Origin of the sequence: Pseudomonas asturiensis, assembly GCF_900143095.1 — a bacterium.
Taxonomy (GTDB): Bacteria; Pseudomonadota; Gammaproteobacteria; order Pseudomonadales; family Pseudomonadaceae; genus Aquipseudomonas; species Aquipseudomonas asturiensis.
On the sequence record NZ_FRDA01000002.1, the window covers coordinates 1 to 56,205 of the forward strand.

The following is a 56,205-nucleotide window of genomic DNA, read 5'->3' on the forward strand; positions in this document are numbered from 1 at the left end:
GCCAAGCGCAAGATCGAGTACTGCAAAGCTCAGACACGGGCCAAGGTCGAGCATCCGTTTCGCGTAATCAAGCGTCAGTTTGGCTACGTGAAAGTGCGCTTTCGTGGGCTGATGAAAAACACAGCTCAGCTGACCACGCTGTTCGCCCTGTCGAATCTGTGGATGGCTCGAAAACAGCTGATGGGTATGGGTGAGTTGCGCGTTTAACACGGAAAACCGGGCGGAAACGCCCTCAACGCGCGCTGCATCAGGCCATTTTCAGAAAATAGCGCTGGGTGCCGGGCAAATTGCGACTCGCCGCCGCTGCGCAGCAAGTTGATCGGAGCATCCCTAGACATTTTATTCAATCAACGCTGTAAGTGTGCATGACCCGGAAAAAATACTTACTGACACTAAAATTTTGCTACCCACGGGATAAACCATATGCGAGTCAATAGGCACTTTGCAGCTTTCCGTATCACCGCCGCCTTTTCTTGTGAAGTATTCGAGTCTTCCGCTCTGAAAAGCATGCGGCTTTACTATTAACACAAAATCATCCGGAGTACGACGATCGTCATATGAAGCAAGCAACAAAAACACCAAAGACCCAAGTACCGAAAATAAAACCCATACTAAAATAATCAAGCAACCTATCACTTTAAAAACTCTCAATAAAAACATAAACGCTCCCTATACGTTAACCGGCTATCGTAGGCTTACGCTTTTATAGCGCTCCTTGCTAGACAATGGGTAGGCTCGCATTGGGCGAACTTTATGGAATTATCACTTCAGACCATCCGTTTGATGTAATGCAGTGCAGGTAAACCAGATCCGCTGTCCATCAATCGCATCTGGCGTATTGCATAGGGTGCGTGCAGTAACCTTCTGCGAAGCATGATTATCGACACCCACAACTGCCGCTACGTAGAAGCCAGGCTCGCGCATGTGTACTGCAAGGCCCTGACGTAACTCCTCCAGGCTTGCCATTACGATTTCATTCGTACTTCCTGGCACGATGAAGCATCTACTATCCTGAACCCCGACATACCGGGGCAGATCGGTTAAACGGGCAGGGCTGCATCCAACTCGACGCGATAGTTCATAAGGTCGCCACTGATTTCTGCGCAAAGATGGATTCAACAAGCATTACTGATATCGCTATGCCAGCGCAACCCCGGGTGCATATCGAATTGTCGCTAGGTCGACGGTCAAATAGGGCTTGCTCAGGTCTAGGCAAGTATGGCCAAAGACCGTCTGCCGCTGTGCGGTCATCCCTGCTTGATACCGGCCTGCCGGTAGAGCCTGCTAATGGTCTGCTGGAGTGAGTCACATGCCCGGTATGTCTTTGGCCTACCCAACCGTGCAACGCAGCCAGATCGACCAGTACGGTCGCCCGGAGTAGTGATAGCCCTGGATGACTCGTCACCGATACATGCATCAGGGCGATTTCCATTGACGTGGATCAATGCCCCTTCGGCCATTAGGCACAAGCTGAGATCAGTTAGCCCAAGGCTGGTGGCGAAGATGCAGAACACTTATGAAATTCATTATCTAGTCGGAAAAACCAAGCGGACGGTAACAGTCCCAGCACCTAACATGGATTCCTCTCTGGCACTGAAGATCGCGATCACTCATGCAGGAGCATGCGCAGGCAGCTCTCTTCCGCTACCAGCGCTACGGGAAATTCTTGGGCTACTCAAGCAGTGGAAAGTCGCTAATGTCAGGTGGAACAAAGCAGTTTCCTTCACTCGCCGCGAAGTAACGCTTCAGCACCAGCAGCTTGTTTGCCCGCGCTTGCTAGAAGACACGGCACGTCAAGCGTGTACACGGATAGCCTGCCTAAGCAATCCAGAGGTCTGCGCCTCCAACCATCAAAGTGAATCAACCAAACAAGTCAGTTAAATTGGGCTGACGTTACCTGCTCTGCCCTAGCGGAATCATCGGGAATGATTTGTGGCCGGTAGCGCTGACCATCCAGTTCTTCTAGGTCATGGTCACCCCGCGCCACGAAATGGCAGCTATCGAATTTGTGGCGCGCTACGGCGTCTGCCGCCCTACCGCCCCGTTGACCTTGTCGGCTGTCTTGCTGGCTACCTCTGCCGCTTCAGTGGCCTTGCCTGCCGCAACCTCAACCTTTACACCTGCTTCGGTCGCGGACTTGGCCAGTTTGTTCAGCCGCATCTCGCGCTGAAGGGTCGCTTCGTCGTAACCCCGGTGCACCTTGGCGACTTGAGCGGCGCACCAGTTGGCCAACCTCCATTGGGAGATCTGAAATCCAAGCATCGCGCCGCCGGAAAGCAGCAGGATGGTAATAAACCAAACCTCGACTCGTCCCGGTGCCACTCGGCTGAAAGCAGCCCACATTACCGAAGCGATTGACCTGTTTGCCGACCTCGACGGCTGGAGCACCGGCGCACGCGCCGCACGCGTCCAGGCTCTATCTACAGCCAACCGCTGGTCTATGGCAGTTGAACGATTGCGACATTGACTCTCGGAAATACAAAGGCCCACTAAGGTAACGGGGAATGCGATATGAGGTCGTTTGAGAGGTCCTGGGTAAAAGCGGTGATCAAAGGTTGCGAGGGAGTTCTAGTAAAACTCACATGGCCTATGTGGCGGTGCTCCACGCTAAGCGCTATAAAGCTCTTCGCCATTAATCAGATGTCACGGACGAACCATGCTTAAAATAACTCTCGCGCTGCCTGCTTTCATTGCATTCTCTACCCTTCCTGCCCAAGCCGCAGATTTCAGTCCGGCAGAAATATGTAAGGCCGCCATTTCGGTCGAAATGGGCCGCCCTACGAAGAGCATGAAGACCGAAAGCTCATCGCCATATCCTGTTATTTATTACAAGCGACCGGACGGAGACTCTTTTAAGTATCGATGCCAAGTGAGTGAGACACGCGTAGTCTGGTCTACTTTCTTGACTGACACTGGCGAATGGGGCCGCTGGAGAAAGCAATATTCGGAGGGTGATGCCTTGACGACTTATGCCGTAAAAAACAGCATGCTGACGATAAGCAACGATCAGTCAGGGGATCAGACGTTCAAAAGCAAGGATTTCTGACCGCAGAATGCGGCCATCCTGTTAGGTGAGTAAAAACGCAGGCATAAAAAACCCAGCGCGCTGGCTGGGTTTTCATTCATTCGCTGTCGCAGATCGCGACACGCTGCTCCTGAAGGGTCAGCAATCCCAGCTTTCTTGGGTTACCGCACATCCAGCATGAACAAACCTTTCCATGATTTGCAAAAAGACCGGCATTCCTCTCGCTGGTCGTCCAGCACTCATATGCCTTTTGCTTGGCGTAAAATCTGGCCTTTATGCGGCGCGTGTCGTGTCGTCGTTGTGCTCTAGACATAGCTTTCTCCTAAGCCGAAGACGACAAAGCCCCGGCAGGATGATCTGGCGAGGCTATTCGACTTACCCCTCAAAAGCGCAGGAGTAAAAGGGTGAGCGGATGATGCAACATGGCGACGTGCCATTTCAAATACTTTGAGCGGCTATTTCAGACTGCGCCTTGCTCAAGTGCTCAAGCCGCCTCAAGCATGTGCTGATCCTCCTGTGCAGAAATCTCACGCACCTGTCGCTGATTGCTGCGGTGCTGAGTGAATAGGTGCGGTGCTGGGCTTCTGGCGTTTCAGACCAGACGCCCCACCCCAAACGCTAGCCCCTTAGTCCCGCACTCACAAAAACCGGCGTTATGACAACGCGTGCAAGCCACGTTGTGCGTAATGCCCCGCAGACTGTTAGCCTGAGTTCTCAGTCTGCAAGCAACAACAGGTACGCACCTATGAAACTTGAGGAGATGGACATCGCGCCGGAGATAAAGGCGCAGGCAGCAGAGCTCGTGCGACGCGTCGAGCAGTCCGACGGTTTGCTGGAATTGGCGACTGCGGGCGGGGTGACTGAAGGTTTTCTGATCGGCCTGGGCTTTCTCGGAACATTGCGCCCTCGTGATATTGACGCGCTCGACAACCTCTTCAACCAGGCGATGGAACGTAAGATGGCTGAAGCTCGCAAGCAGTAAGGCGTTTTACCGGGACTAAGACTCCGTGACAGTGAGCTTTGGCGCCGACCGGTGCGCCATATGGCTCGCTGCTTGCAGTGCAGACGTTAACGACGTCGGAGCGCTGTAATTCTGACGTCCGAGCCCTCTGGAATGCAGCAATGCGCCGATCAGTCATCAGGAGATGTATCGTGTCAACTCTCAGTGAAATCGCAGCGAACCACGCGAGAAACACATTAGCACTGGAAGCAGAGTCGGCTCGATTGAACGCGCTCTGCACGACCGTTGCGCAGGTATTCGAAGCGCCGTCGTTCCCTGTCGTCGAGCAAATGCCGGTGCATGCCATCGCTGCCCTCAACGAAAGTCAGGCGCAGGCAACCCACTACTCACTCTGAGTGGATAAACCCGCACGTCGGCGCCAACCTCCACAGGCCTTTTCGAGCCTGGAAGAAACCGTCGCCGACGAACTGCACACAACATTTGCTCAGGTCCGCCGATAGAGGTATCGGTCGATATTTCATGGAGAGAAACGCATGCCTTTTTCGGACACTCAGGTCAGCCAGGCGCTGGAAATCTTTATCCGCCGCAATGAACAGCTTCGGCAGGAACTGGCCAACTTCAACCGTCATCCCGGCGGCCTGTTCATCAGCGAGCGTCGCGCCGAACATGCCCGGTCTGCGTTCCTGCGGGCTGCACAGGAACGCGATACGACACCTCATGATTTTGCATTACGGCTTATCGCGCGTACGCCTGCGGAATTGGAGCAACTGCGCGAAGAACGTCGGATGCGGTTGGCGAGTTGAGTCAGGATTTGGATGCGGGCTCGACAAAGTTGACGTCAAAAGCCTGATAGAACGCGTTACCCGTATCAGCAACGATCCAGAGCAGAATTATGACGTGATGCCCTGTTTTGTCTGGAAGCGTCACTGACAAGTCTTTAAGAGGTTCCATGCCTTGATGAAAAGGCTTATCCGGGTTTATCCATTCGGCAAAGGGGCCAGGGTCGAGTTGGTCACGTGTGATACGCACGCTCTCATCCCAGTTGTCTTTAGTGATAAACCAACGATAGCCGCGTGTGACGTGTGTCGCCATGTACTCCCAGTGGACCTTGAACTCGGTGCCCTTTTCAACCGGCAGGACAACCCACCCTGGAATGCTGGCTGGGTACTTTACGAGCAGCTCAGCGTTGGTCAGATTCAAGTCCTCACGGTATCCGTCCTCATGCCCACCGCTCAAAATGAATCCGTCACGAGGCGGCGTCGCGCTCTCCACATCGCCTTCAAAATACCGGAATTTACCACCCACGGTATCAGGAAAGTTTTTACCCCCTTCCATTTCCGCGACTTCCCACTTCAGCAAAAAACCAAGCTCCATGGCTCGTGAGCCGCGACTGGGTGGTGTGTCCACCCAACCATGCCTGGGTTGCCGAGTGTTTCTGTCATCATTCATGTCCGTGCCCTCATCATTGGATCAGATCTGCATGACCTGCCTAGTGAATGAAGCGCCTACTCCAGACAGTTGACCACCTCACAACTCTGCCAGTAACGGGTCCTGTATCAAATCAAGCAAGACCGTCAACGTTGAGCACTCGACAGCGCTGTCAGTCATCGACGGGGGCTCACTTTCCATTGATCAGCGCCTCACCAATCCAAGCTCTCCCGCCAATATGCGCAACCTCTCTTTCTCCTCATCCAGCACCAGCGCATGCCCGGCGTGTTGCAACAGGTGATCTGCATGACGACTGGCAGTACCGACGAACGCCGGATTCAACCGCACCAGACTGCCCAGTGCTTTCAAAAAGCGTACATTCACTTCGATCAGCGCAGCACCGTCACGGGCGATGGGCGAGAAGAAGTCGTCGAACAGGTCGCGGGTGTCGAGCGAGCGTATGAACACATTGCAACAGACAGGCTGTTTAGACTCGAACTGCGTACTGTTGCGCTGCCAGCAACCGAGTGTCCTGACACCCCTGCCCAGTACATCGATTGCAGTGCCAGGATCGTTGACGGCGGGAGACAGCGCTCTGGACGCAATTTCGGCTAGCACCGACAGCCCGAACCTTGGGTCGTGTTCGAACGTCCTGCGTATGCCTAGGGTAAATGCCGAGCGGATGCGCTTCTCCAGATCGCGAGTACCAGACGCTGAGTGCGGGACCAGCCAGACGAGCGGCTCGCCTTCGGTCACAAAGCTGCCCGGAACAACGTCGACATAGAGCGCGACATCTGAGTGCTCAGCGACATGGATCAAGGCCTTGATGTCGAGATGCTGAACATAACCGGTTTCAACAGCGTTCACGGCCAGTCCGTTGCCAGGAACCACGCCGGGATGAACGCACGCCCCCATATTGGGCCACTCGCTTCGGTTTTTGATCGCCGCGCTCGTTGCGTTTTCAACCAGATCAATCGTTTCGCCTATGCGCCCCAATCGGGAAAGATGGTCGATCCAGCGCAACAGCGTATAGACGATGATGACAATTACGGCAATGGTCACGCCGAACAGCAATGCCCGCCCTCCGCTTCCGTAAACGCCTGTGCTCAAAGCGATGATACCGACCAGACTGAACAGGAAGGAACCTATGAACGTAGCGAGTGCGTTCTGAGTGGTTGCATCTTCCATCATCAGCGTGGTCGCACGTGGCGTGACGCCACTGCTGGTTGAACCATACGCAGACACCATCGTGCTGAGGGAAAACGTCGTGACAGCGAGCATGCTTGAAGCCAGAATGCCGAGAATCTTGTCGACCGCGTCAGAGCCGACGACCGTCGACAACGATTGCGGCACATAATCCTTGAACACAACCGCTAACAATGCGCTCAGAATGCCTAGAACCGAGAACACGGTCGCCCGAAACCAGAGCTGCTTCAGTACGGCTCTAAGCGCCCAATGCCACCGTGCGTTCATTCATTGCTCCTTCGTTTTCGTTGAGACTCGATACGCATCGGTCCGGTTTCACACCCTGCATGGGCACGCCAGAAACTTGGAGCTTTGCCCTGCATGGATAATTCCACGCATCCAATGCGTGTGATTACCGGCCTTGCTGTCGGCTGTGAACACGCACCGCATCTATACGCTGATGCGGCGTGATCCGGTCGACGAACACACCCAGCCGCTTACCACGCTCAGTGAATTATTTTCTCCCCGTTCTTGACATGCCATTCGAACCGGTACAGAATTGCGTCCATTCCCGACTGGGGAATTGAAAAAAACCCTTTAGATTCAACGGGTTGGAAGACAAAGAATATTTTCTTCCGAAATGTTTACTACGTTTGATGCAGTTGTAACGCATCGGATGTTTGAGGCCGAGTAGCAAAATGGTTATGCAGCGGATTGCAAATCCGCCTACGCCGGTTCGATTCCGACCTCGGCCTCCACTCTTGAAAACCCCGTCAATCATGATTGACGGGGTTTTTTATTGCCTGCAAAAACACGAACATTCAACGCGGGACGCTGGGCGTCCCATTTGATCTGATCACAGTCTTGCACGCCTAGCGCTGTAAAGGCTCATAAGGCTTGAACAACTCGCTTCCGATCCATTTCGGTGTGTTGCCAGTCGTCAGCGGTACCGAGCGCTGATAGCTGCTGGCGCGCTTCGCATAGCCCTTGTGGTCGAACTCGGCCATGTCTGGATACGGGAACACCTTGCGCGTGCGACCCCGGTTAGAGATATCTTCCCGGGTCATGAAAGCCGGCAGGCTAGACGCAACGGCTTTGCTGACCTGCGTCGGCTGATGCTGACGCGTGACAATGGCATCTGGCGCATGACCTTTTTCGACCCAAGACATGATCGGTGTCAGCAGGTCCACCTCGCTCGGCCCTTCCCCGGCGCCGCAATGGTAGACACCGGGCAGCATGTATAGCCGTGTAAACGATTCAGTGCGCGCCTTGCCCATGTAAGCTTCGACCGCCTCATGGTAGGCCAGGGTATTGAGCGGTGAGACCTGCGGATCGGCCCAGCCATGCCAGAGAATCAGCTTGCCGCCGCGCTGGACAAAGGGCGAAAGGTCGGGGTTGGTTGCGTCATAAAGGGCGTGTAGCGGGCGCAGTTGTTCGAAGGTGTTTTTGTCGAAGTGCAGATCAGCCAGTTTGAAGTCTGCGGGGGGATTTTTTTCAAACACCAGGCTGCGAATGGACTGCGTGGCGATCTGTTCACTGACCATCGGCCGCTCGGCAGAAACCGGCACAAACAGACCCGCCCATGCCAATTCCGACCCTGGCTGTGGTCCCCCTATGATCAGGCGCTCGCCACTGACCGGGTCTTTCGGCCCGTCGTAGATACGCTTTACCGCTGCGACTTCCTTCGCAGTGAGACATTTGCGGGTGTCAGCAGACGCTTTGCACTCCACAGTGGAGGGATCGAACTGGCAGATTCGCGGATCCGCGATCAGCCCGTCAATCTGACCGTCCAGCACGTCGCACTGCGCCAGAACGGCCTTGTGCAGGATCGGCAGGCGAGACGCGAGAAGAATCGGCTTGCCATCGGGATCTGTGTTGGCGCGGGCCATCCACCCGTGAAAGAACACCTTTTGCACCTGAAAATTCAGCGCCGGTGCACCGGCGATGATCCCGTTGAAATCGTCCGGGTAGCGCTGCGCCTCGATCAGTGCCTCACGACCACCGTCCGAGCAGCCTGTGAAATAGGCGTACTCGGCCTTGCGGCCATAAAACGCGTTGATCAGCTTCTTCGACGCCACTGCCGTGAGGTGCACGCCGCGATGGGCGAAGTCCGCGCGCTTCTGCGGGTCGTCGCCAAAGGTTGTGTCTACCGTCTTGTGACCCATATCGGTAGATGCCACGGCAAATGCACCCGCCTGGAGTGGCTTGCAGTGATCGGCAACGCCCGGCCTTGAATCGCTATGCCCACAAAAGCCGCCGCAACCGACCTGCAGGTAGCGTTGCGCCCAGGTGGAGGTCGGCAACTCCAGTTTGAAACCGATCTGCGGTGCCAACAGCCCCTCCACTGAACAGATCGCTACCCCGTCGCGACTGGAATCGTTGGCGGACACCACGCGGCTGCCGGAGCCACCGATATCGCTCAGATCGACCTGGGTCAGCGCAGCGCAGGCGGTCACCGGCTTGACCACCGGCAGTTGGGCGATGTTATCGGTAACGGTCGAGGACGGCGTTCCGGCGAGCGCTGGGGTCAGCGTAAAAAGAGAGGCGGCCAATAGCGCAAACACGCTGAAACGACTTGGCATCGTCGGTTTCATGAGAACTCCTGTTCATGACGAATCAAGACTGCTGCGCGGACCGCAAGGGCCAGGTCGCGCAGCAGGTTTAGATAAAACGTTTAAGCGGCTTTTCGATTCAAAGGTTAGCCGCTTAAACCTTGATTGGGTCTACCCAGTGCCCGGGATTTTGTAAACAATGTTCTCAATGTTTCATAGCCGCCATGACATTACAGCACGGCTATGAAGCGCTACGCAGAGCCGCCAGGTCACGAAACGCAGCCCCCGGATGAGGCGCTTGCAGACGCGGCCCGCTGTCGAACAGCTTCTCGCGCAAAGTCCCTTGAGCGTACTCAGTCTTGTAGACACCGCGCTTCTGCAACTCCGGCACCAGCAAATCAACTGCATCGATGAAGGTTTCGTGGGTCAGCGCGTAGGCCAGGTTGAAGCCGTCGACGTCAGTGTCTTCGACCCACTCCTGCAGCAGGTCGGCGACCGTTTCCGGGCTGCCGACAAACAACGGGCCGAAGCCGCCGATGCCGACCCAGTCGGCCAGGGCCTGCGGGGTCCAGACGGTGTCAGGGTCTGCGGTCGAAAAGGTTTCGACTGCCGATTGAATCGCGTTGGTGTGCACATGCCTGAGCGGCTCATCGGCCCTGAACTGACTGAAGTCGATGCCGGTCCAGCCGGAAATCAACGCCATCGCGCCCTCGTAACTCACCCAGCTCTTGTACTCCTCAAATTTGGCTTTCGCCTTGGCATCGGTTTCGCCAAGGATCACGGTCTGCAGGTTGAAGATCAGCACACTGGACGGATCACGACCCGCCTCGGCCGTGCGGCGGCGTATGTCGGCGACGACTTTCTTAAGCAGCACCCTGGAGGGCGCTGCGACGAATACACACTCGGCATGCTCGGCGGCAAACTGCTTGCCCCGGCTGGATGCACCCGCCTGATACAGCACAGGCGTGCGTTGCGGTGAGGGTTCGCAGAGGTGGATGCCGGGCACTTGAAAGTGCTTGCCGACGTGACGGATCTCATGAATTTTGCTCGGGTCGCTGAACACGCGCCGCTCGCGATCACGCAGAATCGCGCCCTCTTCCCAGCTGCCTTCCCAGAGCTTGTAGCAGACCTCCAGGTATTCCTCGGCAAAGTCATAGCGCGCATCATGTTCAGTCAGGGTTTTCTGGCCGAGGTTCTTTGCGCCGCTTTCAAGGTAGGAGGTCACGATGTTCCACCCTGCCCGGCCCTTGGTCAGGTGATCCAGTGTCGAAAGGCGTCGGGCGAACGGGTACGGGTGTTCGAAGGACAGCGACGCCGTCAGTCCGAAGCCCAGATGCTCGGTAACCAGCGCCATGGGCGGGATCAATTGCAGTGGATCGTTGACCGGCACCTGCGTGGCCTGGCGTATCGCGGCCTCGCCATTGCCGCGATACACATCGTAGATGCCCAGGACATCGGCGATGAACAGGCCGTCGAACTTGCCGCGCTCCAGAATCTTCGCCAGATCGGTCCAGTATTCCAGGTCCTTGTATTGCCAGGAGCGGTCACGCGGATGAGCCCAAAGGCCCGGTGATTGATGGCCCACGCAGTTCATGTCGAACGCGTTGAGGCGAATTTGACGGGACATGCGGTCACTCCTGAAGCTGAGGCGGCGCAACACCATTGAGGCGATGATTGCCGAGTACCTGATAGTGCCAGCGCAGCGGTTCGCGACCGGTCTGCGGCGGCAAGGACTGACGCTGACCGGTCAGCTCGTGCTGGATGGTGTCCACGGCCAGCAAGGCATCGGCGCTGGCAATAACGGCTTCAGTACTGGCGATCAGACGCTGCTCGGGCGAACCATCAAACGCCTCCGCGCGCTCCAGCAACGCAGCGGCGACGTCGAGACGAATCTGCAGATCGCCGACCTTGCCGATCACGTAGGGATCCTCGACGAGCCTCTGCACATCGCTGAGGGCCCAGGGCTGGCCCTGTTCACGCAGGTAATCGAGGGTCTGCTGCAGCCCCTGGCGGGCATGGTTAAGGTCTTCGGCGGCGACCGCCAGTTGAGTGGTGATAGCGCAATGAGACAAATGAGTGCTCCTTGATTCAGTTCCAGGCATGGCGCGGCGGCGCAATGCCGTTGAGTATGCGATTGCCGATCAGGTGGTATTTCCAGCGGGCGGGATCGTGCAGGGTGTGGGTTCTGGCGTTGCGCCAATGGCGGTCCAGATTCAGCGAGCCCAGCACCGAGCGGGTGCCGGCCAGTTCGAACAGCTTGCTGCTGATCAGCAAAGCGATCTGCGCCGACAACACCTTGGCCTGGGCGACCACCACTGAGGCGTGCGCAACGCTGGCTTCACTGGGAGCGGCCAGCGCCTGATCGATGGCCTGCCCGGCCTTGGTGAGGATTGCGTCGGTGCCGTGCAGCCGCCATTGCAGATCGCCGACGGTGGCAATGCTGTAAGGGTCCTGCCAGCCGAAGTCCAGTTTGCTGTCGATCCACGGCCGCGCCAGTCGCGCATGTTTGAGGGTTTCCTCGAATGCGCCGTGGGCGATGCCGGTGTCGACCGCCGCCTGGATGATCTGCGAGATCGGTCCGTGGGCCGTGGGCTCATCGAATGCCCGGTGGGCCGGAATTACCGCACTCACGGGCACCCTCACAGCCTTCAGGACGGCACCGCCGCTGGCCGTGGTGCGCTGACCGAAGCCGTCCCAGCTGTCGATGATGGTCAGGCCGGGGTTGTCGCGCTCTACAAACGCAATGAATGCCCTGTCCTGCTCATCGACGCCCACGACCGGCACAATATGGGCGAACAAGGCACCGGTGCAGTAGAACTTTTCACCGTCCACCACAGCATGCTCGCCGTCAAAACGGATACGGGTCTGAAAAGCCCCTGCGTTCTTGCTTTTCGATTCCGAAAACGCATTGCCGAAGCGATAACCCGCCAGTGCCTTGGCGAAGTAATGGCGCTTCTGCTCTTCGGTGCCGGTTTGCAACAGGATGTCGAGAATGCCGAGATGATTTTGCGGAATCTGTCCCAGCGACGGATCGGCTGCAGAGATGATCTTGATCACTTCGGCAACGGTGACATAAGACACTCCGGCACCGCCGTACACCTTGGGAACGGTGATCGCCCACAGACCGCTGGCGGAGAATTCATCCAGTTCCGCCACGGGCAGACGACGCTCGCGGTCGCGCACCGAAGCGTCTTCGGCAAACCGCAGAGCAAGCGCTCTGGCGACCTCGATGGCCTCTGCATCCGAGGCAATGACATGCGCCCTCGGCGGGCGGGCAATAGTTTGAGTCATGGCAGGTTCCTGATCATGGGCAACAAGTTGAAAACGGATCAACGCACAGGATTCAGGTATTGCACAGGCCATGCCGGAACATGTCTTTCTTTTATTTACAACGGGTTAAACCATTCTCTTAAAGTCGAATGCGCGTTCGCACAAGCAAATTGTTCGAACGCTGTTGCTGGACGTACAGCAGCACAATCAATGCGCTGCTGCGCCCAGGTAGTGGTGGTGGATGTCCTCACGCCCGGCCAGCTTCGTTGCGGTTCCGGACTCGACCACTCGCCCGTTCTCCAGCACATAGGCGTAGTGCGCGTGCGCCAGTGCAAGGCTGATATTCTGCTCGGCGACCAGCAGGCTAAGCCCTTCTTCCTGGTTCAGCCGCCCCAGAATGTCGAAGATCTCTTCCACCACCTGCGGTGCCAGCCCCATGGACGGTTCGTCCAGCAGCAACAGACGAGGTCCTGACATCAGCGCTCGCCCGATAGCCACCATCTGCTGCTCGCCGCCCGAGGTGTAGCCGGTCAGGCGCTTGCGCAACAGCTTCAGCCGTGGAAAGTAGCCGTAGACCTTGTCCAGTCGCGCGTGAAGCTCGGCCCGCGAAGGCTTGGCGACAAAGGCACCGACCAGCAGGTTCTGTTCGACACTCAGGTGCGTGAAGCAATGCCTGCCCTCCAGCACCTGCGCCAGCCCGTTACGGACCAGCACAGAGGGATCGCGGGTGGTGATCGCCTGGCCCTGATACTGAATCCGGCCACTCACTACCTCACCGCGTTCGGCCCGAACCAGACTGGAAATTGCCTTGAGGGTGGTGCTTTTGCCCGCCCCGTTGGCACCCAGCAACGCAACCATCTGGCCCTGCCGGACCTGCAGGCTGATCCCGCGCAAGGCGAGGATGGATTGTTCGTAGAACACCTCGACCTGCTCCACTGACAGCAGAACATCGGCAGACCGACTGGCGTGGGGGATCGAGCTCATGGGCCTTATTGCTCCTGACTGCAGTTGCGTGGCGTGATGCCTTTTTCCTTGGCGTATTGCGCGGCGGAGGCTTCGATGATCGGGCGCAACAAGGCACGGTCGGCCTGCACCCAGTCACTGATCAGGTTCCAGCGCTGCCCGTCCCACTGCTGAAAACGCACTGCACCGCCGCCCTCATGATCAGCGCAGGACAGCTTCAGCGGTTGCACCAGCCCCTTGGCACCCAATGCCTGCAGGCGAGCATCGTCGAGATTCAAATGTTCGAAGCCCCAGCGCACCTGCTCCCCGGTCAGTGGTTGATTGCCGAAACGGGCCTGAGCGATGCGCAGCGCTTCGACATTGAGAATGCCGTTTACCACGCCAAGGTTGTAGTACACGGTGCCGAACCGCTTGGCATCGGCCAGGTTGCCTTGCCCCTTGTCGAGCACCGCGCTCTTGATGCCTTGCAACACCGGGAAGTCAGTGCCGGACGGGTGTGTGGTGATCGAGATAAAGCCCTTGGCGGCGGCTCCTGCCGGAATCACGTCTTCTTCGGAGTTGCTCCAGATGTTGCCGATGATGTGATCCACCGGGAATCCGACCTTCTGCGCCGACTTCAACGCCACCGGGTTCATCACACCCCAGCCGCGCAGGATCACCCAATCCGGCTTGAGGCGACGAATGTTCAACCACTGCGATTGCTGTTCGTTGCCGGGATGCGGCACCTCCAGAGTCGTCAGCTCGAAGCCGTAATGGCTGGCCAGGGTTTCCAGTACGCCATTGGTTTCCTTGCCATAGGGCGAGCCGTGATAGAGCACGGCGATCTTCTTGCCCTTCAACGACTCAGGGCCGCCTTCGCGCTGGCCGATGTAATTGACGATGGCCGACACTTCGGAATACGGATTCAACTGCAACGGGAATACATAAGGGAACACACTGCCGTCGGTGGAATCCGTGCGTCCGTGGTTGATGGTGATCAGCGGCAGCTTGTCTGCCGTGGAGCGTTCAAGCGTGGCGTAAGCGATGCCGACCGACAGCGGATTGGTGGCCGCCGCTGGCGCGCCATTGAGCCCGCCTTTCAAGCGTTCGTAGCATTCGACGCCCTTCTCCACCACGTATTCGGTTTCGCACTCCGACCAGGTCAACTTGACGCCATTGACCCCACCCTGGGCGTTGACGTACTGCAGGTAGTCAATGAAGCCACCGAAGAAACCGGTGCCACCTGCCGCGTACGGCCCGACCCGATAACTTTGCAACGGAAAATATTGTTCGTTGGCGGCTTGAACGGTCGATACAAGTCCGCCAGTCAACAGGGCCAGCGCCAGCATCAGGCGTACTACGGATGTTCGGGGTTTCATGGGCAGATCCTTGAGCAGTTTGAGGGTGTAATGAATGAGAGAGCCACTGTTCAGTAGCGCAGCGGCCAGATCCGCGCACGCTGGCGAAACCTCTGCCACAGGCGCGCCAGCCCTTCGGGCTCCTTGATCAGGAAGGTGATGATCAGTGCGCCAAACAGCATTTTCTGGAGGTTTTCCAGCTGCCCCGAGTCGATCAGTCCGGCGGGCAGCAAGGCGCTGACATGCCCCAGCAGGATGGGCAGCAGCACGATGAACGCCGCACCGAAGAAATTGCCGGAGACACTGCCCAGCCCGCCGATAATGATGATGAACAGCACCTGAAAGGAGCGGTTCAGGTCAAAACCATGGGGCTCGACGGTCCCCAGATAGGCAAACGCCCACAGCGAACCGGCGATACCCAGATAAAAGCCACTGATGGCGAACGCCAGCAGCTTGGCCTTGAACAAACGGATACCGATCACCGCCGCGGCCGTGTCCATGTCGCGCACCGCCATCCAGGTTCGACCCAGTTCGCTACGGATCAGGTTGTTCGCCAGCCAGAACAGCGCCACCACCAGCGTCAGGGTCAGCAGATAGCGGCCTTGGGGTGAACTGAAATCCATCCCGGCCACGATCAGCGGTGGCGACGTGATCACGCCCGACGCGTTGTCGTGGGTGAACCAACTGAACCGCGTCAACACCCACTCGACCACGAACTGCGCGGCCAGGGTCGACACCAGCAGGTAGAAGCCTTTGATGCGCAGACTCGGTAGCCCGAACAGCAGCGCCACGGAGGCCGCGACCAGCCCACCGAAGACAAGCCCCAGCAGCAATGGCGTACCCGGCACGCGTAGCTGCAGGTTATAGGTGGCAAACGCCCCGACCGCCATGAACGCTGCCGAACCCAGCGACAGCTGCCCGGCGTAACCGGTCAGCAGGTTCAGGCCGAGGCCTGCCAGGGACAGCACCAGAAACGGCACCAGAATCGCGCTCAACCAGTAATCGTTGCCGGCAAGCGGCACGATGACAAAGGCAAATCCCAGCAACGCCGACAGCCCTATCCGGTCTTGGCGTAAACGGAAGAGGCGACGTTCAGCGGCGTAGGAGCCTGCCAGTTGTCCGGCTTCTCGATAAAGCATGACGATGATCCTTGTTGAAAGTCAGACGCGCTCGATGGCTCGCTCGCCGAACAGGCCAGCGGGACGCATCAACAGAAACAACAGGGCCAGCACGTACGGCACCCAGTTCTCGATACCGCTGCCGATGATCGGGCCGATGTAGATCTCCGCAAGCTTCTCGGCCGCGCCGATGATCAGGCCGCCCACGATGGCGCCGCCGATGGACGAGAAGCCGCCGATGATCAATACCGGCAACGCCTTGAGCACCACCAGCGACAGGGAAAACTGCACACCCAGTCGCGCGCCCCACAGCAGTCCCGCCACCAGCCCGACAAACCCGGCGACCGCCCAGACCACTGCCCAGATGCGCGGCAGGCGAATGCCCACCGCCTGTGCGGCCAACGGGTCGTCGGCTACGGCGCGCAGTGACAGGCCGATACGAGTGAGGTTGAACAGGACAGACAACGCGATGACCAGCACTGCAGCGGTACCTGCCGCGAACAGGTCGAACTGCGAGAGCAACATGCCGCGAATCTCAAGCGGCTCGTCAGGGATGCCCAGATCCAGCCCGTGGACCTGCGCGCCCCACAGCGCCTGTGCCAGCCCCTCGATCATGTACGACAGGCCCAGCGTGGCCATGAACAGGATGATCGGCGGACGATTGACCAGCGGCCGCAGCACCACCCGCTCGATCAGCAGCGCCAGCACCACCATGCTCGCCAGCGTCGCCAGAAACGCCCAGCCGAACGGCAGACCGCGCTCCAGCAGGCTGACGAACGTCAGGGCGGCGAACAGTACCATCGCACCCTGAGCGAAGTTGAACACGCCCGAGGCCTTGTAGATCAGCACGAAACCGATCGCCACCAGCGAATACATCACCCCGGCCAGCAACCCGCCAATCAGCACTTCAAAGAAAAATTCCATGGTTTACTGGCCTCCCGCCACATAAGAACGACGAGTGCCGAGATAAGCGGCAATCACCTGCGGGTCGTTGCGCACCCGCTCGGGCGTGCCGTCACCAATCTTGCGGCCGTAATCCAGCACCACGACGTGATCGCTGAGGCCCATCACCACACCGATGTCATGCTCGATCAGCACGATCGTGGTACCCAGTTCGCGGTTGATGTCACGGATGAACTGGCTCATCTCGACTTTCTCTTCAGCGTTCATGCCCGCCATCGGCTCGTCCAGCAACAGCAGACGCGGCTCGGCCGCCAGCGCCCGCGCCAGCTCAACGCGCTTTTGCAGGCCATAAGAAAGCTTCCCGACCAGCACATGGCGCCACGGGTGAATGCGCAGGAACTGAATCACCCGTTCGGCGTGTGCGCGTTGTTCGTCGTCTTCGGCAGGCGCGCGGCCGATACGCAGCATCTGCTCCACCCAGGTACTGCGGCGCTTGAGGTTGCGCCCCGTCAACACGTTGTCCAGCACACTCATGCCCTTGAACAAGGCGAGGTTCTGAAAGGTGCGGGCGATGCCGCGCTCGGCTGCCTGATGGGGACGCATGCGCGTGCGGGTCTTGCCCGCGTATCGAATGGAGCCGCTTTGCGCCCGATAAACACCATTGATCACGTTGAGCAGTGAGCTTTTGCCAGCGCCGTTGGGCCCGATCAAGGCGCAGATTTCCCCTGCGGCCACTGAGAAACTGATTGAAGTAACGGCTTTTACGCCCTTGAAAGACAAGGAAATATCGTCGAGCGCCAGCAAAGGTGTAGACGGGCTTGCGCTCATGACGACGCCCCCAGCGGAACCGGCAGTTGATCATCGGAAACGGCCGTTCTGACCCTCGACGGGATTGGCGCCGGTGTATCCAGGGTACGAGGCCGAATACCCAGCGCGGCAAAGAACGCCTCGCAGGGCGGCGTCAGAGCCTCACCCACCAGCAGCGGTTTGCTCAGACGGCTCATCCCCAGCACATCCAGCAATGGACGGCGGATCAGCCAGTGCCCGAGGCTGCGCCTGATCACGCCTTGGGCGGGGACCATTGCCCACTGATACAGCGCATGGGCGAACGTGCCCGGCAGCGGCAACCGCTCTCGCGCCCAAAGCTCCAGCCGCGCATAGGACTCACGCGTGCCCAGCACCAGCGTGGGCCCCAGTTCACGGCGGTCGTTATCGCGAGTGCTCAGCGCTTCGGGGATATTCAGACAGAAACCGGCGACCAGCCAGGGCGCTAACAGATAGCGGGCCTGGCCGCTGGCGGCAAACACGCGGGCCGCCAGTGCCTGGTCGCGATCAGTGATGGCCTGGGTGTAGATCAGTTGCTGCGCACCGTCGAGCAATTCACCATGGCTCAGGTGTTGTTGCACGCCCTCAGGCGTCTGGAACACGAACGCGCAGTCTTCGGAACGGGTTACGGGCCAGACAACGTTGCCAGGAGCATGATTCAGCAACGTGCCGTAATCGATGAAGCGTGCATCCTGGGCATCGTGCAGGCCTCGTGTGTCCAGAACAATCACCACGCCAGGTTCGACATCGCGAAGCTGGGCGACAGCCTCCAGGTCCTGCACCACTGCATAACGGGGCTTCAATGCCAGCAGCCCCTGTTTGTTATCCACCAAAGGCTCGACCAGACTGACACTGCCACCCAACGCCTGCGCCGCCAGCGTCAGCAGCAACGTTTCGGTCCTCGCGTCACTGATGATCACCAGGCAATCCGTCGCCTTGAACCCCTTCATCTGAAGCGCCTCGGCCAACGGTTCAACGTCCTGCGCCAGTTTGCCCCAACTGCGGGTGTGCCAGATACCCAGTTGCTTGTAGCGCAGGGCCGTCTGTTTGTTGCGCGTCTGCGCCTGGAACAGCAGCGCCTGATGCAGTGAATGATGCATGAAAGCTTCCGTCGAAAATGGGTCGAAGGAGCCATAGCAGCGAACGTGCCATACCGGGAAAGACAGGCAGATCAACGACTTGCGAGGTCTGATGAGAGCCGGCTGCTGTCCGGTTTGCAGTCAAGCTGTTGCGGCGCTGTTGCAAGGCCAACAGCTGCAACCTGACTACAAAAAAATAGCCTTTAAAATCAATGAATTAAGTTCAGGCACAGAGTATGCAGAGCGGTGAGCGACCCTTCATTGGCCACGTGCCAATCTTCTAGCGTTCAGGAGCACTGCATGACTTTGTCCAACACCCCACTGTCGCTTGGAACCGACTACGAAAGCCTCGCCAACCGCTTCCGCCCGATCTTCCGTGAGATCAGCGCAGGCGCGGTGGAGCGCGAAAAAGGCCGCGCCCTGCCCCACGAACCGATTGCCTGGCTCAAACAGGCAGGCTTTGGCGCGGTTCGGGTGCCCAGGGAGCATGGCGGCGGCGGTGCCTCGGTCGGCCAGCTGTTTCAGTTACTGATCGAGCTGGCTGAAGCGGATTCGAATATTCCACAAGCGTTGCGCGCACATTTTGCCTTTGTCGAAGACCGCCTGAATGCCCCCGCCAGCCCGGACAGGGACAAATGGTTCGCGCGCTTTGTCGCAGGCGATCTGGTCGGCAACGGCTGGACCGAAGTCGGTTCGGTGAAGATTGGCGACGTGATCACCAAGGTCAGTGCGCAGGGCGATGGCTTTGTGCTCAACGGCCGCAAGTTCTACAGCACCGGCAGCATTTTCGCGGACTGGATCGATGTGTACGCGCAGCGTGCCGACACCGGTGCCGACGTGATCGCCGTGGTCGATGCACATCATGCCGGTGTGCGTCACAGCGACGACTGGGACGGGTTCGGCCAGCGCACCACCGGCAGCGGCACCTCGGTGTATGAGAATGTGCCGCTGCCTGCCGAACACGTCATCCCGTTCGAACAACGCTTCAAGTACCAGACGGCGTTCTATCAGTTGGTGTTGCTGGCCGTGCTGGCAGGCATTGGCCGGGCCATTGAGCGCGATATCGCCCAGCAGGTACGTGACCGCACGCGCGTGTTCAGCACCGGCAACGCCGACAGCGTCAGTCAGGATTCGCAGGTGCAACAGGTGGTCGGGCAGATTGCAGCACAGGTCTATGCAGCCGAGGCGGCGACGCTGCGTTCGGCAGAACCCCTGCAACGCGCTTACGTGGCTCGCTTCGGGAATGATGCGCAGCAGGAAAAAGACGCCAACATCGCCGCTGAAATCGAAACCGCCAAGGCGCAAGTAATTGTTTCGGAACTGGTGCTGCGCGCAGCCACTGACCTGTTCAATGCCTTGGGCGCATCGGGCGTCAGCGTCAACAAGGCGCTGGACCGTCACTGGCGCAACGCCCGCACAGCGGCCTCGCACAATCCGCTGATCTACAAGGCTCGCATCGTGGGCGACTGGCGCATCAACGGGACCGAACCACCGTATGTCTGGCAGATCGGCAACGGCTCGGGCAAAGCCTGAGCCGCTGTCCTATTGAGCACGATTTAGCAGGTGGCGACTGGCGAAACTGAAGGCCAGCACCAGAAAAATCAGCGCCCCGGTCGCCACCTGCTGCCAATAGAAATTCCAGCCGATAAGCAGCAGTCCGTTGGCGATCACGTTGATGAACAGCACGCCCAGCAACGTCCCGACGATATTGGGGCGTCCCTGACGGCTCAGCGTGGTGCCCATGAACACCGCGCCGATGGCGCTGATCAGATAAGCGTTGCCTGACATCGGCACGTAGGCGTTGACGGTCGAACTGAGCACAATCCCCGCCACCGCGCAGGCCAGTGCGCTGCCAATGAACACCTGAACAGCAATGCGCCGCGTCGAGAGGCCCGAGTAATACGCCAGTTGCGGCTGTGTCCCTAGCGCCAGAATCTCACGCCCCAGACGCCCCCGCGCCAGCACCAGCCCATAAACGCCGGCCAATAACGCGACCAGCCAGACCGGGAACGGCACGCCTAAAATCACCAGACCGGTAATGCCGGGCAACACACCCTGAGCGATGTAGATGGGTTGCCCGCCGTCCGACAACAACTGCTGCACGCTGGTGCCGATGAACAGCGTGCCCAGTGTTGCCAGAAACGGCGAGATGCGCAGGCCGGCAATCAACAGCGCATTGAACATCCCTGCCGCTGCACCCGCCAACAAGGCGACGACGACCGCAACGACCCACCCATGACCGCCATTGAGCGCGACCACGAACGCCAGACTGGCGAAGTCCACGGCAGTGCCCACCGACAGATCGATGCCGCCAGCCGCCACTGCCCAGGTCATGCCGACGGCGATGATCGCCAGCAGCAAGAAATTGTTCAGGATCAGGCTCGACAGGTTGCCCCAGCTCAGGAAACCCGGTGCCTGCAGTGCAAAAAACGCCAGAATGATCAACACCAGCACCGGCAGTGTGGCCGTCAACAGATGCGGCAGAATGCCGGGGCGTGTCGATGAAGCAGTCAAAGCCAGCGTTCTCATTGTTCACCCTCCGGTTGGCCGACGGCACCGGAAAAGGCCACCACCAGCAAAATCAGCACGCCTTGCACACCGTTGACCCAGAAGCTGGAAATGTTCAGCAACTGAAAACCATTGATGAGAAAGCCCAACAACAGGGTCGCCAGCAAGGTGCCGGGAATATTGGCGGTCAGGCGTCTGGAGAACACCGAACCGAGAAAGGCAATCGCCACCACCGACAGCAGCATGTCGCCAGAGCCCGTCGTGCTGCCGCTGAACATTGCCGCTGAACAGAACGCGCCCAACGCGGCGCAAAGCCCGGCAATCAGGTAAGTGGAAAACACATAGCCTTGAGGATTCAAACCGGCCGCCCTGGCCGCCAAGGGGTATTCTCCGATGGCGTACAAGCGCAGCCCCCAGGCGCTGTGATGAATGACGAGGTGCAGCGCGGCGGTCACGCTCAACAGCATCCAGGCCAAGGCCGGTACGCCCAGCCATTCACCCGCTGCCAGCAGTTCCAGTAGCTCAGAGTCGGTTGCCAGCACCGTGTTCTGAGTCAGTACCAGCTCCAGCCCTGCGACCAGATTCATGCTCGCCAGCGTTGCCAGCAAAGGTGGCAATCTGAGAAGCACCACGGCCAGACCATTCAACGCACCGACCAGCACACCACAGGCCAGCGTAAGCGCGACGGCTTGCCAGGTGCCCAGCCCTGCGTTGTTGAGGCTGCTATAGACGGCCGCGCATAGCCCCAGGTTGGCCGCCAGCGACAGGTCCAGCCCGCCACGGACCACGTTGGAGCCTCCACCGATAACCACGCAGGTCAGGCCCAGCGCAAGAATGCCCAGCACGGCCGATTGGGCAAACACGTTGCTGATGTTACCGATACTGAGAAAGTTCGGCGCACCGAAAGCAAAGCCCAGCAGGATGATCAGAAACACCAGCAACGAGCCGCGCTGCGCCAGGCGCAGCAGCCAGTCTGCTGAAAAACCGGACGGCTGACGAATGGAAACCTCAGGCACGGACATGTTTGCGCTCCTCATGGGCATGATCAATGACTGCAGGGCGCTCCGTGGCACCGGTGGCACAAGCCAGCAACTGATCGCTGTCGGTGGTGCATGCATCGAACTCACCCGCGATACGGCCCCGATGCAGCACGACAATGCGCTGGGTGATGCCGATCAGTTCCGGCAGGTCAGACGACAGCACCAGAACGGCCGCGCCGCTTTCGGCAAGCCGGGCAATCAGCCGATAGATTTCGGTCTTGGCCCCGATGTCGACCCCCACACTCGGCTCGTCCAGCAGGTACAACGACGAATGTCGGCTGAGCCATTTGGCTAACGCCACTTTCTGCTGATTACCACCACTGAGCGACTGCACCACGCTGCCCTGCCCCGAGGTTTTGATCGCCAGCTCATCGATGAGCCGTTCGCTCTCGCGAACCTGCGCCTTGCTGTCCAATAGCCCCCAACGGGAGAACCGATCGAGGCTGGCCAGTGTGATGTTCTCCAGCACCGACAGCGCCGGAGCCACGCCATGACTGCGACGTTCTTCGGGCACCAGCGCGATGCCGTGACGGACCGCATCCCGCGGTGACTTCAGGTGCAGCGGCTTGCCATTGAGCAGCAGTTGGCCGCGTGCAGGCTTGACCAGCCCGAACAGGCTCTTGAGCAATTCCTTCGCGCCGGAGCCGACCAGCCCTGTGAGCCCGATCACTTCGCCGCGCCCCACCGTCAGATCAATACCGTCGTAAGCGTTGCCTGCCGACAACCCTTTGAGCTCAAGAACCGGCGGCCCCGGAGTCGTTTTTGCCCGCAAATACAGCTCGCCCACCTCACGATTGACCATCAAGCGGGCGATCTGCGCCGTGCTGGTCACCGCCGGATCAACCACGGCGACGTTACGTCCGTTGCGCAATACCGTGACCTGATCGCAGAGCGATTCGATTTCCTGCAGGTAATGCGAAATGTACAGAATCGTCAGCCCGTCATGACGCAGGCGGCGCACGATGGACAGCAAACGATCGACTTCCCGCTTGACCAGCGACACGCTCGGCTCGTCGAACACCAGTATGTCGGGCTTGGCGATCAGTGCGCGGATGATCTGCACAATCTGCCGTTGAGCGCTGTCCAGATCACGGATCAGCGCTCCTTTCGGAAATTCCATAGCGAAATAATCATGGAGCAGCCTTGCGGCCTCGCGCTCCTGAGCGCGGCGATCCACCAGCAGGCCGCGCTTGATTTCCTGACCGAAGAACAGCGCTTCACCGACGGTAAAACTGCCGGGCAGCAAACGCTCCTGATGAATGAACTGCACGCCCAGCGCCTCGACCTGACGGGGCGTGAAGGCATCAAAGGACTGACCCTGTACGCTCAGGCTGCCTTCGTCGGCCTTATGAATGCCCGCCAGCACCTTGATCAACGTGGATTTGCCTGCGCCGTTTTCACCCACCAGGCCATGAATGGTTCCGGGCTCGACCCGCAGATCGACCCCGTCCAGCGCCTGGGTCGCGCCGAAGCGTTTGCGGATGCCTTGCAGGTGCAAGGCCGGCGGTGACGTCACTGAAGTCATGGTCAACTCCTGATCAATTATCGCCCCGAAGCTGCTGCACTTCAGGCAGATTGTTGGCGGTGGTCAGCAAGGTAGGCACCTGAGTTTCCTTGGGCAGATCATGCTGTCCGGCCAGATAGCGCGCGACGTTCTGCACAGCGGTCTTGCCGATCAGCACCGGCTGTTGCGCGACCACTGCACCAATCGGTGAATCAGTGCGGCCGAGCAGTTCCAGCACTTCGGGCGTGCCGTCTACGCCGTAGGTCTTGATCTCGGTGCGTCCTGCATCGATCAGCGCCTTGCTGGCACCCAGTTGCGGAATGTCCCACGCCGACCAGATGGCCGCGACGCTGCCTTTGGGGTATTTGTTGAGCAAGGCCGAGACCTGCGAATAGGCGTCCTGGACCGTATTGGGGATGACATCACGCAGCTCAGGCTCGATGATCTTCAGCTCGGGATGATCCTTGAGCGCCAGCTTGAGCTGGTCATAGCGAATCGCGCAGACCGGCACGCCGTAGAAACCGTTGAACACCAGAATGTTGCCCTTGCCGCCGGTATCCTTGATCAACTGCCCGGCCAGCGCCTTGCCCGTGGCAACATTGTCGGATGTGGTGTTGTTGAGGCTGTACTGCGATGGCGCATCAATGGTGAACAACGGAATGCCCGCTTTGCTGATGCGCTTGAGCCAGGGATCGATGACGCTCAGGGTGCCCAGGGTCTGAATCACTGCGTCCGGCTTTTGTGTGATCACGGTCTGCAACTGGTTCACCAGATTCTTGTCATTGCGTCCGGCATCAAGCGTGATCGGCGTGCCCCCCAGACGTTTGACCTCATCGACCTGCGCCTGAAACGCCTTGATATCGAAGTAATGACTGGTGCCGGTCATGCTGATCGCGATGCGCTTGCCTGCCAGCGATGGAACGGTGCTGTCATCGGCGTGTGCAGACATGCCCATGCAGACAGACATCAGGGTCAGCGCCAGTACAGGCCACAGTTGGCTGAAACGATTGGAAGTCGAAGGTAGAACGGCATCGGGCATCGGGGTAACTCCGCAGATTCAGGACAGGAATCCAGGGAGCAGTGCACAGGTCGTGCCCGGGCGGCATGTCGCGTGATGAGCGTCGCTGCGAGGCTCAGTCCTTAGGGCTTTCGGCGCTTGCGCTTGATAGCGATCAAGCGTCTTGCGGGCGCAATAAGAAGCCGAATAACCGACGGTGCTGTGCAAATTGCCGATCTGCTGTTGCGCTAACAACAGCAGATTGATGAGCCAGCACCCCGCATGAACTCAAGCTAATACGCAATCAACGCAACGTGAACTGCCCCAGTGTGGTGTTCAAACCGTTGGCCAGTTCTGCCAGCGAATGGCTGGCGCTGCCGGTCTGTCCGGTACGTACCGCCGACTGCGCTGACAGGTCACGAATACGTACCAGATTGCGATCCACTTCGCGGGCGACCTCTGCCTGTTGCTCCGAGGCGGTGGCAATCAGGGTGTTTCGCTCGTCGATGACGGCAACCGATGTTGCAATCAACGCCAGCGCCGCATTGGCTGACTCAGCCTGTTGCCGGGTCTTTTGCGCCTGCTCGGTGCTGACCTCGAGGGCGTTCAGGGTGCTTTGAGTGCCCTGCTGAATATGCCCGATCATGGTTTCAATCTCGCGGGTCGACTCGCTCGTGCGATGCGCCAGCGCACGCACTTCGTCGGCAACTACGGCGAAACCTCGTCCGGCGTCCCCGGCGCGTGCGGCCTCGATAGCTGCGTTGAGGGCCAGCAGGTTGGTCTGCTCCGACACAGCACGGATGACGTCCAGCACCTTGGTGATGTCCAGCGTCCGGGTCGCTAGCGACTTGGCTTCAACCGAGGCGGTGCCGACGTTCTGCGTCAGTTCAAGGATTGACTTGACAGTGTGGTCGAGCTCTTCCTGCCCTTGGCGTGCCGAGGCCGAAGACGCTTTAGACTCTTGCGACGTGGTCACGGCATTGCGCGCCACCTCGTCCACGGCCTGACTCATCTCGGTCACCGCCGTCGCCGCCATTTCGATCTCGCTGTTTTGCGCCACCAGATCGTTGTTGCTGTCGACAATCAGCGCGTTCATTTCCTCGGTCGCCGAGGCCAGTTGATGAGCCGCGTCGCCCACGTGGGTCAATGTCTTGCTCAGGTTCAGGCGCATCTGCTCCATGGACTGCAGCAGCAGGGCCGCCTCATCAGTGCCTGAGCGATCCACGCCGGTCGGTCGCAAGTCTCCGGAAGCAATGGTTTCCGTCGTGTGCAACGCCTGGCTGATAGGCACCGAAAGACTGCGAGACAGACGCCAGGCCAGCAACACCGTCAGCAATACCGCCAGCAGCATCACCGCGAATGTGATGGTGAATGCACTGTTGTAAACGTCGGTGGCGCTGGCACTGGAGTCGGCCTCCGAGTCGTCGTTGAGCTTTTCCAGCTTGCCAATCAACGCCTCCATGTTTTCAGCCACGGTCTTCATCTCGACCCAGGCCACTTGCTGACCGTTGTCGATCTGATTGCCCTTTACCAGTTGATAGACACGTTCGGCGCCATCGGCATAAGACTGATAACCGGCGCTGAGCTGGTTAATCAATGAGCGTTCGTCCTCGGATGTGATCAAGGGGGTATAGGCTTGAATGGCTTTCTGGAAACCAGCCTTTTTCTCTTGCAACTCCGAATGCACCTGATCCACCTGTTCGGCACTACGGGTCGAGAGTATTTTCATCGCGACAGTACGGGTTTTCTCGATTGCCAGCGCGATGTCATCGCCCAACGCAATCCCTGGAAGTGAATCGTTCTCGATCTCCAGCGACTGTTCACGAATGCTGCGCAGCTGTTGAAGACTGAAGGCACCCAGCCCGATGACAAGAACCACCATCAATGTAAAGCAGACGGCCGTTCTGACGGCAATTTTCAGCTGTCTCAACATTTCGAATCCTCTTCCCTGTTACGACGACACTATTGGCGCCTTAACGTGTATCGGCGGATGCCTGAAAAGGATGACGGTGCGTACTTCCGGAAATCACATCACACACAACCCGTCCGTGCGCAGTGGCACATGCCACCGTCACAAGAGGCCCACTGCGCAAAAGTGTTGTGGTAGCGTTCGCGCTGCTCGATCAACCCGGACTTGACTGGCCTCAGCCGTCCGTGAAAAACCCGGTATCCGTGTCGACTTGTTGGCCAGTCTGCATTGCTGGAGATTCAACGTCATGAAACGCTATTGCGCTGCATTCCTTGCCCTGTCCCTGCCCGCCTGTGCCTTCGCTGGCGATGCGCTTCCCGATCTTTCCGCCATCACCAAAGCCCTTAACACCGGTGAGTCGGTATCGGTGGTGATCGACCTCGGCCAATGCACGTCCTCGATCAAGGGCGCCGAACCCTCCAAAACCCAAGGTGGCAAACGCATCGATTCCTACCGCATCACGCCTGACGGTGCATTGGCTTTTTCGGACACGCACTTCACGCTGGATCGTGATAACAAGCCCATCGAGCAATTCATCCGCTACCGCGTGCGTCCCGACGGCACAGCCGACTTCAGCATGACCACGCTCACTGTGCCCGGCTATCAGCCGGTGGGTCAGGCGGTGAGCTTTGACTGTGCGGTGGGCAAGGGATTGAGTTTCTTCGCGTCGAAGTGATGCTCATCCATGAGCCAGACACGCGTGGCGGCAGGGTGAACACCCGATTCGCCTGGCTGCCGCGCTGGTCGCTGGATGTTTTCATTACTGCGTTGTTCGTGATCATCGCGCCGGGTCGCAGGCGCTTGCCTGCGAGCCAATACGCTCGACACAGATGTCGAGCGAGGCTGAAAGCTTCAGCGAAAATCAGCGTGGCTCGTGAATCGGGCATCCATTGTGCTGCGCCCTGAAGCCTGAGGACGCTTCATACGCCGGCTTGCGTACCCGCATCACGCCGCCCAATGGTCGATGAGCAGCCAGCCCGTGCCACGGGCTGAACGCCATCCCGTCGTCCATCGCCTGGATCTTCTCACTGCTCCAGGCAGGTTGTGGCTCGACCTCGAGACGTGCGACCGTCACGTAAGGACTCAACGCTTCCGGCCACTGAACCGATGCGTCCTCGATCGGCATTTTTTCAAGGTCGGTTGCCAGCTGCACGCGCACCTCCCACGTACCGCCCTGCTGAGCAAAATAAGCGCTGACTGCTTCGCGCAGGCCATCAGGGTTGCCGCCAAAATCAACATAGGCATCGGTCAACGCCGTCAGGCCTGGCGAAACCGGCACCACCGCCAGCTTGGCGTAATAGCGGCCATAGAGCATCGGAACGACGCTTGAGAAGCTTTCCCCCAGAATATGGGTCTGTGGGTGACCGCCCAGGCTCTTGAGCGTGCCACTTTCTCCGCCCATGGATTCAATGGTCGACTCCACACCCCGCAGCAACGCCGAAAATGCTTTTTTAAGGCCAGGTGCCTTGTCAGTGGTCTTGGCCAGCAGCTTGAGGGTTCGCAAAAACGCCTTTGGCGTGGCGGCAGTAAACGCTTTTGCGTTTTGCATCACAAAATCCTGAGTCACCTGCCCTTCGCTGCCTGGCAGCCGCGGACCTTCGACGCCCACGATCTTGATCGCCAGGCCGCGTGGAGTGGAAACCTTGTCGTCGAGAATGTCCCCGGGGTTGGTGGAAAAACGCATGGCAACCGGCAGCGTTACCAGTTTTGCAAAGGCACCCTGTGCCAGCTCTTCGGGCAGATCGTCGAGTACCGTCATGTGCCCACGCAGCAGTCCATGTGCCTTGGCGTGAACGCTGCGCGTGGCATGGCCATTGTCCGCGTAAGTGGTCTGAAGAATGGAGTCCAGCGCCTTCACCAGTTCTTCACTGGTGTGTGCTTCATCATCCGGGATCTGTTCGAATGAAGGCTCGAACGGCAGCGGTTTCACTGCCAGGCGTACTGCGGGCAAATCGCTCATCGGGTCTATCTCCACGGGGCATCGTGCACGGAATGTTTCTTCTGCCTTCAGACACGGTACTGATGGCACTCTGGGCTGTTGAACGCCATTGCCCCGAAGCCGTTCCCTGCACACCGGACAAATGCGGACCAACGGCACAGCCGCAAAATCCGCTGAACCTTTCTCCAGTCGGCCTCGTCCCAGCCTAATCAAGCAGCCTGCTGATTAGCCTGGAGCGACCGATGCTGATTTACCCCAAAACCCGTTTCAAACCCTATACCAACGCCAGCGGCGGCTGGGGTTCGGCGAAATCGGTGGCACAAATCCTGTGGCGCGAGCAGGCGCTGGCCAAGGCACCTGTGGCCTTGTTCAAGCTGAACAAACCTGATGGTTTCGCCTGTGTCAGTTGCGCCTGGGCCAAGCCCGGTCACCCTCGCGCACTGGAATTCTGCGAGAACGGCGCCAAGGCCACCGCCTGGGAGCTGACCTCCAAAAAAACCGACCCGGCCTTTTTCGCCAAACACACGCTCAGTGAATTACGCGGCTGGGCGGATTACGATCTGGAGCAACAGGGCCGCCTGACTCACCCTTTGCGCTACGACGCGCAAAGTGACCGCTATCGGGAAACGTCATGGGAAGAGGCCTACCAGGACATTGGCGCTCAGCTCAAAGGACTGGAGCCGGACAGCGTGGTGTTTTACGCATCCGGGCGTGCCTCGCTGGAAACCTCGTTCATGTACCAGTTGTTCGCCCGCGCCTACGGCACCAACAACCTGCCTGACAGCTCCAACATGTGCCACGAAAGCACCTCGGTCGGCTTGCAGGAAAGCATCGGCGTACCCATCGGCACTGTCACGCTGGACTACTTCGAACACACCGACTGCCTGTTTTTCTTTGGTCAGAACGTTGGCAGCAATAGCCCACGCATGCTTCACCAGTTGCAGGAAGCCCGGCAGCGCGACGTGCCTATCATTACCTTCAATCCACTGCGCGAGCGAGGGCTGGAGCGCTTCGTCAATCCGCAGTCGCCCATAGAAATGCTGGTCCCCGGTTCAACCGTGATCAGCACGCAGTATCATCAGGTGGCAACCGGGGGTGACACAGCAGCTATAACCGGGATCGCCAAGGCGTTGCTGGCCCTGGAAGATGAGGCGTCCGCAAAAGGTACGGCACCGGTCCTCGATCACGCGTTTATCGCCAGCCATACCCAAGGCTTTGACGCCTTCACGGACTATGTACGGCGTAGCACCTGGCCCGAACTCGAGCGCCAGAGCGGGCTGACCCGAGGTGCGCTGGAAGCGGCGGCCACCGTCTACGCCCGCAGTCACCGCGTGATGTTCGTCTACGGAATGGGCATCACCCAGCATCGGCGTGGCGTGACCAATGTTCAGATGTTGGTGAACCTGATGCTGATGCGCGGCAATATCGGTAAACCGGGGGCTGGCATTTGTCCGGTGCGCGGTCATTCCAATGTGCAGGGCCAGCGAACCGTGGGCATTACCGAGGATCCGAAAAAAGTACCGACGCAGCTTATCGAGCAACACTTTGGCTTCAAGGTGCCCCAGCAGCACGGCATGGCCACCGTCGACGCTTGCGAAGGCATACTCGATGGTCGCGTGCGTGGTTTTATTGGCCTGGGCGGTAACTTCCTGCGAGCGATTCCCGACACCTCACGCATGGAGCCTGCGTGGCGAGGGTTGGCGTTGAGCGTTCAGATCGCCACCAAGCTCAATCGCACCCACCTGGTGCCTGCACACAACACTTGGCTGCTGCCGTGCCTGGGGCGCATCGAAATTGATCGACAAGGCGGCGTTGAACAAACCTACACCACCGAAGACAGTACCGGCTGCATTCACGGCTGGAAAGGCAGTGCCGAGCCGGTCGGCCCTCATGTGCGAGCAGAAACCGGTATCGTCGCGGCCCTGGCCATGGCCACCCTGCCCGACGGCCACTCCATCGACTGGCAAGCCTGGAGCAATGACTATTCCCGAGTCAGAACCGCCATTGGCAAGGTCTATCCGGAAATCTTCCATGACATGGAAACGCGCATGAAAGAACCGGGCGGATTCCACCGCCCCATTGCCGCCGCTCGGCGCGAGTGGCTGACCGAGAGTGGCAAGGCGCAGTTCATCACGCCAGCCTCGCTGTTGGAAGATGATGACGTCACACCTCCTGAACCAGCACGAGACGTGCTGCAACTGATGACGCTGCGCAGCAACGACCAGTTCAACACCACCATCTACGGTTACGAAGATCGCTTTCGCGGCGTTAGCGGCACTCGCGAAGTGATCTTCATGCACGACAACGACATCACCCGCCTGGGTTTCAAAACGGGCGACCGCGTGTGGCTGACCACTGCGGTAGAGCCTGAAATCAAACGCCAGGTCGGGCCTTTCGAAATCATCGCCTACAACATTCCCGAAGGCTGCGCCGGGGCCTATTACCCGGAGTGCAACACGTTGATTCCCGTATGGCACCACGCCGAACGCAGCAAAGTGCCTGCGGCAAAATCAGTGCCGATAAGACTGACCTCTGTGCAAGCGCATGAAGCGACAGCGCAAATGCCGTAAGAGCGCAGTGAAGCCACACCGGCACCTGCCCCGACCTGTTCGGGGCTTTTTTTTGCCGCGTTGATACACAAAACGCCCACTGCCTTCAGTGCTCGACTGCTGACACGCCAGGCAGGGCCGTAACGACAAATTGACTGGCATTAATGTAGTGGCAACTATAGAATTGCGGCGTTATGTATCGATCACTACGTAATTCTTATCAAAACTTGAACGAGCTTCGTTGCGTTCCGAACAAGCGCCATTGATCAGGCCTCCAGGCCGCTCAATGCAGCTGATTAACCTTTTATCTCTCACGACTCAAGGAGCCCCACCATGAGCAACCCTACTTACGTCGACGATTACACCGCCATTGTCGCGGTGCTGAACCAGTACAACGAAGGCGGCAAGCTAGCCAACAGCAGCATCATGAAACCGGCGTTCAGCAAACACGCCACGATCTTCGGGGTGGACGCTGACGGGCAATTGACCGGCGGCGCAATCCAGGGTCTGTTCGACACCATTGATAGCGCCTTCCGCCCTTCTCCAGAAGCCCGCGGTGCGATCGTCAATGTCGATATCGTCGGCACGGCGGCCAGCGCCCGTATCGACACCAACGATATCTCCGGCTTCTGCTTCACCGACTTTTTCAACCTGCTGAAGGTTGACGGCAAATGGACGGTGGTCAGCAAGATCTACCACACCCACGTAGCCCCGTAACTTACCGCCATTGATACGTGGCCGGCATTGGCCAGGAGTTTGATCATGAGTAAAAACATTAAAGCCGTACCAACACGGGACTACGACGCCGTTATTGCCGTTGCACAACAGTATGTGGACAGCCTGCGTGTCGGCAGCGCTGACGGACTGGCGCAGGCTTTTCACGAAGATGCCGTGATGTACGGTTTCACCAATGGCCAGTTACTGGGCGGTCCGATCGACAACTTGTTCGACTTTGTCCGGAAAAATGGCAATGCGCCGGATATCGTCACGCGGCTGGACGTGCTGGCGATTACACCGACCACTGCTGTGGTACGCGTGGACATGGAGAACGACGCCATTGGCGCCGACTACAACGACTACCTGACATTGATCAAAATCAGCGGCAGCTGGAAGGTCATCGCCAAGGTGTATCACCAATTCGAAGCTTGATCAGCGCGGCCACGAACATGAGCGCTGTTGTCATGGCGTGGCCCTGCCGGATCTGGAAACAACGCAGTTCAAAAGGAACGAAGCATGGCAAAGGTTGAATACCGGGCTTTGATTGACGGCAACGCGGATCGCGTCTGGAACGTACTCAAACGCTTTGGAAGCATCAGCCAATGGCACCCGGCGATTTCGCAGAGTTCCATTGAGGACAGCCAGCCCGACGGCCTGGTCGGCTGCATACGCCGGTTGACTTTGCAGGACGGCGCAGTCCTTCGCGAGAAGCTGTTATCGGTGGACGCGGTCGATCTGCAATTCTCTTACTGCTTTGTCGAGTCGCCGCTGCCCGTGGACAACTACATCGCCTCGGTGCGCCTGATCCCTCTGACAGGTGAAGACAGAACTGTCATTCTCTGGTCTGCAACGTTCGATACACGCGGACCCGATCCACAGGGGCAAATGAGCGCGTCCATAGAGTCGCTCATCATTGGCGGGCATGAAAGCCTTCAGCTTCACTTGAACCAGACCGCAGCCGTTTGACCGACGCCCTGCCCCGAGCCTGCGTCAGGCTCGGGGTTTACCGTTCTCTGCACAGTCCCCCCGGATGCAGAGCGTTAATGCTGCATCCGGGCTTGTGAGCTTCAGCAGATTCCAATTACCAGTCCTGACGGGTCGGCGAAATGATCAGGTCGTTGACCGTGACATTTTCTGGCTGATTCAGGGCATACACCACCGCTCGACCAATATCCTCCGGCGAGATCGCTATCTTGTTCAACGCTTGTGCTGCCTTACGCCCCGCAGGATCGGTCACTTTATCCGCCCAACCGGTGTTGATCACGCCGGGGCTGATCGTATTGACGCGAATACCGTGCTGTACGCCGAGCTCCTTGCGCATGGACTCGGTCATGGCCTGGACGAAGAACTTGGTGGCGCTGTAAATGCCCGCGGCAGGCCCCACCTGATGGCCGGCAACCGAATCCATGTTCAGGATCTGACCCGACTTCTGCTCCAACATGAACGGCAGCACTGCCGCGATACCATGCAGATAACCTTTGATGTTCACGTTGACCATCTTTTCCCAATCGTCGGTGGCCAGATCAACCCAGTTGGAAAACAGCATCAAACCTGCATTGTTGATCAGGATATCGACGGAGCCGAACGAGTCATGAGCGAACTTCGCCAGCGCTTTCATATCGTCGGGGTTGGTGACGTCACTGACGCGACCTGCCGCCTCACCGCCATTGGCATGCAACTCGCTGACGATAGTATCCAGACCTTGCTGGTCCAGTGCGGCAGCGATGATTCGCACACCATTGGCAGCCAACGCACGAGCCGAAGCCGCGCCCAGGCCGGACGATGCGCCAGTGATGATTGCGGTTTTACCTTGTAGATAGTTCATGAATGTTCCTCTGAACAGTGACTGCCCAAACGGCTCGGGCAGTCATTTGGATGATCGCGGATGCTCGCCCTGCCTTAATAATTGCCGGCAGGCCAGTCGATGTAGCCTTTCGCGCCGCCACCGTAATAAGCCTCACGGGGCGCGATGGTGAGTTCGGCACCTCTGCGCAGGCGCTCGACCAGATCCGGGTTGGAGATAAACAGACGGCCAAACGCAACCGCATCGATCCGGCCTTGTGCGCGGCGCTCGATGGCCATTTCCAGGTCGTAGTTGTTGTTGCCAATGAAGGGGCCGTTGAACTGCGCACTCAGGGCGTCCATGTCCACGCCTGCTGGCACTTCACGTGAGGTAGCGGTGGCGCCTTCAACGAAATGCAGGTATGCCAGATCGAAGGTGTTCAACTGCTGGATCAGGTAGCCATACATGGCCATGACGTTGCTGTCGGGGGGCGTGTTGCCCGCATCAGGCGTGACAGGCGACAAGCGGATACCCACACGGTCGTTGCCCCAGATTTTGACGATTGCCTGGGTGACTTCGAGCGTCAGACGCGCACGGTTTTCGATCGAGCCGCCGTACTGATCGGTGCGCCGATTGGTCGAGTCACGCAGAAACTGATCCAGCAGGTAGCTGTTGGCGGAGTGGACCTCGACCCCGTCAAAGCCTGCACGTTTGGCATTCTCGGCAGCGCGTTTGTACTGTTCGATGATTTCTGGAATCTCGTCAGTTTCGAGCGCCCGAGGCATCGACACAGGTACGAAACCGTTCACGGTGTAGGTGTCACCTTCGGCCTTGATGGCAGAAGGTGCGACCGGCGCTGCACCGCCTGGTTGAAGTTCGACGCTGGAAAACCGCCCCACATGCCAGAGCTGGCTGACGATTTTGCCACCGGCCGCATGCACGGCGTCGGTCACTTTCTTCCAGCCGGCCACCTGCTCGTCACTCCAGATCCCGGGTGTTGCGGCGTAACCGCGGCCCTGGGGCGAGATGTTGGTGGCTTCGGCGACGATCAACCCTGCCGTCGCGCGTTGGGCGTAATACTCGGCGTGCATCTCGTTCGGAATGCCATCCTCCGCGTAACGGCTACGGGTGACCGGAGCCATCAGAATACGATTGGCAAGGTTAATGGCCCCCAGAGTGATGGGGGTGAACAGGTCTGTACGTGTGGCGTTGTCTGTCATGGTGAACCTCATTGAATAGACCGGTCGTCTACATAACCGGCAAAAAAAATCGCTACGACAAAAGCCGTTTTGCCAGCGTCAGGGTGTTTGCAAATACATCATCTCGCTTGCCGATTTTCATCATCAGCGAAGCGCCTAGCCAGAGTTGATAAAGCGCCTGAGCAAGCATTGAGCTCGCCAGCGGTGTAGTGATCGAGCCATCCACGCGACCCTGCTCGATGCAGCGCTCCAGTTTTGAGTGGATGGCCTGGGTGCCCCTGTCGAGCACCCGGCGCATCGGCTCGGAGAGATCGCACACTTCCGCACCCAGTTTGACGACCAGGCACTTGTCCATGGGCGAGTCCGAGCATTGGGTGTGTGCCCAATAACCGAAGTAGTCCAGCAATCGTTCAGCCGCCGGTGCGGGCCCGCTCAACAGGCCGTCGACCGTTGACAGGTACTCGGAAAAATACCGCTCCAGCAGGGCTTGGCCGAATGCTTCCTTGGATTTGAAGTAATAGTAAAACGAGCCCTTCGGCACTTGCGCGGCTGCCACCACTTCGGCAAGACCTACGCTGGTGTAGCCTTTATGGGTCATTAGTTGCCTGGCCACATCCAGAATGTGCTGGCGGATTTCAGAAGACTGTTTATTCATAATGCCGTCACCCCAAACAACAATAGACCGGTCGTCTACTAACTTTTAGTGCCTCTGACCAACGGCCTCCATCACGCGAAGAACGCATCGATTCAGCAAGACAACAGACGATCTGCAGGGATCCGCCGATGAGGCCTGGCAAACAGGCCACTCAATTTGTGTATCATCAGGACTGAAATATTTCAGCCATGCCCGCCTGGCAATACGTTTTAAGGTATCTCCCTGAATGACAGATTCCACCCCACTTTCTGCACCTCGCGGCAAGGGACGCCCCCGAGCGTTTGATCGCGATCAGGCATTGCTGCATGCCTTGGCAGTGTTCTGGAAACGTGGATACGAGCCCGCTTCCGTTGCCGAACTCTGTACGGCAATGGGCATCAAGCCTCCCAGCCTGTATGCGGCATTTGGCAACAAGGCAACGTTGTTTCTGGAAGCCGTCGCTCACTACGAAACCCTGTTTTGGGACGCCACATGGGAACGCATGAACGACGAACCGGACGTGGTACGCGCCATCGGTGAGTTCTTCCACTCCTCCGCCTCCATCCTCACCGAGCCTGAAGCGCCTTGCGGATGCATGGTCGTCCTCGCCGCCGTCAACGTGTCGCAGGACGCCGGAGAAGTTACGGCTGCACTCAAGGCCTTGCGTCAAGAAGGCCGTGATTACCTGCAGCAGCGCCTTGATCGGGCGGTCGAGGACGGACAGCTGAAACCGCATACCAACACCCGCCTGCTTGCCTCCGCGCTCAATACGCTGCTTGAGGGTATGTCGTTACAAGCCCAGGATGCTGCCAGCCGCGAGGATCTGCAGGCCATCGGCGCGACTGCCATCTCGATGCTTACCCCCTCCCTGAAATAACAGTTTGAGCGTCGCCAGACCTCGACCCGCCATGCGCTTGACACATTCTGTAGTGATCAATATAGAATAAAGACAAACTGGCGCTCGTCAAGAGCGCCCTGCATCTGCGTGATGCGGACCATCCGTGACACATTGCTTGATCTGGAGGAGCCATGAATTCGGTTTTTATCGTGGGCGGCTCGGGGAAAATCGCCCGCCGACTCGCTCAGCAACTTGTTGAACGAGGCCACCATGTGCGTTCACTTCACCGTCATGCCGAGCAGGCAGAAGCATTGAACGCCCTGGGTGCCAGTCCCGCTGCTGGTGACCTGCTCAAGCTTGATGCCAAGGCACTCGCGACGCTCATGGACGGCAGCGACACCGTTGTGTTCGCTGCCGGTGCAGGCGGCAAAGGCGGAGCGCAGATGACCAATGCCATTGATGGACGCGGGCTGGAATTGTCTGTGGCTGCGGCCCAGTTTGCCGGCATCAAGCGGTTTATTCTGGTATCAGCGTTTCCGGAAGCGTCGCGGGGCAAAACCATTTCAGAAACGTTCGAAAACTACATGGCCGTCAAGAAAGCCGCAGACGTGCATCTGGCCGCAACCACGCTTGACTGGGTCATTCTGCGGCCCGGGACGCTGGTGGATTCGGCTGGCACCGGCAAGGTTCAGGCAGGTCTCGCCATCGCCTATGGCGACGTCCCTCGCGACGACGTGGCAGCCGCTTTGTTGCAGATCATCGAGAAGCCTGCGGTGAATCGCGTGATCATCGAATTGACCCAGGGCGAGACACCTGTCGATCAAGCGATCCAGGCGATCGCTCGGGACTGTCCTCAGGCATGAGCCAGGCGCTGGGCGTCAGGACAAAAGCCGCCGGCTCATCGCCAGTGCAGCATCGAACGGTTCACGCGTTCTATTGACCTTGACCAGCAAGGAAGCGCCCAGCCACATCTGATAGAGCGCTTCGGCGAGTATCGATGCGTCGAGGGACGACTCGATGGACCCGTCCTCCTTGCCCTGCTCGACACAGCGCGTTATGCGCTCAACGATCAGGGCTGTTCCTTTCTCAAGCACCACGCGCATGGTTTCGGACAGATCGCAGACCTCCGCGCCCAGTTTGACCACCAGACATTTTTGATCGGTGTGATCAAACGCCTGCGTCTCGGCCCAGTAGAGCAGATAGTTGAGCAGGCGCTCGGCTCCATTGCCGGAACCGGCCAACTGCTGATCGACCCGCGTGAGGTACTCCTGAAAGTACTCTGAAAGCAGCGCCTGGCCGAATTCATCCTTGGAGCGGAAATAGTGATAAAACGACCCTTTGGGTACACCTGCGGCGGCGAGCAACTCGGTAAGGCCGACAGCGGTGTAACCCTTTTGGGTCATGAGCGATCTGGCGACATCAATGATGTGCTGACGCATATCCTGGGCGGGTTTCTTCATAGTGCGGGCGATGCTAGCAAAAAAACACATGAGCGTCAGTCTGACAAATCGGCGGCTCAGACCCTGACTGCTCTATCGGCAGTCGCAAAAAAGCCTCTCGATGCGCCAGCAATGTTAACTATTGTTAATGAAAAAACCACTTCACAAAATCAGATCACCAGAGGATTATCCTTCCTGCACGCGTAACGCCCTGACAATAAAAATCAAACAGGATACCTCTCATGCAGCGCTCTACGTCCCGGCCCGCCACTGGGCTGCTGTTTCTCTCGCTTTGTATCTCTTGCGCCCTCAACGCAGCGCCCCTGCCGCCCGCGACTGAAGGTGACTGGGTCGCCCCCGAATTCACCTTTCACACGGGGGAAAAACTCGCCAACCTGAAGCTGCACTACACCACTCTTGGTGACCCGAAGAATCCCGCGATCCTCTTTCTGCACGGTACTTACCGCCCCGGCAGCGACATTCTGAGCAAGGACTTCGGTGGTGAGCTGTTTGGCGAAGGCCAGCCACTGAGCGCGAGCAAGTACTACATCATCTCGACCGATGGCATCGGCGTGGGTCAGTCGACCAAACCCTCGGACGGCCTGCGCGCCAGTTTCCCGAAGTACAACTACGCCGACATGGTTCAGGCTCAGTACCGACTCGTGACCGAAGGACTGGGCGTGAAACACCTTCGGCTGATCATCGGCAACTCCATGGGCGGCATGCAGACCTGGATGTGGGGGCAAACCTGGCCGCAGATGATGGATGCGCTCGTGCCGATGGCCTCGCAACCCACTGAAATGTCCTCACGCAACTGGATGATGCGCCGACTGCTGGTGGAGTCGATCAAGCAGGATCCGGCCTGGAACAATGGCAATTACACCGTCCAGCCGCCTTCGCTGAGCCTGGCGAATGCGATGTTTAGCATCGGGACCAGCGGCGGCAGCCTGGCTTATCAAGCAATGGCTCCGACCCGTGCATTGGCGGATAAATTCGTGGAGGATCGGCTGAACACGCCACAAACATCAGACGCCAATGACTTCATCTACCAGTGGCAGTCGTCTGCCGACTACGACGCGGCGAAGGGATTGGACAAGATCCAGGCACCGGTGCTGGCCATCAACTCGGCGGACGACGAACGCAATCCACCTGAGACCGGGCTACTGGAGGCCTCGCTGCGGAAGGTTAAAAACGCCAGGTTGCTGTTGATCCCTGCCAGTACCGAGACCCGCGGCCACGGCACAACCAGCATGGCGAAGTTTTACAGCAAGGAATTGGGGCAGTTCATGCAACAGACTGAAAAGCCTCCGCACACCGGCAGTTGAGCAACTGATTGCGCAGGGGCCGAACCCCTGCGTTTCCGGCACTGAAATATGCCTAGCCCAGCTCGCTGTCCTTGATATCCGCAATCGGGCCAAGGAGCGACGGATCGAAATCATTGAGTGCACGGCGTTCCGGGAGCCGTTGTGCAAGGTCCGGGTTGGCCAGGGCAGCCTTGCCCACTGCGATGAGGTTCGCCCCACTCTCAATGGCCTGTTCGGCCCTCTTCTCGTCGTGCAGACCACCATTGGCTATCAACGTAACCTCAGGCGCATAACGACGGGCCAGCGTGACCAGGCTGGCATCATTGCCGACAAACGCTGGCTGCCAGGCCTCGTACTCGGTGACATGTATGAAATCGACGCCTGCATCAGCCAGGCTACCGAAGACAACCTCCGCGCCCTGCTCGCCCTCAGCCCACTTGTGCTGAAAATCATTGACCTTGCCTTGCGAAATACGCACACCTACAGGCGCACTGCCGACGACTTTTTTCACCTCGGCGACAACCTCAAGGGTCAGGCCAAGGCGCTGACGGATATCGCCACCCCAACGATCTGTACGCTGATTGGTATAGTCCGTGAGGAACTGATCCAGTAAATAGCCGTTGGCGCCGTGGATCTCGATGCCGTCAAAACCTGCCGTTGTGACGGCCCGCTTCGCCGCTTGGGCAAATCCCGCAATGGCGTCCGCAATGTCCTCATCACTCATGGCCCGAGGAATACGGTATTGGCCCTCACCCCGATAAAACGCCATCTGCTCACCCTTGGGACGAACGCTCGACGGGCCTGCACAGTCATCGACGAACCGGTTCGCCTGGCTAAGCGCGCCAGCATGCATGATCTGCGCGATGACAGCGGTGCCATGCCGGTGAACGGCATCTACGACAGGCCGCCAGGCCAGCGCCTGCTGCTCGTCGGTGATACCCGGCTGAAACCGATAGCCCTGAGAAAACAGTCGATCGGTGTAGATGCCCTCGGTGATCACCAACCCGAAGCCGCCCTTGGCGAATCGCTCGTAATATCGCGCCATGGTGTCGGTGGCACTTCCGGTCTCGGTGGCGCTGACGCGCGTCATGGGGGCCAGCGCAAAGCGATTCTTCAACCGCAGATGTTTCATATCGAACGGCGTTACAATACGCGGGCCTGTCGCGTTCATTCTTCATTTCCTCTACGTTGGCTTTTTGCACGAATTGATTGGGCAAGGGGCACCATAAGCACTCATACAGGCCAGTAGAAGACGAAATTTCGATAAGGCGCCTTAACGAAAACGGATAGAGTCATGCAGATCCCGGAAATAGAAGTCTTCATCGGTATCGCCGCCAGCGGCAGTTTGTCTGAAGCAGCGCGGCGGCTTGGATTGTCCGCCATGACGGTCTCGAGAAGGCTCGCGTCGCTGGAAAGCGATCTGGGCGTACGACTGGTGCATCGCACAACCCGCTCGGTGTCACTCACGCCTGAAGGTGAGGTATTTCTGCCTCACGCCAGGACGATGCTCAAGGCGAGCGAAACGGCCCGCGCGACGCTGAAAACCGATACGCGCAGCGCGGGCGGAACGCTGCGTGTAACGGCTCCAACGGTGTTTGGCCAGACGGTCATCATGCCCCTGCTCCCCGCATTGCTCGCCAGCAACCCAACCCTCAGTATCGACCTTACGCTGTCGGACAGCATCGTCGACATTGCCGGGCTTGGTATCGATGTCGCGATTCGCATCGCCACGCTGCGCGACTCGGCACTGGTGGCAAGAACGCTGGCTCCCAACCCGCGCGTGGTCTGCGCAAGCCCTGATTACCTGGCGCGATTCGGTACGCCCGAAACGCTTGATCAGCTCAGGCATCATCAATGCATTGTGCTGCACGCAATGCCCTGCTGGACGTTCTCGAAAGGTGGTGACCCCCTGAGCGTTCGAGTCCATGGGTCATTTTCGGCCAACAGCGTCGAGGCGGTGCGTACTGCAAGCCGACAGGGCCTGGGACTGGCCATGCTGACGTACTGGGATATTCGCAGCGAGCTTGCGCAAGGCGTTCTCAAATTGGTGGAACTGAACGATGCCGTCCCCGAGCAACTGTCCATCACCGCTGTGCTTCCAACACGCCAGCAAGTTCCTCACAGAGTCCGGGTGTTCGTTGAGCATCTGGAAACCGAGCTCAACAAGGAGCAGAGCCTTATGCAGACCTGACCGACAAGCAGATCGACCAGGCTTGCCCTTTTCAGCACACCTCCAGTAGCCCATCGGCCTGACGTGCTGTTGGTTAAACGCGCGAAAATCACTACCCTCTCCACGCATCCCCCTATTGGAACCCAGGCTGACATGATCAGAGAGTTGAAAACCTTCATCTGTGTGGCGCAACGGGGCACCTTTGCTGCGGCTGGGCAGCAGGTCGGCCTGACCCAATCTGCCGTCAGCGCCCAGATCAAAAGCCTCGAAGACACGTTGGGCGTCAAACTCTTTGATCGGACCGGCCGGTCCGCCACACTCAATTCAGCCGGGCAGCGGGCGATCCCGCTGGCTGAAGAAATCCTGCAGATCTTTGGTCGGATGGGTGCGGCTGACAGCGGCAACGACTTTCACGGGGCGCTACGCATCGGGGCCATCGGCACGGTCCAGACCGGCATTCTGCCCCAGGCGCTGGTTGCCCTGAAGTCGCAGGCACCGTTCATTGAAACCAACCTGGTGCCCGGAGTCTCTCTGAACCTGCTCAGCCAGGTGGATGCGGGTGAACTGGATCTGGCCATCATGATCAAGCCACCATTCTCACTTCCCAAAGACCTGCACGCCGAGGTCATCGCCCGCGAGGCCTTCGTGTTGATCACATCCTGGGACGTAAAGGGTGACGATCCGCTGACTATCCTCACCCAGCAACCCTTTGTGCGCTATGACCGAGGGTCGTTTGGCGGGCGGCTGGTGACGCAGTTTCTCAAGCAGCACAAACTGCATGTTCAACAGGCGCTGGAACTCGATGAGCTGGATGCGATTGTAAAAATGGTACGCAGCGGTCTGGGTGTTTCGCTGGTGCCAAAAGCCGGTTTGTGGCTTGAACACATGGCAGACGTCAGAGTGGTGGAGCTGGGCAAACTGACGTTCTTCAGAGAGATCGTGCTGATCTCGAAATACCGCCAGAAACATTCGCCGCTGTTCAACATTTTCAGGGCTTGCGTGCTGGATGCTGTTTGAGCCCGCACGTCTGCACGCTAATGAGCCACACGGGTGCGATACGAACAATTATGGTGCGAAACAACCAAAAATCGGCTTGAGCATCGAAATTATTCGTGCTCAGAACACAGATTCTCCGCTTTTCCCGAAGGGCTTTCCGGATAAGAATTGATTCAGACCAACACAAATCAATAGGAAATCACCGTGAGCCTCTCCCCCTTCCATCTCGCAATACCTGTCTATGACCTGGCGGCCGCTCGTCACTTCTACGGTGATGTGTTCGGCCTCTCCGAAGGCCGCTCAAGTGAGCAATGGGTAGACTTCGATTTCTACGGCCATCAACTGGTCATTCATGAGCATCCAAAAACCGCGTCGCAAGAATCCGTACACTCCAACGCCGTCGACGGTCACGATGTTCCTGTTCCACATTTCGGCATCATCCTGCACTGGCCCGAATGGGAAGCCCTGGCCGAGCGACTGAAGGCGCGTGACACTCAATTTGTCATCGAACCCTACGTGCGCTTCAAGGGCCAGGTCGGCGAGCAGGCGACGATGTTCCTGTTCGACCCGTGCGGTAACGCACTGGAGTTCAAAGCGTTCAAGGACATGAGCCAATTGTTCGCCAAGTGATGCCCCATTCAGGCGACCGTCGCCGGTAGAGCGACGGCGCACTTTCAAGCCGTGAAGCCTTCGTGATGCGCAGGATCAGGATCAAAGCATACGCTTTGTCTGTCTTGGCGCAGGCGTGTGGCCGATGCTTACGCCCTGCCGCATGAGGATAGAGACCACGATGTCCGACCACAGCGCCGACAGCCCCCCGATACAGTCCGTGGCTTATCACCCCGACGAAACCCTTGCTCCATTTCAGTTCGAGCCCTGCGGGGATCGTTGCGTGATCCTGGTTTTCGGCAGCGTTTTTTCGCTGGATCTCAATCGTCAAGCTGCATCGGTGGGCAGTCGTTTACGCGATCTGGCCGCACAGGGCTTGCTGCCAGGTGTGACAGATGTTGTCTCTGCGATGGTGACGGTGGGCGTTCATTACGCTCCCGAGCAGGTCGCCACGTTGCACCCCGATGTTTCGCCTTACGCGTCAATGTGTACGCTGATCAGTCAGGGCCTGAAAGCGTCGCAGCACACGGCCGGGCAAAACGGCTCTTTTATCGAGATTCCCGTGTGTTACGCACCCGAATACGCTCCCGATCTTGAGGACATCGCACGCGCCTGCCTGATCACTGTCGACGAGGTGATTGCGGCTCACTCCGCGCAATGGCTGGACGTACTGATGGTGGGCTCGCGCCGGGCCATCCTTATATAGGCATGCATGACAGCGCGCTGTCGCTGCCTCGCAAGGCAACACCACGCACGCGGGTCCCACAGGGCAGCGTGGGTATCGCCAACCGGCAAAGCGTCATCTATCCCGCGGATCTTCCCGGCGGCTGGAACCTGATAGGCCGCACGCCTTTACACCTGTTCTCGCCTGCCGCTGAACCGCCCTGCCTGTTGAAAGGCGGCGACAAGATTCGATTTGTACCTATTACCCACCACGAGTTTGAACAGCTGGCCCGGGGGAACGCGAAATGACAATCAAGGTCATCAAACCCGGCATGCTCTCCACCTTCCAGGACACCGGACGACACGGTTTCCAGCATTGGGGCGTGCCCGTAACGGGCGTGATGGACGAAGATGCACATGCGCTGTGCAACTTCCTGGTCGGTAACCCGCGCACGTTCAGCACCCTGGAAATAACCCTCTTGGGTCCGACCTTGCAGTTTCAGGCCAAAGCGGTCATCGCGCTTGCCGGCGCAGACCTGGGTGCCGAACTGGATGCTGTTCCGCTTAAACCAGGCGTGCCGGTCAGGGTCCACCCGGGGAGCGTTTTAAGCTTTGGCGCACGGCGACACGGCGCACGAAGTTATCTGGCGGTGGCCGGTGGTTTTTTGCTGCAGCCGCTGATGAACAGCTCCAGCACCTACTCGCGCGGTGGGTTCGGCGGATTGCGAGGTCGGGCACTGCAAACAGGTGACCTGATCCCTATCTGCTCATCGTTCGCCAATCCGGTTCGCACCAGCGCCATCCCCCGCATCGGCCTGTACGAGAACGTCGCCTGCGACCCCATTAGAGTGGTCGCAGGGCGAGAATGGAAAGACTTTACCGCTCGCTCCCAGGAGGACTTTCTGAGCGGCGAGTACACGCTGACCGGCGACTCGGATCGCATGGGCTACCGGCTCGACGGTACCTCGTTGGCGCTGTCTGCACACAAGGAGATGCTCTCTGAAAGCGTCGCGTTTGGCACTGTCCAGGTGCCTCCCAGCGGTCAACCGCTGGTCCTGATGGCAGACCGACAAACGACCGGCGGATACCCCAGGATTGCGCAGGTGGTCAGCGTTGACTTGCCTTTGCTGGCGCAGTTGCTGCCCGGCGACAAGATCCGGTTTTCTATGATCGATCTGAAAATGGCTGAAGACTTGCTGTTGGCTCGGGCTCGTACACTCAACGCAATGGAGGTGTTCAATGCCTGAGATTGATTTCAACAGTGACTTGGGTGAAGGCTTCAGCATTTATCGCGCAGGTGACGACCAGGCCATTCTTCCTCACCTCACTTCCGCCAACATTGCGTGCGGCTTTCATGCGGGTGATTCACGCACCATGCGTGCCACAGTCGCGCTGGCGGCGACCCTGGGCGTAGCGGTGGGTGCACATCCGGGATTCGATGATCTACAAGGCTTCGGTCGTCGCAGGATGACACTGTCGGCGGACGAAGTGTATGAGCTTGTTGTTTATCAGGTCGGCGCTTTATCGGGTTTCACCGCAGCGGCCAACATTGAACTGCGTCACGTCAAACCGCATGGCGCACTTTATAACCTGGCGGCTATACACCCGCAAACTGCCGACGCGATCTGCAGCGCAATCAAGGACATCAATCCAGCGCTGATGCTGTTCGGCTTGTCGGGAAGTGCGCTGGTGACGGCGGGCGAAAAACAGGGTTTGAAAGTGGTAAAGGAAGTATTCGCCGACCGCAGTTATCAGGAGGACGGAACACTGACACCCCGTGGCAAACCCGGTGCGATGATCGAAAGCGTCCATGAAGCTATCGATCAAGTCCTGAACATGATCCACCTGGGCGAAGTACGCACGCTGCAAGGCGTCTGGACTCCCGTGAAAGCGCACACCCTGTGCATTCATGGTGATCAGCCGGGTGCTGTGGCGTTTGCCAGCGCGATTCGGCAAGCGCTCATCCGTGAAGGCGTCATCCTCAAGAGACCTGAGTATCGGGATCACCGTGAACAACTGCCCGGTTAATCAACTTACACACTGCTCACCACAATAAAAAAAGGAAAACAACATGCCTTGTGAATCAACCCTCACGCTTTGACTGCCGAGCTTAAAACCTCGTCCGAACACTGACTCATCGAGTACGCATTATGTCGACGGCTTAAAGCCTGGATAAACGGTGCACGGTCGGTTTTCGGTACGAAACTTTTAAGGCAGAACACTCTGCCGCACAACTCATTTGGCCCCAGGCCAGAGCGGAAGGTATTTATGTCTCGTGCTCTTTCTGAAATAACGAACGCCACCGACAGTGACGTCGCCGTGCAAACGACTGCCGATGTCACCCCATCAGCCGTTATTGCCAAACGTGCCGCAATGGCGTCTGCCACCGGCACGGCCGTTGAATATTACGAGTTCAGTATCTACGGCTACATGGCGACGATTATCGCGCCGTTGTTCTTTCCCGGTGACAACCCTGCCGCCGCCCTGCTCGCCACGTTGGCGGTTTTTGGCATCGCGTTCGTTATACGTCCGATTGGCGGCGTGCTGCTTGGCCGCCTTGCCGACCGGATCGGCAGGCGCAGGGTTCTGCTCAGCACCGTAATCGGTATGGGTACTGCGACAGCGCTGATTGGCGTGTTGCCCACCACTGCTCAGATTGGCCTGGCGGCACCTGTTCTGCTGGTGCTGCTGCGCCTGTCACAAGGTTTCTTCGCAGGTGGCGAGGTGGTGGGCGCTGCTGCCTTTGTGGCTGAGTCGTCCCCCAACGGCCGACGCGGCTTCTTTGGTTCATTTACCCCGCTTGGGGTTGCAGTGGGTGGTGCTACAGGCGCAATCGTCTGCGGTATCACGACCGGGCTTCTTAGCACCGAACAGCTGCAGGCGTGGGGATGGCGCATTCCGTTTTTCCTGTCCATCCCGTTGGTTCTGTTTTCGTTTTACATGCGCCATAACGTTGAAGAAACACCTGAATTCAAGGCTTTCCTGGCCAAGGAAAAGCCTCCGGTGGCCCCGGTAAAAGAAGTCTTCAGCAAGAACCTGCCGTCGCTGCTGCGGGTCATCGTGTTCGCGTCTGCACAGAATGCCGGGTACTTCATCGGGATGGTCTTCATGAACATCTACCTCACGACGTACCTGCATTTCGATAAGTCAAAAGTCTATTGGGTGATTGCGGTCATCAGTCTGTGCATGGCCGCCATGATGCCTTTCTGGGGCGGGTTGTCAGACCGCATTGGGCGCAAGAAAGCGCTAAGCATCGGCTTTTCAGGTTACGCCGTACTGGTCATTCCCATGATGGTACTCATGGACAGCGGCAGTCTGTGGATCGCCGCACTGGCGATGTTTGTCGCCACATTGCCCATGCCAGTCGTGCAATCCGTTGGCTATCCGACGTATGCAGAGCAATTTCCGACACGTGTGCGCTACACCGCCATGGCGATCAGCATCAACCTGGGCGCCATCCTCGGTGGGGGAATCACGCCCTACGTGGTGACCGCCATTATCACCAAGACCGGAAACCTGCTGGTACCGGGTTATTTCATGGCGGGCGCTGCAGTCTGCGCGCTGTTGGCAATCCTGACCTTGCGTGAGACCTCTAAAGGCGACCTGCTCAGGTAGATCGACATTACAACTCGCTCGCAACGGCAATGCCCCTCACAGCCTCCGGATCAAAAATCGCAGGCAAAAAAAAGCCACTCGGTAGAGTGGCTTTTTCTTTAATCTGGAGCGGGAAACGAGACTCGAACTCGCGACCCCGACCTTGGCAAGGTCGTGCTCTACCAACTGAGCTATTCCCGCATTGTCGTGTTGACGGGCGCCATTCTAGCGCCTCAAAGTTTTACGTCAAGCCCTTGATTCGAAAACTTATTTTTTTTCTGCCGTTGTCTTGAGATGCGGCCAGGCGGCTCTCAGGTATTGCACCATCGACCACAACGTCAACCCCGCCGCAATCAACAACAACGCGTACCCCAGAATGACCCAAAATGTGATCGCCGGAGGATTGCCCAGCAGGATAACCAGCGCCAGCATCTGTGCCGCGGTTTTCCATTTGCCCATGCTGGACACTGCCACCTGAGCCCTGGCTCCGATTTCGGCCATCCATTCGCGCAGGGCCGAGATCACGATCTCGCGCCCGATGATCACTGCTGCGGGCAGCGTCAGCCAGAGGTTGGCGTGCGCCTGCACCAACAAAACCAGTGCGACAGCCACCATAAGTTTGTCGGCCACAGGGTCGAGAAACGCACCAAAAGGCGTACTTTGTTCCAGACGACGCGCCAGATATCCATCGAGCCAGTCAGTGGCCGCCGCAAAGGCGAACACCGCGCTGGCTGCCATGTAGCTCCAGTGATAAGGCATGTAAAACAACAGAATGAAGATCGGAATCAGTAAAACGCGTAGTACGGTAATCAGATTAGGGATATTCATCGGCACAACTGGCTACGAGGTGAGCGGGCATTCTACTCGCTGTGCAGGTTTGCATAAATCGACTCTGCCAGCTTTTTACTGATTCCGGGTGCTTTTGCTATTTCATCGATGCTCGCACGGGACAATTCCTGCAGGCCACCAAAGTGTTTGAGCAGGTCGCGACGACGGGTCGGCCCCACACCTGCCACGCCTTCAAGGGTCGATGTACGGCGGGTCTTGCCACGACGGGCGCGGTGTCCGGTGATTGCAAAACGGTGCGCCTCGTCGCGAATCTGCTGGATAAGGTGCAGCGCAGGCGAGTCGCCGGGCAGTGTGAACTCATGGGCAGCATCATTAAGGTAGAGCGTTTCAAAGCCGGCCTTGCGCGTCGTGCCTTTGGCAACGCCGAGCAGAATGAGGTCGGGGATCGCCAGTTCGTTGAGCACGTCCCGCGCCATGGCCATCTGCCCCTTACCCCCGTCAACCAGCAGCACGTCGGGCAACTTGCCCTCCCCGTCCTTGATACGGCTGTAGCGCCGGGTCAGCGCCTGGTGCATGGCTGCGTAATCGTCACCCGCTGTGACGCCCTCGATATTGAAGCGGCGATAGTCCGACTTGATGGGCCCCTCAGGACCGAACACCACGCACGATGCGACCGTCGCTTCACCGCTGGAGTGACTGATGTCATAGCACTCCAGCCGCACAGGCGTTTCATCGAGATTCAATACTTTGGCCAGCGCCTCGAAACGTGATGCAACGTGCTGACGGTTCGCCAGGCGTGCAGCCAGAGCCTGCTCGGCATTGGTCACAGCCAGTTGCTGCCAGCGCGCACGCGTACCGCGCACCCTGTGACTGATGGTCATCTCGCGACCGCGTGACTCTTCAATCGCCTCAATCAGCGCCGGAAAATCCTCATTGACGACGTTGACGATCACCTCGCTGGGCAGTTCACGGTCAACGCCACCGAGGAAGTACTGGGCCAGGAACGCTGACATCACTTCGCCAACCTCCTCCTCGATACCTACCTGCGGGAAGAAGTTCTTGCTGCCCAACACACGCCCGCCACGCACCGAGATCAAGTGCACACAAGCACCGCCCGGGTTGACGAACGCGGCGACCACATCAACATCGCCGGTGCCGCCTTCCATGCTCTGCTGATCCTGGACGCGCCGCAACAGGGCAACCTGATCACGCAATTCGGCCGCACGCTCAAAATCCAGCGCCATGGCAGCCTTTTCCATCGCTGCGTTCAACTCATCGCTCAAGGCATTACTGCGGCCCTCAAGAAACATCACCGAGTGACGCACATCTTCCGCGTACACCTCTGGCTCGACCAGATCGACACAAGGCCCTTTGCAGCGTTTGATCTGATACTGCAGGCAAGGTCGGTTGCGATTCTTGAAGTAGCTGTCTTCGCACTGGCGCACCAGAAAGGTTTTCTGCAGCAGGCTCAGGCTTTCACGAATGGCGCCGGCGCTTGGATAAGGCCCGAAATAACGGCCTTTTGCCTTTTTAGCACCGCGATGAATGCTCAGACGCGGAAACTTGCCATCGGACAGAAAGACATACGGGTAGGACTTATCGTCACGCAGGAGAATGTTGTAGGGCGGCCGCCATTCCTTGATCAGCGTTTGCTCAAGCAACAACGCTTCAGTTTCGTTGCCGGTAATGGTGGTTTCGATTTGCGCGATGCGCGCTACCAGAGCGCCCGTCTTGGGCGCGTGCCCGGTCTTGCGGAAATAACTCGCAAGCCGTTTCTTCAGGTTCTTGGCCTTGCCCACATACAGAAGCTTCGCTTCGGCATCGAACATGCGGTAAACGCCTGGACGACCGCTGCAGGTCGCCAGAAATGCACTTGGATCAAAGGTCTGGGTCATGTTCAGGCGCTGGCATCCACCATGCCGTGACGTACAGCCAGCAACGCCAGTTCGACATCACTGCTGATGGAGAGCTTCTCAAAGATTCGGTAACGGTAAGTGTTTACGGTTTTTGGCGACAGGCACAGCTTGTCCGAAATGGTCTGGACCTTCTGGCAGCCCACGATCATCAACGCAATCTGGATCTCACGCTCGGAAAGCAGATCGAACGGCGAATTGTTCACCTGCGGCTGAAACGATTTCAGCGCTAACTGCTGGGCAATCTGCGGACTGATGTAACGCTGACCCGCGAAAACGAGGCGAATGGCCTGGACCATTTCCGCAAGACCTGCACCTTTGGTCATGTAACCCGCTGCGCCAGCCTGAAGCAGACGAGTCGGGAAAGGATCTTCTTCACAGACGGTGACGGCCACGACCTTGATATCAGGGTGACTGCGCAACAGCTTGCGCGTCGCCTCGAGCCCGCCGATCCCCGGCATCTTGACATCCATCAACACGACATCAGGCTTGAGCTCGCGCGTCTTCTTCAACGCCTCTTCGCCGGAATCGGCCTGACCCACCACCTGTAAACCATCTATGTCGGCCAACATGCGTGTGATGCCTGTCCGGACAAGATCATGGTCATCGACAACTAGCACCCTAATCAAGCAGACACCTCGCGCAACGGTCATAACGAATGCCATTCACCATAACAAAAAACGGCGCGGCTGACCTAGCGGATGTTGGCGTTTTCACGCCCTTTGTCGAAACACAGACAACGCTATCTCACCTATGGAGACGAAAAGGCCCGTATTGTCGGCCTCAATCGTCGGGTTGCGATTTTTCAGCGGTACTGTACGAAGCTGACAGCTCAGCCATGGTGGTGGTCAGCCGCATGATCGCATCCTGATCTTCCTTGTCGAGTACACGGTAGCTGCCAAGAACCTTCTCCTCGGCGACACTGAGATTGTCGAAAGGTATCGGGGTGGGTGTACCCGTCAGTACGTAGAGCACATCGACACCTTTGGCGGCGACCGCAGCCAGATAGTCGGCCTTGGGGGCACGATTGCCGCTTTCATACTTTCCTTGAGCATTCGCTTCCACCCCACCGATTTCACCGAAGGCACGCTGAGACAGCCCCAGACGGTCTCTTTCTTTTCTTAGTCGGTACCCTATTCCACTCATTTGAATGCACAACCTTGTTGACCCCATCCTTACGAATGGTAAGATCCAGCTAAAATTAAACTGATTTGAACGGTTTTGAACTATGCCCGGAATACGTACCGCTGCACAAGCCAAGGCCTGGCTCGAACAACAGGGTAAATCTGTTCAAGAATTTGCCCGTGAGAACAGCATTGACCCTGCGACGACCTATCAGATTTTGGCAGGACGCAAGAAAGGGAAACGCGGCGAGGCTCATAAAGTCGCGGTTTTGCTGGGGATGAAGATCGGCATCATCCCGTCGGGAGATGCAGGGCCGAAGCAGCCCCTTGATTGATCAGTAAATCGTCTGATTCGCCTGCTCTAGAATTCTTAATTGCCAGACGGTACATGCGGACCGACTAAACAGCTTTTTCCGACAGCTTTTGTCCGCACCCCACCTGCAACTGCCCGCCCCTGCCCTTTGATGTCTCCAGACCTGTCCGTTCACCCATGCCGTGTGGGCCACTGCGCCGATCATTGACTCGATTGAATTTTCCAATTGAATCAGCGCACTCGCCTGAAGTAAGCTCGTGCTCATTCCACGGAGACACACCATGCTGCAACCCAATCACTCACAGCTCATCGCCCACGCCAGCGCCTGCCGCTCGGTGAATGGCGTGTCTGTGCGGGTTGTGCCAGCGATGGGCCAGCTCCAGCTCAACGCTTATTACGGGTATTGGTTTAGCCACTGGCGCGCCTGATACCCATCCGGCGCCCATTTCAAGGGGACGCCAACCAGAGAATTCTCTACCCCCGGTCGGCTCCCCGACCGGGGGTTTTGCTTTTTAAGACTCCAGAAAACATCACATTCAATCGAATCGAGGAACACGACATGAACTACGCCACTTATTACCGCAACGACATCGACTTCGCCTGGCGATTTAGCAACCTCCGTTCGGGCCAGCCAGCCGCCTCCGATCGGTCACTGCCAGGTGGCAACTGCACACGCATGGCCGAACCGGCCCTTTGTCGAACACCCCAGTAGGGCTTTGCGCGGGTAACTAACCCGCCAGCCCAGGAAGCCAGAACATGAATTCGTCCGTTGCCGTAAAACCATCCGACCTGTCGAACCCTTTGATTACCCTGCCACAGGGTATTGCTGTCTCGAAGCGCCTGCCCAGCGCGCTTGAACTCAAGAGCAGCCTGCCCCTCAGCAACGCCCTGACCGAACAGGTCAGCGCTCATCGTCGCGCTATCAGAGCCATTCTTGAAGGCGAAGACTCACGCCTGCTGGTCATCGTCGGCCCCTGCTCCCTTCACGACCCACAATCGGCACTCGAATACGCTGAACGTCTGGCCAATCTGGCTGCCGAGGTCAGCGACCAGATGCTGCTGGTGATGCGTGCCTACGTCGAGAAGCCTCGCACGACCGTGGGCTGGAAAGGTCTGGCCTACGACCCTCGCCTGGATGGCAGTGATGACATGGCCGTAGGCCTCAAGCTGTCACGTGAGTTGATGCGCGAGATGCTGTACATGGGCCTGCCCGTGGCAACAGAGATTCTGCAGCCCATGGCAGCCGGCTACTTCGACGACTTGCTCAGTTGGGTAGCTATCGGCGCGCGGACCACCGAATCGCAGATCCATCGGGAAATGGCCAGTGGTTTGCCCATGGCGGTAGGTTTCAAAAACGGCACAGACGGCGGCGTGGCGGTTGCCAGCGACGCTATCCGTTCGGCAGCCCACCCGCATCGTCATTTCGGCATGGACAGCCACGGCAACCCGGCCATCATCGAAACCCGAGGCAACCCGGACACGCATATCGTGCTGCGCGGCGGGCATAGCGGGCCAAACTACGACAGCGCCAGCATTGCCAAAGTACAGGCGAGTCTCGCGAAACAGCGGATCGCCGCGCGCATCATGGTCGACTGCAGCCATGCCAATAGCGGCAAAGATCCGCTGCGCCAGCCGCAGGTCTTCAATGACGTGCTGCAGCAACGCCTGCAGGGCGACACATCGCTAATAGGCATGATGATCGAGAGCCATCTGTTCGATGGCTGCCAGCCCTTGAGCGGAACACTCGAATACGGCGTATCGGTCACCGATGGCTGCCTGGGCTGGACCGGCACCGAGCAACTGCTGCGCCACACAGTTGATCGGTTGCGCTACAGATAACGTGATTCGAAGGAACTTTGTCAGGAAATGCTGAACTGATTCCGGTAGGCTGTTTCTTTTTTTTCACAGGAGATTTTTCCCCATGGCTAAAGCCACTGCCCGCCACATCCTTGTTTCGAGCGAAGAAAAGTGCAACGAACTCAAGGCACAGATCGAAGGCGGCGCTGATTTCGCTGAAATCGCCAAAGCCAATTCGAGCTGCCCATCCAGCCGCCAGGGCGGTGATCTGGGTTCGTTTGGTCCAGGCCAGATGGTCAAGGAATTCGACACTGTCGTATTCAGCGCCCCGGTCAACACCGTTCAGGGTCCGGTCAAGACTCAGTTCGGTTACCACCTGCTGGAAGTGACCAGCCGCCAGGACTGATCCTGTCGCCCGCTGGCTACTCGACGGCTCATCTTCGGATGGGCCGTTTTTGTTTGTCGTACACTCGCCGCACAACCTCGCGCCATGTTCCGTGCAGCGTCCAGCTGCTTGCCCGCTTGGCGAATCATGGATTTATCTGTAGAAGATACCGCTGCCTCCAACACGATGCCGGGCGCTTCTACGGTCATTCAGGATTCGAGTAATGCGTTTTGTTTTTTCTTCACTGATCACTGTAACGCTGGCCCTGGCCTCCTCGTCTCTGCTCGCTGCCGCGCAACACGCCCTCACTGTCTATGGGGAAACGCCACGCTACCCCGCCAACTTTCAGCACTTCGACTACGTGAACCCCGACGCGCCGAAAGGCGGCAGCATGCGTCGCTCGGCGCTGGAAATCGGTCAGTTTGATCACCTGATGCCTTTCACTGACAAAGGTATGGGCGTCTCGCAAATCAACGGCATGCTGTACTCGCCACTGGCCGTACGCTCGATGGACGAGCCGTACACCGTTTACGGGTTGGTGGCCGAGAAGATGGAACGCGGCGCGGACGGCCTGTCCCTGCGTTTCTACCTAAACCCCAAGGCGCGCTTTGCTGACGGGACGCCGATCACGGCCAATGATGTGAAATACACATACGAGCTGCTGATGACCCAAGGCAGCATGCAGTACCGGACCCAGTTCGAAGCCGTCAAAGGTCTGGAAGTCGAGTCACCCACGCAGATCCGTTTCGACTTCAAACACACCGATAACCGCACGCTACCGCTGGATCTGGCCGCGCTGCCGGTGTTTCCCGAGCACTGGTGGAAAACTCGCGACTTTGCCAGCGGGGCCGGCTTCGAAGTGCCACCTGGCAGCGGCCCTTACAAGATCGCCCACGTTGATCCCGGCCGCTCGATCACGTTCGAGCGTGACCCGACCTGGTGGGGCAAGGACCTGCCGGTCAGCCGCGGCCTGTACAACTTCGACACGTTCAGCATCGAATACTTCGGCGACATCGATGTCGCCCGCCAGGTGCTCAAGGGCGGCGCCTACGACTACAACCGGGAGTTCTCCGCGACTGGCTATTCAATCCGCTACGACAGCCCTGCACTGACGGATGGTCGACTGCAGAAAGCGCATCTGGCCAAGGGCGCCGTGCAAAGCTCGCAGGGGTTCGTATTCAACCTGAGCCGACCGATGTTTAAGGACCGGCGCGTGCGTCAGGCCCTGTCACTGCTGTGGGATTTCGAATGGACCAACCGGCAAATGATGCGCAACATGTACATTCGTCAGGACAGTTATTTTTCCAATTCCGAACTGGCCGCCACCGAGCTGCCAACGCCTGCAGAATTCAAGATCCTTGAACCGTTGCGCGGCCAGGTACCCGGCCAAGTGTTCGATACGGTTTACAAAACGCCCAAGACCGACGGCACCGGTTTTATCCGTGACAAGCAACTGCAAGCGCTGGCGCTGATGAAAGAAGCTGGCTGGACACCTCAAGGCGATGAGTTGGTCAATGCCCAGGGCCAGCCGTTCAGCTTTACCTTCCTGAACGGCCAGTCGGGCTTTGAGCGCATGCTGCTGCCCTACAAACGCAATCTGGCGCAGATCGGCATTCATTTCGATATACGCCGGATCGACGCGGCGCAGTACCTGAACAGGGTCATGGCCCGCGATTACGACATGATCGTCACCGGCTACCCGGTTTCCACGTCGCCGGGCTCTGAGCTGTACAACAGCTTCGGCTCCAAAGTAGCGATGGATCCGGGCTCCAGCAACTACATGGCCTTGCAGGATCCTGCGGTGGACACGCTCATCGCCGGACTGCTCAAGGCCGACAACAAACAGACGATGACTGACTACGCGCACTGCCTGGATCGGGTGCTGCAATGGAATTATTACTGGATCCCCAATTACTATCCGCCGGGTTCTTCCACGGTATGGTGGAACCGTTTCGGGATTCCGAAAATCCAGGCCAGCAACAATGAGGCCATCGAGACGTGGTGGGAAATCAGCCCGACACCCCTGACCAATGAGCAGTTCTCAGCCAAACGTGGCGCCTCTGCCCTTGTCTCGGAGATGAAGTGAATGCTGGGTTACATCCTGCGCCGATTGCTGCTGATCATCCCCACGCTGTTGTGCATTCTGCTGGTCAATTTCTTTATCGTGCAGGCCGCACCCGGCGGACCGGTGGAACAGGCCATTGCACGGTTGCAAGGCATTGGCGGCACCACGGCGGGCGCCAGCGCATCTGAGTCAGCCGGTGCGGGGCAATCCAGAGCGTCCCGAGGGCTGGACCCCAAGCTGATCAAGGAAATCGAACATCAGTATGGCTTCGACAAGCCATTGCATGAGCGTCTGTGGCTGATGCTCAAGAATTACGCGCAGCTGGACTTCGGCAACAGTTTCTTTCGCGGTGCAACCGTCACGGACCTGATTCTGCAAAAGATGCCAGTGTCCATATCTCTGGGGCTCTGGGCGACGCTGCTGACCTATCTGGTGTCGATCCCGCTGGGCATTCGCAAGGCCGTCAAACATGGCAGCCAGTTCGATATCTGGAGCAGTACCGCGATCATCATCGGTTACGCCACACCCGCCTTTCTGTTCGCCATGCTGCTGGTGGTGGTGTTCTGCGGGGGCACTTCGCTTAACTGGTTTCCAGTGCGCGGTCTTGTGTCGGATAACTTCGAGCAGCTGTCGACGCTGGGCAAAATTGCCGATTATTTCTGGCACCTGGTGCTGCCGGTATCGGCGCTGGTCATTGGCGGATTCGCCTCGCTGACGTTGC

Annotated in this window: 57 protein-coding genes, 2 tRNA genes and 2 pseudogenes (1 of these 61 only partly in view); 29 read left to right on the forward strand and 32 right to left on the reverse strand. The window is 58.4% G+C overall.

Features of this window, described 5'->3' with window-relative positions:
• Positions 1-207 (forward strand): transposase (locus BUB69_RS03095; RefSeq protein WP_141121815.1); only part of this gene is annotated, 207 nt, incomplete at its 5' end.
• A gap of 132 nt (positions 208-339) precedes the next feature.
• Here the strand turns inward: BUB69_RS03095 and BUB69_RS28410 are convergent.
• The 3 genes from BUB69_RS28410 to BUB69_RS03110 all read right to left on the reverse strand — a co-directional run bounded on the left by BUB69_RS28410 (position 340) and on the right by BUB69_RS03110 (position 2,343).
• Entirely contained in the window at positions 340-660 is a 321-nt protein-coding gene (locus tag BUB69_RS28410; protein ID WP_141121816.1) for a hypothetical protein, read from the reverse strand.
• A 102-nt stretch (positions 661-762) separates the two neighbouring features.
• Positions 763-966 carry a hypothetical protein gene (locus BUB69_RS03100; protein ID WP_073162259.1) on the reverse strand — a complete coding sequence of 68 codons (204 nt, stop codon included), beginning with the start codon at positions 964-966 and terminating at the stop codon, positions 763-765.
• 1,050 nt (positions 967-2,016) lie between these two features.
• Positions 2,017-2,343, reverse strand: a complete 327-nt coding sequence (locus BUB69_RS03110) for a hypothetical protein (RefSeq protein ID WP_073162262.1) — start codon at positions 2,341-2,343, stop codon at positions 2,017-2,019.
• Positions 2,344-2,656: 313 nt separating this feature from the next.
• On the opposite strand from BUB69_RS03110, the gene BUB69_RS03115 reads away from it, so the two are divergent.
• From BUB69_RS03115 to BUB69_RS03125, 4 genes are all read left to right on the forward strand, one after another.
• On the forward strand, positions 2,657-3,046 hold the full coding sequence (locus BUB69_RS03115) for a hypothetical protein (RefSeq protein ID WP_235986717.1): 390 nt from the start codon (positions 2,657-2,659) through the stop codon (positions 3,044-3,046).
• Between the two features lie 724 nt (positions 3,047-3,770).
• Positions 3,771-4,007: a hypothetical protein gene (locus tag BUB69_RS03120; protein ID WP_073162265.1), complete on the forward strand. Its 237-nt coding sequence runs from the start codon at positions 3,771-3,773 to the stop codon at positions 4,005-4,007.
• 170 nt (positions 4,008-4,177) lie between these two features.
• Complete coding sequence (locus BUB69_RS28420) at positions 4,178-4,381, forward strand: hypothetical protein (protein ID WP_141121817.1); 204 nt, start codon at positions 4,178-4,180, stop codon at positions 4,379-4,381.
• 138 nt (positions 4,382-4,519) lie between these two features.
• Positions 4,520-4,789 carry a DUF6388 family protein gene (locus BUB69_RS03125; protein ID WP_073162268.1) on the forward strand — a complete coding sequence of 90 codons (270 nt, stop codon included), beginning with the start codon at positions 4,520-4,522 and terminating at the stop codon, positions 4,787-4,789.
• Position 4,790: 1 nt separating this feature from the next.
• Here BUB69_RS03125 and BUB69_RS03130 read toward each other — a convergent pair whose 3' ends face one another.
• Both BUB69_RS03130 and BUB69_RS03135 read right to left on the reverse strand, forming a co-directional pair.
• Positions 4,791-5,435 carry a lytic polysaccharide monooxygenase auxiliary activity family 9 protein gene (locus tag BUB69_RS03130; RefSeq protein ID WP_073162270.1) on the reverse strand — a complete coding sequence of 215 codons (645 nt, stop codon included), beginning with the start codon at positions 5,433-5,435 and terminating at the stop codon, positions 4,791-4,793.
• Positions 5,436-5,618: 183 nt separating this feature from the next.
• Positions 5,619-6,887 carry a DUF2254 domain-containing protein gene (locus BUB69_RS03135; protein WP_073162272.1) on the reverse strand — a complete coding sequence of 423 codons (1,269 nt, stop codon included), beginning with the start codon at positions 6,885-6,887 and terminating at the stop codon, positions 5,619-5,621.
• 396 nt (positions 6,888-7,283) lie between these two features.
• On the opposite strand from BUB69_RS03135, the gene BUB69_RS03140 reads away from it, so the two are divergent.
• Positions 7,284-7,357, forward strand: a tRNA-Cys gene (locus BUB69_RS03140).
• A gap of 114 nt (positions 7,358-7,471) precedes the next feature.
• Here BUB69_RS03140 and BUB69_RS03145 read toward each other — a convergent pair.
• The 10 genes from BUB69_RS03145 to BUB69_RS03190 form a co-directional block, all read right to left on the reverse strand.
• A complete protein-coding gene (locus BUB69_RS03145) occupies positions 7,472-9,193 on the reverse strand; it encodes a tannase/feruloyl esterase family alpha/beta hydrolase (protein ID WP_073162274.1) in 1,722 nt (573 codons plus the stop codon).
• Positions 9,194-9,392: 199 nt separating this feature from the next.
• Positions 9,393-10,778, reverse strand: a complete 1,386-nt coding sequence (locus tag BUB69_RS03150; protein ID WP_073162276.1) for an LLM class flavin-dependent oxidoreductase — start codon at positions 10,776-10,778, stop codon at positions 9,393-9,395.
• Between the two features lie 4 nt (positions 10,779-10,782).
• Positions 10,783-11,223, reverse strand: a complete 441-nt coding sequence (locus tag BUB69_RS03155; protein WP_073162278.1) for an acyl-CoA dehydrogenase — start codon at positions 11,221-11,223, stop codon at positions 10,783-10,785.
• A 16-nt stretch (positions 11,224-11,239) separates the two neighbouring features.
• The gene (locus BUB69_RS03160; protein ID WP_073162280.1) at positions 11,240-12,442 is read right to left on the reverse strand and encodes an SfnB family sulfur acquisition oxidoreductase; all 1,203 of its coding nucleotides are present in this window, start codon (positions 12,440-12,442) and stop codon (positions 11,240-11,242) included.
• A 186-nt stretch (positions 12,443-12,628) separates the two neighbouring features.
• A complete protein-coding gene (locus BUB69_RS03165) occupies positions 12,629-13,405 on the reverse strand; it encodes an ABC transporter ATP-binding protein (RefSeq protein WP_073162282.1) in 777 nt (258 codons plus the stop codon).
• Positions 13,406-13,410: 5 nt separating this feature from the next.
• On the reverse strand, positions 13,411-14,742 hold the full coding sequence (locus BUB69_RS03170; RefSeq protein ID WP_073163203.1) for an ABC transporter substrate-binding protein: 1,332 nt from the start codon (positions 14,740-14,742) through the stop codon (positions 13,411-13,413).
• A gap of 50 nt (positions 14,743-14,792) precedes the next feature.
• The gene (locus BUB69_RS03175; protein ID WP_073162284.1) at positions 14,793-15,860 is read right to left on the reverse strand and encodes a branched-chain amino acid ABC transporter permease; all 1,068 of its coding nucleotides are present in this window, start codon (positions 15,858-15,860) and stop codon (positions 14,793-14,795) included.
• Positions 15,861-15,881: 21 nt separating this feature from the next.
• Complete coding sequence (locus BUB69_RS03180) at positions 15,882-16,763, reverse strand: branched-chain amino acid ABC transporter permease (protein ID WP_073162287.1); 882 nt, start codon at positions 16,761-16,763, stop codon at positions 15,882-15,884.
• 3 nt (positions 16,764-16,766) lie between these two features.
• A complete protein-coding gene (locus tag BUB69_RS03185; RefSeq protein WP_073162289.1) occupies positions 16,767-17,570 on the reverse strand; it encodes an ABC transporter ATP-binding protein in 804 nt (267 codons plus the stop codon).
• On the reverse strand, positions 17,567-18,667 hold the full coding sequence (locus tag BUB69_RS03190; protein WP_073162290.1) for an AMP-binding protein: 1,101 nt from the start codon (positions 18,665-18,667) through the stop codon (positions 17,567-17,569). The genes BUB69_RS03185 and BUB69_RS03190 overlap by 4 nt, the downstream gene beginning before the upstream one ends.
• 279 nt (positions 18,668-18,946) lie before the next feature.
• Between BUB69_RS03190 and BUB69_RS03195 the strand changes: the two genes are divergently transcribed.
• Positions 18,947-20,179: an acyl-CoA dehydrogenase family protein gene (locus tag BUB69_RS03195; RefSeq protein ID WP_073162292.1), complete on the forward strand. Its 1,233-nt coding sequence runs from the start codon at positions 18,947-18,949 to the stop codon at positions 20,177-20,179.
• 9 nt (positions 20,180-20,188) lie between these two features.
• Here BUB69_RS03195 and BUB69_RS03200 read toward each other — a convergent pair whose 3' ends face one another.
• The 6 genes and pseudogenes from BUB69_RS03200 to BUB69_RS29445 form a co-directional block, all read right to left on the reverse strand.
• The gene (locus BUB69_RS03200; protein ID WP_073162294.1) at positions 20,189-21,175 is read right to left on the reverse strand and encodes an ABC transporter permease; all 987 of its coding nucleotides are present in this window, start codon (positions 21,173-21,175) and stop codon (positions 20,189-20,191) included.
• Positions 21,172-22,176, reverse strand: a complete 1,005-nt coding sequence (locus BUB69_RS03205) for an ABC transporter permease (RefSeq protein WP_073162296.1) — start codon at positions 22,174-22,176, stop codon at positions 21,172-21,174. Before BUB69_RS03205 ends, BUB69_RS03200 begins: the two co-directional genes overlap by 4 nt.
• Entirely contained in the window at positions 22,163-23,719 is a 1,557-nt protein-coding gene (locus BUB69_RS03210) for a sugar ABC transporter ATP-binding protein (RefSeq protein ID WP_073162298.1), read from the reverse strand. The genes BUB69_RS03205 and BUB69_RS03210 overlap by 14 nt, the downstream gene beginning before the upstream one ends.
• A gap of 13 nt (positions 23,720-23,732) precedes the next feature.
• Positions 23,733-24,737 (reverse strand): sugar ABC transporter substrate-binding protein, encoded by a 1,005-nt coding sequence (locus tag BUB69_RS03215; RefSeq protein ID WP_073162302.1) that lies wholly within the window; start codon positions 24,735-24,737, stop codon positions 23,733-23,735.
• A 262-nt stretch (positions 24,738-24,999) separates the two neighbouring features.
• Positions 25,000-25,875, reverse strand: coding sequence for a methyl-accepting chemotaxis protein (locus BUB69_RS29440; protein ID WP_425439345.1), 876 nt, complete (start codon positions 25,873-25,875; stop codon positions 25,000-25,002).
• Positions 25,861-26,628 (reverse strand): annotated as a pseudogene (locus BUB69_RS29445) (MCP four helix bundle domain-containing protein); the annotation flags it as partial. The pseudogene BUB69_RS29445 and the gene BUB69_RS29440, both read right to left, overlap by 15 nt.
• A 283-nt stretch (positions 26,629-26,911) precedes the next feature.
• On the opposite strand from BUB69_RS29445, the gene BUB69_RS03225 reads away from it, so the two are divergent.
• Positions 26,912-27,340 (forward strand): VirK family protein, encoded by a 429-nt coding sequence (locus BUB69_RS03225; RefSeq protein ID WP_073162306.1) that lies wholly within the window; start codon positions 26,912-26,914, stop codon positions 27,338-27,340.
• 186 nt (positions 27,341-27,526) lie between these two features.
• Here BUB69_RS03225 and BUB69_RS03230 read toward each other — a convergent pair whose 3' ends face one another.
• Complete coding sequence (locus BUB69_RS03230; protein ID WP_073162308.1) at positions 27,527-28,624, reverse strand: catalase family protein; 1,098 nt, start codon at positions 28,622-28,624, stop codon at positions 27,527-27,529.
• 221 nt (positions 28,625-28,845) lie between these two features.
• On the opposite strand from BUB69_RS03230, the gene BUB69_RS03235 reads away from it, so the two are divergent.
• From BUB69_RS03235 to BUB69_RS03250, 4 genes are all read left to right on the forward strand, one after another.
• Positions 28,846-31,173 (forward strand): FdhF/YdeP family oxidoreductase, encoded by a 2,328-nt coding sequence (locus tag BUB69_RS03235; RefSeq protein ID WP_073162310.1) that lies wholly within the window; start codon positions 28,846-28,848, stop codon positions 31,171-31,173.
• 312 nt (positions 31,174-31,485) lie between these two features.
• Positions 31,486-31,869 (forward strand): nuclear transport factor 2 family protein, encoded by a 384-nt coding sequence (locus tag BUB69_RS03240; protein ID WP_073162312.1) that lies wholly within the window; start codon positions 31,486-31,488, stop codon positions 31,867-31,869.
• Positions 31,870-31,914: 45 nt separating this feature from the next.
• Positions 31,915-32,301 carry a nuclear transport factor 2 family protein gene (locus BUB69_RS03245; RefSeq protein ID WP_073162314.1) on the forward strand — a complete coding sequence of 129 codons (387 nt, stop codon included), beginning with the start codon at positions 31,915-31,917 and terminating at the stop codon, positions 32,299-32,301.
• Between the two features lie 84 nt (positions 32,302-32,385).
• On the forward strand, positions 32,386-32,835 hold the full coding sequence (locus BUB69_RS03250; RefSeq protein ID WP_073162316.1) for an SRPBCC family protein: 450 nt from the start codon (positions 32,386-32,388) through the stop codon (positions 32,833-32,835).
• Between the two features lie 115 nt (positions 32,836-32,950).
• Here BUB69_RS03250 and BUB69_RS03255 read toward each other — a convergent pair whose 3' ends face one another.
• The 3 genes from BUB69_RS03255 to BUB69_RS03265 form a co-directional block, all read right to left on the reverse strand.
• Positions 32,951-33,694: an SDR family oxidoreductase gene (locus tag BUB69_RS03255; RefSeq protein WP_073162318.1), complete on the reverse strand. Its 744-nt coding sequence runs from the start codon at positions 33,692-33,694 to the stop codon at positions 32,951-32,953.
• 74 nt (positions 33,695-33,768) lie between these two features.
• On the reverse strand, positions 33,769-34,872 hold the full coding sequence (locus BUB69_RS03260; RefSeq protein WP_073162320.1) for an alkene reductase: 1,104 nt from the start codon (positions 34,870-34,872) through the stop codon (positions 33,769-33,771).
• Positions 34,873-34,924: 52 nt separating this feature from the next.
• A complete protein-coding gene (locus BUB69_RS03265) occupies positions 34,925-35,506 on the reverse strand; it encodes a TetR/AcrR family transcriptional regulator (protein WP_073162322.1) in 582 nt (193 codons plus the stop codon).
• 226 nt (positions 35,507-35,732) lie between these two features.
• Between BUB69_RS03265 and BUB69_RS03270 the strand changes: the two genes are divergently transcribed.
• A complete protein-coding gene (locus BUB69_RS03270; protein ID WP_073162324.1) occupies positions 35,733-36,362 on the forward strand; it encodes a TetR/AcrR family transcriptional regulator in 630 nt (209 codons plus the stop codon).
• Between the two features lie 152 nt (positions 36,363-36,514).
• The gene (locus tag BUB69_RS03275; protein ID WP_073162326.1) at positions 36,515-37,186 is read left to right on the forward strand and encodes an SDR family oxidoreductase; all 672 of its coding nucleotides are present in this window, start codon (positions 36,515-36,517) and stop codon (positions 37,184-37,186) included.
• Between the two features lie 15 nt (positions 37,187-37,201).
• Here the strand turns inward: BUB69_RS03275 and BUB69_RS03280 are convergent, their stop codons facing one another.
• Positions 37,202-37,783 (reverse strand): TetR/AcrR family transcriptional regulator, encoded by a 582-nt coding sequence (locus BUB69_RS03280; RefSeq protein ID WP_073162328.1) that lies wholly within the window; start codon positions 37,781-37,783, stop codon positions 37,202-37,204.
• Here BUB69_RS03280 and BUB69_RS28790 point away from each other — a divergent pair.
• Complete coding sequence (locus tag BUB69_RS28790) at positions 37,718-37,969, forward strand: hypothetical protein (protein ID WP_175561643.1); 252 nt, start codon at positions 37,718-37,720, stop codon at positions 37,967-37,969. The two genes, BUB69_RS03280 and BUB69_RS28790, sit on opposite strands and share 66 nt — an antisense overlap.
• A gap of 35 nt (positions 37,970-38,004) precedes the next feature.
• Positions 38,005-39,087, forward strand: coding sequence for an alpha/beta fold hydrolase (locus tag BUB69_RS03285; protein ID WP_073162330.1), 1,083 nt, complete (start codon positions 38,005-38,007; stop codon positions 39,085-39,087).
• Positions 39,088-39,139: 52 nt separating this feature from the next.
• On the opposite strand, the gene BUB69_RS03290 is transcribed toward BUB69_RS03285, so the two are convergent.
• Positions 39,140-40,237 carry an NADH:flavin oxidoreductase gene (locus BUB69_RS03290; protein WP_073162333.1) on the reverse strand — a complete coding sequence of 366 codons (1,098 nt, stop codon included), beginning with the start codon at positions 40,235-40,237 and terminating at the stop codon, positions 39,140-39,142.
• 123 nt (positions 40,238-40,360) lie between these two features.
• Between BUB69_RS03290 and BUB69_RS03295 the strand changes: the two genes are divergently transcribed.
• From BUB69_RS03295 to BUB69_RS03325, 7 genes and pseudogenes are all read left to right on the forward strand, one after another.
• Positions 40,361-41,257 (forward strand): LysR family transcriptional regulator, encoded by an 897-nt coding sequence (locus BUB69_RS03295; RefSeq protein ID WP_073162336.1) that lies wholly within the window; start codon positions 40,361-40,363, stop codon positions 41,255-41,257.
• Between the two features lie 132 nt (positions 41,258-41,389).
• Entirely contained in the window at positions 41,390-42,253 is an 864-nt protein-coding gene (locus tag BUB69_RS03300; protein WP_073162338.1) for a LysR family transcriptional regulator, read from the forward strand.
• A 183-nt stretch (positions 42,254-42,436) separates the two neighbouring features.
• A complete protein-coding gene (locus tag BUB69_RS03305) occupies positions 42,437-42,862 on the forward strand; it encodes a VOC family protein (protein WP_024685024.1) in 426 nt (141 codons plus the stop codon).
• A gap of 160 nt (positions 42,863-43,022) precedes the next feature.
• Positions 43,023-43,813, forward strand: a pseudogene (gene pxpB, locus BUB69_RS03310) (5-oxoprolinase subunit PxpB).
• Positions 43,810-44,751, forward strand: coding sequence for a 5-oxoprolinase subunit C family protein (locus BUB69_RS03315; RefSeq protein WP_073162340.1), 942 nt, complete (start codon positions 43,810-43,812; stop codon positions 44,749-44,751). Before pxpB ends, BUB69_RS03315 begins: the two are co-directional and overlap by 4 nt.
• Positions 44,744-45,532 (forward strand): 5-oxoprolinase subunit PxpA, encoded by a 789-nt coding sequence (locus tag BUB69_RS03320; RefSeq protein WP_073162342.1) that lies wholly within the window; start codon positions 44,744-44,746, stop codon positions 45,530-45,532. Before BUB69_RS03315 ends, BUB69_RS03320 begins: the two co-directional genes overlap by 8 nt.
• 240 nt (positions 45,533-45,772) lie before the next feature.
• On the forward strand, positions 45,773-47,119 hold the full coding sequence (locus tag BUB69_RS03325; RefSeq protein WP_175561644.1) for an MFS transporter: 1,347 nt from the start codon (positions 45,773-45,775) through the stop codon (positions 47,117-47,119).
• 104 nt (positions 47,120-47,223) lie between these two features.
• On the opposite strand, the gene BUB69_RS03330 is transcribed toward BUB69_RS03325, so the two are convergent.
• The 5 genes from BUB69_RS03330 to BUB69_RS03350 all read right to left on the reverse strand — a co-directional run bounded on the left by BUB69_RS03330 (position 47,224) and on the right by BUB69_RS03350 (position 50,946).
• A tRNA-Gly gene (locus BUB69_RS03330) sits at positions 47,224-47,299 on the reverse strand.
• Between the two features lie 66 nt (positions 47,300-47,365).
• Positions 47,366-47,926 carry a CDP-diacylglycerol--glycerol-3-phosphate 3-phosphatidyltransferase gene (gene pgsA / locus BUB69_RS03335; RefSeq protein WP_024688279.1) on the reverse strand — a complete coding sequence of 187 codons (561 nt, stop codon included), beginning with the start codon at positions 47,924-47,926 and terminating at the stop codon, positions 47,366-47,368.
• Positions 47,927-47,958: 32 nt separating this feature from the next.
• A complete protein-coding gene (uvrC, locus tag BUB69_RS03340; RefSeq protein ID WP_073162345.1) occupies positions 47,959-49,782 on the reverse strand; it encodes an excinuclease ABC subunit UvrC in 1,824 nt (607 codons plus the stop codon).
• Between the two features lie 2 nt (positions 49,783-49,784).
• Positions 49,785-50,429 carry a response regulator transcription factor GacA gene (gene gacA, locus BUB69_RS03345; protein WP_024688281.1) on the reverse strand — a complete coding sequence of 215 codons (645 nt, stop codon included), beginning with the start codon at positions 50,427-50,429 and terminating at the stop codon, positions 49,785-49,787.
• 154 nt (positions 50,430-50,583) lie between these two features.
• Entirely contained in the window at positions 50,584-50,946 is a 363-nt protein-coding gene (locus BUB69_RS03350; RefSeq protein ID WP_073162347.1) for a helix-turn-helix domain-containing protein, read from the reverse strand.
• 82 nt (positions 50,947-51,028) lie between these two features.
• Here BUB69_RS03350 and BUB69_RS03355 point away from each other — a divergent pair, with 82 nt between their 5' ends.
• The 6 genes from BUB69_RS03355 to BUB69_RS03375 all read left to right on the forward strand — a co-directional run.
• Positions 51,029-51,259, forward strand: coding sequence for a DNA-binding protein (locus BUB69_RS03355; protein ID WP_073162349.1), 231 nt, complete (start codon positions 51,029-51,031; stop codon positions 51,257-51,259).
• 259 nt (positions 51,260-51,518) lie between these two features.
• The gene (locus BUB69_RS28795) at positions 51,519-51,665 is read left to right on the forward strand and encodes a hypothetical protein (RefSeq protein ID WP_163032016.1); all 147 of its coding nucleotides are present in this window, start codon (positions 51,519-51,521) and stop codon (positions 51,663-51,665) included.
• Positions 51,666-51,993: 328 nt separating this feature from the next.
• Positions 51,994-53,076 carry a 3-deoxy-7-phosphoheptulonate synthase gene (locus BUB69_RS03360; RefSeq protein WP_073162351.1) on the forward strand — a complete coding sequence of 361 codons (1,083 nt, stop codon included), beginning with the start codon at positions 51,994-51,996 and terminating at the stop codon, positions 53,074-53,076.
• A gap of 82 nt (positions 53,077-53,158) precedes the next feature.
• Entirely contained in the window at positions 53,159-53,440 is a 282-nt protein-coding gene (locus tag BUB69_RS03365; protein WP_002553340.1) for a peptidylprolyl isomerase, read from the forward strand.
• Between the two features lie 202 nt (positions 53,441-53,642).
• A complete protein-coding gene (locus BUB69_RS03370; protein WP_073162353.1) occupies positions 53,643-55,505 on the forward strand; it encodes an extracellular solute-binding protein in 1,863 nt (620 codons plus the stop codon).
• On the forward strand, positions 55,506-56,205 hold the 5' portion of the coding sequence (locus BUB69_RS03375) for a microcin C ABC transporter permease YejB (RefSeq protein WP_024688285.1). Its footprint extends 365 nt past the window's final position; the window shows 700 of its 1,065 coding nt (coding positions 1-700); the start codon lies at positions 55,506-55,508; its stop codon lies off the right edge, out of view.

Coding starts and splice junctions, on each gene's coding strand:
- BUB69_RS03355 (WP_073162349.1), top strand. CDS start 51,029: ATGCCCGGAATACGTACCGCTGCACAAGCCAAGGCCTGGCTCGAACAA.
- BUB69_RS29440 (WP_425439345.1), bottom strand. CDS start 25,875: ATGGAGCAGATGCGCCTGAACCTGAGCAAGACATTGACCCACGTGGGC.
- BUB69_RS03235 (WP_073162310.1), top strand. CDS start 28,846: ATGCTGATTTACCCCAAAACCCGTTTCAAACCCTATACCAACGCCAGC.
- BUB69_RS03205 (WP_073162296.1), bottom strand. CDS start 22,176: ATGTCCGTGCCTGAGGTTTCCATTCGTCAGCCGTCCGGTTTTTCAGCA.
- BUB69_RS03325 (WP_175561644.1), top strand. CDS start 45,773: ATGTCTCGTGCTCTTTCTGAAATAACGAACGCCACCGACAGTGACGTC.
- BUB69_RS03260 (WP_073162320.1), bottom strand. CDS start 34,872: ATGACAGACAACGCCACACGTACAGACCTGTTCACCCCCATCACTCTG.
- BUB69_RS03145 (WP_073162274.1), bottom strand. CDS start 9,193: ATGAAACCGACGATGCCAAGTCGTTTCAGCGTGTTTGCGCTATTGGCC.
- BUB69_RS03370 (WP_073162353.1), top strand. CDS start 53,643: ATGCGTTTTGTTTTTTCTTCACTGATCACTGTAACGCTGGCCCTGGCC.
- BUB69_RS03100 (WP_073162259.1), bottom strand. CDS start 966: ATGGCAAGCCTGGAGGAGTTACGTCAGGGCCTTGCAGTACACATGCGC.
- BUB69_RS03135 (WP_073162272.1), bottom strand. CDS start 6,887: ATGAACGCACGGTGGCATTGGGCGCTTAGAGCCGTACTGAAGCAGCTC.
- BUB69_RS03290 (WP_073162333.1), bottom strand. CDS start 40,237: ATGAACGCGACAGGCCCGCGTATTGTAACGCCGTTCGATATGAAACAT.
- BUB69_RS03315 (WP_073162340.1), top strand. CDS start 43,810: ATGACAATCAAGGTCATCAAACCCGGCATGCTCTCCACCTTCCAGGAC.
- BUB69_RS03250 (WP_073162316.1), top strand. CDS start 32,386: ATGGCAAAGGTTGAATACCGGGCTTTGATTGACGGCAACGCGGATCGC.
- BUB69_RS03225 (WP_073162306.1), top strand. CDS start 26,912: ATGAAACGCTATTGCGCTGCATTCCTTGCCCTGTCCCTGCCCGCCTGT.
- BUB69_RS03175 (WP_073162284.1), bottom strand. CDS start 15,860: ATGCTTTATCGAGAAGCCGGACAACTGGCAGGCTCCTACGCCGCTGAA.
- BUB69_RS03245 (WP_073162314.1), top strand. CDS start 31,915: ATGAGTAAAAACATTAAAGCCGTACCAACACGGGACTACGACGCCGTT.
- pgsA (WP_024688279.1), bottom strand. CDS start 47,926: ATGAATATCCCTAATCTGATTACCGTACTACGCGTTTTACTGATTCCG.
- BUB69_RS03285 (WP_073162330.1), top strand. CDS start 38,005: ATGCAGCGCTCTACGTCCCGGCCCGCCACTGGGCTGCTGTTTCTCTCG.
- BUB69_RS03295 (WP_073162336.1), top strand. CDS start 40,361: ATGCAGATCCCGGAAATAGAAGTCTTCATCGGTATCGCCGCCAGCGGC.
- BUB69_RS03240 (WP_073162312.1), top strand. CDS start 31,486: ATGAGCAACCCTACTTACGTCGACGATTACACCGCCATTGTCGCGGTG.
- BUB69_RS03360 (WP_073162351.1), top strand. CDS start 51,994: ATGAATTCGTCCGTTGCCGTAAAACCATCCGACCTGTCGAACCCTTTG.
- BUB69_RS03185 (WP_073162289.1), bottom strand. CDS start 17,570: ATGAGCGCAAGCCCGTCTACACCTTTGCTGGCGCTCGACGATATTTCC.
- BUB69_RS03275 (WP_073162326.1), top strand. CDS start 36,515: ATGAATTCGGTTTTTATCGTGGGCGGCTCGGGGAAAATCGCCCGCCGA.
- BUB69_RS03190 (WP_073162290.1), bottom strand. CDS start 18,667: ATGCATCATTCACTGCATCAGGCGCTGCTGTTCCAGGCGCAGACGCGC.
- BUB69_RS03110 (WP_073162262.1), bottom strand. CDS start 2,343: ATGTGGGCTGCTTTCAGCCGAGTGGCACCGGGACGAGTCGAGGTTTGG.
- BUB69_RS28410 (WP_141121816.1), bottom strand. CDS start 660: ATGTTTTTATTGAGAGTTTTTAAAGTGATAGGTTGCTTGATTATTTTA.
- BUB69_RS03265 (WP_073162322.1), bottom strand. CDS start 35,506: ATGAATAAACAGTCTTCTGAAATCCGCCAGCACATTCTGGATGTGGCC.
- BUB69_RS03125 (WP_073162268.1), top strand. CDS start 4,520: ATGCCTTTTTCGGACACTCAGGTCAGCCAGGCGCTGGAAATCTTTATC.
- BUB69_RS03160 (WP_073162280.1), bottom strand. CDS start 12,442: ATGACTCAAACTATTGCCCGCCCGCCGAGGGCGCATGTCATTGCCTCG.
- BUB69_RS03320 (WP_073162342.1), top strand. CDS start 44,744: ATGCCTGAGATTGATTTCAACAGTGACTTGGGTGAAGGCTTCAGCATT.
- BUB69_RS03365 (WP_002553340.1), top strand. CDS start 53,159: ATGGCTAAAGCCACTGCCCGCCACATCCTTGTTTCGAGCGAAGAAAAG.
- BUB69_RS03215 (WP_073162302.1), bottom strand. CDS start 24,737: ATGCCCGATGCCGTTCTACCTTCGACTTCCAATCGTTTCAGCCAACTG.
- BUB69_RS03165 (WP_073162282.1), bottom strand. CDS start 13,405: ATGAGCTCGATCCCCCACGCCAGTCGGTCTGCCGATGTTCTGCTGTCA.
- BUB69_RS03210 (WP_073162298.1), bottom strand. CDS start 23,719: ATGACTTCAGTGACGTCACCGCCGGCCTTGCACCTGCAAGGCATCCGC.
- BUB69_RS03255 (WP_073162318.1), bottom strand. CDS start 33,694: ATGAACTATCTACAAGGTAAAACCGCAATCATCACTGGCGCATCGTCC.
- BUB69_RS03130 (WP_073162270.1), bottom strand. CDS start 5,435: ATGAATGATGACAGAAACACTCGGCAACCCAGGCATGGTTGGGTGGAC.
- BUB69_RS03350 (WP_073162347.1), bottom strand. CDS start 50,946: ATGAGTGGAATAGGGTACCGACTAAGAAAAGAAAGAGACCGTCTGGGG.
- BUB69_RS03180 (WP_073162287.1), bottom strand. CDS start 16,763: ATGGAATTTTTCTTTGAAGTGCTGATTGGCGGGTTGCTGGCCGGGGTG.
- BUB69_RS03200 (WP_073162294.1), bottom strand. CDS start 21,175: ATGAGAACGCTGGCTTTGACTGCTTCATCGACACGCCCCGGCATTCTG.
- BUB69_RS03120 (WP_073162265.1), top strand. CDS start 3,771: ATGAAACTTGAGGAGATGGACATCGCGCCGGAGATAAAGGCGCAGGCA.
- BUB69_RS03115 (WP_235986717.1), top strand. CDS start 2,657: ATGCTTAAAATAACTCTCGCGCTGCCTGCTTTCATTGCATTCTCTACC.
- BUB69_RS03270 (WP_073162324.1), top strand. CDS start 35,733: ATGACAGATTCCACCCCACTTTCTGCACCTCGCGGCAAGGGACGCCCC.
- BUB69_RS03195 (WP_073162292.1), top strand. CDS start 18,947: ATGACTTTGTCCAACACCCCACTGTCGCTTGGAACCGACTACGAAAGC.
- BUB69_RS03280 (WP_073162328.1), bottom strand. CDS start 37,783: ATGAAGAAACCCGCCCAGGATATGCGTCAGCACATCATTGATGTCGCC.
- uvrC (WP_073162345.1), bottom strand. CDS start 49,782: ATGACCCAGACCTTTGATCCAAGTGCATTTCTGGCGACCTGCAGCGGT.
- BUB69_RS03170 (WP_073163203.1), bottom strand. CDS start 14,742: ATGAAACCCCGAACATCCGTAGTACGCCTGATGCTGGCGCTGGCCCTG.
- BUB69_RS03300 (WP_073162338.1), top strand. CDS start 41,390: ATGATCAGAGAGTTGAAAACCTTCATCTGTGTGGCGCAACGGGGCACC.
- BUB69_RS03230 (WP_073162308.1), bottom strand. CDS start 28,624: ATGAGCGATTTGCCCGCAGTACGCCTGGCAGTGAAACCGCTGCCGTTC.
- BUB69_RS03150 (WP_073162276.1), bottom strand. CDS start 10,778: ATGTCCCGTCAAATTCGCCTCAACGCGTTCGACATGAACTGCGTGGGC.
- BUB69_RS28795 (WP_163032016.1), top strand. CDS start 51,519: ATGCTGCAACCCAATCACTCACAGCTCATCGCCCACGCCAGCGCCTGC.